At 52.7% G+C, this 57,671-nt stretch carries 56 protein-coding genes (1 of these 56 running past the window's edge); 36 read left to right on the top strand and 20 right to left on the bottom strand.

What is annotated here, in order from left to right:
* The 6 genes from FE848_RS14960 to FE848_RS14935 form a co-directional block, all read right to left on the bottom strand.
* On the bottom strand, positions 1–925 hold the 5' portion of the coding sequence (locus tag FE848_RS14960) for a bile acid:sodium symporter family protein (protein ID WP_200204783.1). The gene continues 74 nt to the left of window position 1, outside the view; the window shows 925 of its 999 coding nt (coding positions 1–925); its start codon is at positions 923–925; its stop codon lies off the left edge, out of view.
* 2 nt (positions 926–927) lie between these two features.
* Complete coding sequence (locus FE848_RS14955; protein WP_200204660.1) at positions 928–1,605, bottom strand: FadR/GntR family transcriptional regulator; 678 nt, start codon at positions 1,603–1,605, stop codon at positions 928–930.
* Between the two features lie 135 nt (positions 1,606–1,740).
* Positions 1,741–3,222: a flavin-containing monooxygenase gene (locus tag FE848_RS14950; RefSeq protein ID WP_200204659.1), complete on the bottom strand. Its 1,482-nt coding sequence runs from the start codon at positions 3,220–3,222 to the stop codon at positions 1,741–1,743.
* Between the two features lie 210 nt (positions 3,223–3,432).
* The gene (locus FE848_RS14945) at positions 3,433–3,705 is read right to left on the bottom strand and encodes a YebG family protein (RefSeq protein WP_200204658.1); all 273 of its coding nucleotides are present in this window, start codon (positions 3,703–3,705) and stop codon (positions 3,433–3,435) included.
* A gap of 97 nt (positions 3,706–3,802) precedes the next feature.
* Positions 3,803–4,963, bottom strand: a complete 1,161-nt coding sequence (locus FE848_RS14940; protein WP_200204657.1) for a mechanosensitive ion channel family protein — start codon at positions 4,961–4,963, stop codon at positions 3,803–3,805.
* 63 nt (positions 4,964–5,026) lie between these two features.
* Positions 5,027–5,995, bottom strand: a complete 969-nt coding sequence (locus FE848_RS14935) for a beta-ketoacyl-ACP synthase III (protein WP_200204656.1) — start codon at positions 5,993–5,995, stop codon at positions 5,027–5,029.
* A 464-nt stretch (positions 5,996–6,459) separates the two neighbouring features.
* Here FE848_RS14935 and FE848_RS14930 point away from each other — a divergent pair, with 464 nt between their 5' ends.
* Together FE848_RS14930 and FE848_RS14925 are read left to right on the top strand one after the other, a co-directional pair.
* Complete coding sequence (locus FE848_RS14930) at positions 6,460–6,687, top strand: hypothetical protein (RefSeq protein WP_200204655.1); 228 nt, start codon at positions 6,460–6,462, stop codon at positions 6,685–6,687.
* 38 nt (positions 6,688–6,725) lie between these two features.
* Positions 6,726–7,799 (top strand): NAD(P)H-dependent flavin oxidoreductase, encoded by a 1,074-nt coding sequence (locus FE848_RS14925; RefSeq protein ID WP_200204654.1) that lies wholly within the window; start codon positions 6,726–6,728, stop codon positions 7,797–7,799.
* A gap of 6 nt (positions 7,800–7,805) precedes the next feature.
* On the opposite strand, the gene FE848_RS14920 is transcribed toward FE848_RS14925, so the two are convergent.
* A complete protein-coding gene (locus FE848_RS14920; protein ID WP_200204653.1) occupies positions 7,806–9,011 on the bottom strand; it encodes an esterase/lipase family protein in 1,206 nt (401 codons plus the stop codon).
* 235 nt (positions 9,012–9,246) lie between these two features.
* On the opposite strand from FE848_RS14920, the gene FE848_RS14915 reads away from it, so the two are divergent.
* From FE848_RS14915 to FE848_RS14840, 16 genes are all read left to right on the top strand, one after another.
* On the top strand, positions 9,247–9,651 hold the full coding sequence (locus FE848_RS14915) for an antitoxin Xre-like helix-turn-helix domain-containing protein (protein ID WP_200204652.1): 405 nt from the start codon (positions 9,247–9,249) through the stop codon (positions 9,649–9,651).
* Positions 9,651–10,352 carry an RES family NAD+ phosphorylase gene (locus FE848_RS14910; RefSeq protein WP_200204651.1) on the top strand — a complete coding sequence of 234 codons (702 nt, stop codon included), beginning with the start codon at positions 9,651–9,653 and terminating at the stop codon, positions 10,350–10,352. Before FE848_RS14915 ends, FE848_RS14910 begins: the two co-directional genes overlap by 1 nt.
* A gap of 194 nt (positions 10,353–10,546) precedes the next feature.
* Positions 10,547–11,509, top strand: coding sequence for an AraC family transcriptional regulator (locus FE848_RS14905; protein ID WP_200204650.1), 963 nt, complete (start codon positions 10,547–10,549; stop codon positions 11,507–11,509).
* A gap of 204 nt (positions 11,510–11,713) precedes the next feature.
* The gene (locus FE848_RS14900) at positions 11,714–12,025 is read left to right on the top strand and encodes a helix-turn-helix domain-containing protein (RefSeq protein WP_200204649.1); all 312 of its coding nucleotides are present in this window, start codon (positions 11,714–11,716) and stop codon (positions 12,023–12,025) included.
* 126 nt (positions 12,026–12,151) lie between these two features.
* Positions 12,152–12,907 (top strand): hypothetical protein, encoded by a 756-nt coding sequence (locus FE848_RS14895; protein WP_200204648.1) that lies wholly within the window; start codon positions 12,152–12,154, stop codon positions 12,905–12,907.
* Positions 12,908–12,924: 17 nt separating this feature from the next.
* The gene (locus FE848_RS14890) at positions 12,925–13,740 is read left to right on the top strand and encodes a sensor histidine kinase (RefSeq protein ID WP_200204647.1); all 816 of its coding nucleotides are present in this window, start codon (positions 12,925–12,927) and stop codon (positions 13,738–13,740) included.
* Positions 13,737–14,357 (top strand): response regulator transcription factor, encoded by a 621-nt coding sequence (locus FE848_RS14885; RefSeq protein ID WP_200204646.1) that lies wholly within the window; start codon positions 13,737–13,739, stop codon positions 14,355–14,357. The genes FE848_RS14890 and FE848_RS14885 overlap by 4 nt, the downstream gene beginning before the upstream one ends.
* Before the next feature lie 138 nt (positions 14,358–14,495).
* Positions 14,496–14,873: a response regulator transcription factor gene (locus tag FE848_RS14880; RefSeq protein ID WP_200204645.1), complete on the top strand. Its 378-nt coding sequence runs from the start codon at positions 14,496–14,498 to the stop codon at positions 14,871–14,873.
* Between the two features lie 52 nt (positions 14,874–14,925).
* Positions 14,926–16,431 (top strand): DUF1254 domain-containing protein, encoded by a 1,506-nt coding sequence (locus FE848_RS14875; RefSeq protein WP_200204644.1) that lies wholly within the window; start codon positions 14,926–14,928, stop codon positions 16,429–16,431.
* 14 nt (positions 16,432–16,445) lie between these two features.
* Entirely contained in the window at positions 16,446–17,957 is a 1,512-nt protein-coding gene (locus FE848_RS14870; protein WP_200204643.1) for a DUF1254 domain-containing protein, read from the top strand.
* A 134-nt stretch (positions 17,958–18,091) separates the two neighbouring features.
* Positions 18,092–19,540, top strand: a complete 1,449-nt coding sequence (locus FE848_RS14865; protein WP_200204642.1) for a DUF1254 domain-containing protein — start codon at positions 18,092–18,094, stop codon at positions 19,538–19,540.
* Positions 19,541–19,634: 94 nt separating this feature from the next.
* On the top strand, positions 19,635–19,775 hold the full coding sequence (locus FE848_RS14860) for a hypothetical protein (protein WP_200204641.1): 141 nt from the start codon (positions 19,635–19,637) through the stop codon (positions 19,773–19,775).
* A gap of 20 nt (positions 19,776–19,795) precedes the next feature.
* Entirely contained in the window at positions 19,796–20,272 is a 477-nt protein-coding gene (locus tag FE848_RS14855; protein ID WP_200204640.1) for a glycine zipper family protein, read from the top strand.
* A 56-nt stretch (positions 20,273–20,328) separates the two neighbouring features.
* Complete coding sequence (locus FE848_RS14850; protein ID WP_227715378.1) at positions 20,329–21,171, top strand: transporter; 843 nt, start codon at positions 20,329–20,331, stop codon at positions 21,169–21,171.
* A 145-nt stretch (positions 21,172–21,316) separates the two neighbouring features.
* On the top strand, positions 21,317–21,670 hold the full coding sequence (locus tag FE848_RS14845) for a YkgJ family cysteine cluster protein (protein WP_200204639.1): 354 nt from the start codon (positions 21,317–21,319) through the stop codon (positions 21,668–21,670).
* Positions 21,671–21,673: 3 nt separating this feature from the next.
* Positions 21,674–23,383: a protein adenylyltransferase SelO gene (locus FE848_RS14840; protein WP_200204638.1), complete on the top strand. Its 1,710-nt coding sequence runs from the start codon at positions 21,674–21,676 to the stop codon at positions 23,381–23,383.
* 13 nt (positions 23,384–23,396) lie between these two features.
* On the opposite strand, the gene FE848_RS14835 is transcribed toward FE848_RS14840, so the two are convergent.
* From FE848_RS14835 to FE848_RS14825, 3 genes are all read right to left on the bottom strand, one after another.
* Complete coding sequence (locus FE848_RS14835) at positions 23,397–24,731, bottom strand: ATP-binding protein (RefSeq protein ID WP_200204637.1); 1,335 nt, start codon at positions 24,729–24,731, stop codon at positions 23,397–23,399.
* Positions 24,718–25,383 carry a response regulator transcription factor gene (locus tag FE848_RS14830; protein WP_200204636.1) on the bottom strand — a complete coding sequence of 222 codons (666 nt, stop codon included), beginning with the start codon at positions 25,381–25,383 and terminating at the stop codon, positions 24,718–24,720. The genes FE848_RS14835 and FE848_RS14830 overlap by 14 nt, the downstream gene beginning before the upstream one ends.
* An 81-nt stretch (positions 25,384–25,464) precedes the next feature.
* On the bottom strand, positions 25,465–25,626 hold the full coding sequence (locus FE848_RS14825; RefSeq protein ID WP_200204791.1) for a hypothetical protein: 162 nt from the start codon (positions 25,624–25,626) through the stop codon (positions 25,465–25,467).
* Here FE848_RS14825 and FE848_RS14820 point away from each other — a divergent pair.
* From FE848_RS14820 to FE848_RS14785, 8 genes are all read left to right on the top strand, one after another.
* Positions 25,589–26,182: a plastocyanin/azurin family copper-binding protein gene (locus FE848_RS14820; protein WP_200204635.1), complete on the top strand. Its 594-nt coding sequence runs from the start codon at positions 25,589–25,591 to the stop codon at positions 26,180–26,182. The two genes, FE848_RS14825 and FE848_RS14820, sit on opposite strands and share 38 nt — an antisense overlap.
* A 17-nt stretch (positions 26,183–26,199) precedes the next feature.
* On the top strand, positions 26,200–27,918 hold the full coding sequence (locus FE848_RS14815) for a copper resistance system multicopper oxidase (protein WP_200204634.1): 1,719 nt from the start codon (positions 26,200–26,202) through the stop codon (positions 27,916–27,918).
* Complete coding sequence (locus tag FE848_RS14810; protein WP_200204633.1) at positions 27,915–28,664, top strand: copper resistance protein B; 750 nt, start codon at positions 27,915–27,917, stop codon at positions 28,662–28,664. The genes FE848_RS14815 and FE848_RS14810 overlap by 4 nt, the downstream gene beginning before the upstream one ends.
* A 166-nt stretch (positions 28,665–28,830) precedes the next feature.
* Positions 28,831–29,184: a hypothetical protein gene (locus FE848_RS14805; protein ID WP_200204632.1), complete on the top strand. Its 354-nt coding sequence runs from the start codon at positions 28,831–28,833 to the stop codon at positions 29,182–29,184.
* Between the two features lie 11 nt (positions 29,185–29,195).
* Positions 29,196–30,548 (top strand): APC family permease, encoded by a 1,353-nt coding sequence (locus tag FE848_RS14800; protein WP_200204631.1) that lies wholly within the window; start codon positions 29,196–29,198, stop codon positions 30,546–30,548.
* A 30-nt stretch (positions 30,549–30,578) separates the two neighbouring features.
* On the top strand, positions 30,579–30,806 hold the full coding sequence (locus tag FE848_RS14795) for a hypothetical protein (protein WP_200204630.1): 228 nt from the start codon (positions 30,579–30,581) through the stop codon (positions 30,804–30,806).
* Positions 30,799–33,111, top strand: a complete 2,313-nt coding sequence (locus FE848_RS14790) for a heavy metal translocating P-type ATPase (protein WP_200204629.1) — start codon at positions 30,799–30,801, stop codon at positions 33,109–33,111. The genes FE848_RS14795 and FE848_RS14790 overlap by 8 nt, the downstream gene beginning before the upstream one ends.
* 89 nt (positions 33,112–33,200) lie before the next feature.
* Positions 33,201–33,623 carry a c-type cytochrome gene (locus FE848_RS14785; protein WP_200204628.1) on the top strand — a complete coding sequence of 141 codons (423 nt, stop codon included), beginning with the start codon at positions 33,201–33,203 and terminating at the stop codon, positions 33,621–33,623.
* 132 nt (positions 33,624–33,755) lie between these two features.
* On the opposite strand, the gene FE848_RS14780 is transcribed toward FE848_RS14785, so the two are convergent.
* Complete coding sequence (locus tag FE848_RS14780) at positions 33,756–34,016, bottom strand: hypothetical protein (RefSeq protein ID WP_200204627.1); 261 nt, start codon at positions 34,014–34,016, stop codon at positions 33,756–33,758.
* 333 nt (positions 34,017–34,349) lie between these two features.
* Here FE848_RS14780 and FE848_RS14775 point away from each other — a divergent pair, with 333 nt between their 5' ends.
* From FE848_RS14775 to FE848_RS14760, 4 genes are all read left to right on the top strand, one after another.
* Complete coding sequence (locus FE848_RS14775; RefSeq protein WP_200204626.1) at positions 34,350–35,669, top strand: TolC family protein; 1,320 nt, start codon at positions 34,350–34,352, stop codon at positions 35,667–35,669.
* A gap of 5 nt (positions 35,670–35,674) precedes the next feature.
* Complete coding sequence (locus FE848_RS14770; RefSeq protein WP_200204625.1) at positions 35,675–36,958, top strand: efflux RND transporter periplasmic adaptor subunit; 1,284 nt, start codon at positions 35,675–35,677, stop codon at positions 36,956–36,958.
* On the top strand, positions 36,958–40,080 hold the full coding sequence (locus FE848_RS14765; protein ID WP_200204624.1) for an efflux RND transporter permease subunit: 3,123 nt from the start codon (positions 36,958–36,960) through the stop codon (positions 40,078–40,080). The genes FE848_RS14770 and FE848_RS14765 overlap by 1 nt, the downstream gene beginning before the upstream one ends.
* A 157-nt stretch (positions 40,081–40,237) precedes the next feature.
* Entirely contained in the window at positions 40,238–41,338 is a 1,101-nt protein-coding gene (locus FE848_RS14760) for a mandelate racemase/muconate lactonizing enzyme family protein (protein ID WP_200204623.1), read from the top strand.
* Between the two features lie 22 nt (positions 41,339–41,360).
* Here FE848_RS14760 and FE848_RS14755 read toward each other — a convergent pair whose 3' ends face one another.
* From FE848_RS14755 to FE848_RS14745, 3 genes are read right to left on the bottom strand one after another with little or no spacing between them, the layout of a single operon-like run.
* Entirely contained in the window at positions 41,361–43,421 is a 2,061-nt protein-coding gene (locus FE848_RS14755; RefSeq protein ID WP_200204622.1) for an ABC transporter permease, read from the bottom strand.
* Between the two features lie 17 nt (positions 43,422–43,438).
* Entirely contained in the window at positions 43,439–44,563 is a 1,125-nt protein-coding gene (locus FE848_RS14750) for a betaine/proline/choline family ABC transporter ATP-binding protein (protein ID WP_320159519.1), read from the bottom strand.
* A gap of 47 nt (positions 44,564–44,610) precedes the next feature.
* On the bottom strand, positions 44,611–45,540 hold the full coding sequence (locus tag FE848_RS14745) for an ABC transporter substrate-binding protein (RefSeq protein ID WP_200204621.1): 930 nt from the start codon (positions 45,538–45,540) through the stop codon (positions 44,611–44,613).
* Positions 45,541–46,014: 474 nt separating this feature from the next.
* On the opposite strand from FE848_RS14745, the gene FE848_RS14740 reads away from it, so the two are divergent.
* On the top strand, positions 46,015–46,290 hold the full coding sequence (locus tag FE848_RS14740; RefSeq protein ID WP_200204620.1) for a DUF6172 family protein: 276 nt from the start codon (positions 46,015–46,017) through the stop codon (positions 46,288–46,290).
* A 76-nt stretch (positions 46,291–46,366) separates the two neighbouring features.
* On the opposite strand, the gene FE848_RS14735 is transcribed toward FE848_RS14740, so the two are convergent.
* The 3 genes from FE848_RS14735 to FE848_RS14725 are packed head-to-tail and all read right to left on the bottom strand — an operon-like array spanning position 46,367 to position 47,762.
* Complete coding sequence (locus tag FE848_RS14735) at positions 46,367–46,912, bottom strand: hypothetical protein (protein WP_200204619.1); 546 nt, start codon at positions 46,910–46,912, stop codon at positions 46,367–46,369.
* Positions 46,913–46,929: 17 nt separating this feature from the next.
* Complete coding sequence (locus FE848_RS14730) at positions 46,930–47,184, bottom strand: hypothetical protein (RefSeq protein ID WP_200204618.1); 255 nt, start codon at positions 47,182–47,184, stop codon at positions 46,930–46,932.
* Positions 47,157–47,762 carry a hypothetical protein gene (locus FE848_RS14725; protein ID WP_200204617.1) on the bottom strand — a complete coding sequence of 202 codons (606 nt, stop codon included), beginning with the start codon at positions 47,760–47,762 and terminating at the stop codon, positions 47,157–47,159. The genes FE848_RS14730 and FE848_RS14725 overlap by 28 nt, the downstream gene beginning before the upstream one ends.
* Before the next feature lie 249 nt (positions 47,763–48,011).
* Between FE848_RS14725 and FE848_RS14720 the strand changes: the two genes are divergently transcribed.
* Entirely contained in the window at positions 48,012–48,791 is a 780-nt protein-coding gene (locus tag FE848_RS14720; protein WP_200204616.1) for a PAS domain S-box protein, read from the top strand.
* On the opposite strand, the gene FE848_RS14715 is transcribed toward FE848_RS14720, so the two are convergent.
* Positions 48,788–51,757 (bottom strand): Tn3 family transposase, encoded by a 2,970-nt coding sequence (locus FE848_RS14715; protein WP_200204615.1) that lies wholly within the window; start codon positions 51,755–51,757, stop codon positions 48,788–48,790. The genes FE848_RS14720 and FE848_RS14715 overlap by 4 nt on opposite strands.
* 2 nt (positions 51,758–51,759) lie before the next feature.
* Positions 51,760–52,320: a recombinase family protein gene (locus FE848_RS14710; protein WP_019677822.1), complete on the bottom strand. Its 561-nt coding sequence runs from the start codon at positions 52,318–52,320 to the stop codon at positions 51,760–51,762.
* A 319-nt stretch (positions 52,321–52,639) separates the two neighbouring features.
* Here FE848_RS14710 and FE848_RS14705 point away from each other — a divergent pair, with 319 nt between their 5' ends.
* Positions 52,640–53,392, top strand: coding sequence for a hypothetical protein (locus FE848_RS14705; RefSeq protein ID WP_061333261.1), 753 nt, complete (start codon positions 52,640–52,642; stop codon positions 53,390–53,392).
* A gap of 39 nt (positions 53,393–53,431) precedes the next feature.
* On the opposite strand, the gene FE848_RS14700 is transcribed toward FE848_RS14705, so the two are convergent.
* On the bottom strand, positions 53,432–54,295 hold the full coding sequence (locus FE848_RS14700) for a hypothetical protein (protein WP_200204602.1): 864 nt from the start codon (positions 54,293–54,295) through the stop codon (positions 53,432–53,434).
* 66 nt (positions 54,296–54,361) lie between these two features.
* Here FE848_RS14700 and FE848_RS14695 point away from each other — a divergent pair, with 66 nt between their 5' ends.
* From FE848_RS14695 to FE848_RS18975, 3 genes are all read left to right on the top strand, one after another.
* Positions 54,362–54,565, top strand: coding sequence for a hypothetical protein (locus FE848_RS14695; RefSeq protein WP_200204597.1), 204 nt, complete (start codon positions 54,362–54,364; stop codon positions 54,563–54,565).
* Between the two features lie 591 nt (positions 54,566–55,156).
* A complete protein-coding gene (locus tag FE848_RS14690; RefSeq protein ID WP_200204594.1) occupies positions 55,157–56,167 on the top strand; it encodes a hypothetical protein in 1,011 nt (336 codons plus the stop codon).
* Between the two features lie 751 nt (positions 56,168–56,918).
* A complete protein-coding gene (locus FE848_RS18975; RefSeq protein ID WP_200204591.1) occupies positions 56,919–57,566 on the top strand; it encodes a diguanylate cyclase domain-containing protein in 648 nt (215 codons plus the stop codon).
* Positions 57,567–57,671 lie beyond the last annotated feature (105 nt).

The following is a 57,671-nucleotide window of genomic DNA, read 5'->3' as shown; positions in this document are numbered from 1 at the left end:
TAACCTGGACCTGGTTGTAGCACATAATCGGCAATACGATCATCCCAAAGCCGGGGTGTCCGGAAAATAGCACTTTGGCCATGGGCAGCCCCGAAGCCAGGCTCTTTTTTGAGCCGCAGAAAACTACCGCAGCTTCGTCCTCCAGACTGAACCCGAACCGCCGCACCATAAAGCGTGCAAAGAACATAAACAGAGCCAGCAACCCGATACACAGCAGTATGGTGAGAACAATAGCTTTCAGCGGCAGGTTTTGCCAAAGACCACTTTCCACGGAATGGGAGAAGGCGGAATACACGATCAGCCAGATCACACACTTGTCGTAGCGCGCCATCAGATGTTCATTCCGGCCCAGAAATCCTCCCAACATGGGGCGCATGGCGTGGCCGACAGCAAAGGGCAGCAGTAGCTGCAGAACGATATCTTTCAGGGCTTCGCCCACCGCAAAATCCCCGCTACCAGCAGAGCTTACCAATAGGAGTAGCAGAAAGGGCGTCAGCATCATTCCGAATACGTTCGATGCTGCAGCGCTGCATATAGCCGCCGGTACGTTACCGCGGGCCAAAGCTGTATATGCAATGGATGAAGACACGGCAGATGGCAATACACCCAGATACAAAAAGCCAAGCCCAAGGTCTGGGGGCATCCATGAAGGTGCGAAGTTGCTCATGCCGTTAATCGGGAGCACGACCAGAGGGAAGAAGCCAAAGGTAAGCGCGGTGATGAGTATGTGCAGCCGCCAGTGAGATGCCCCATCGACGATTTGTTGTCGTGATAATGCTGCTCCATGGAAGAAAAAGAGCAGGGCAACTGCAACTGTCCCTGCCACCGCCAATAACTCTCCGACAACGCCGGTGGCCGGCAAAAATGAAGCAAGGGCAACAGCGCCCAGTAACATAATGGTAAATGTGTCTGGCCGGAATTTCATGGTCACGTGCCCCTCTTTCGTAGGGCCTGAAGGCTGGGGGAGAGGAGTGCCCGGGCAAGTTTCTCCGCTTTGTCCGAATCCTGACGGCGAACGGCCGCAAGAAGTAGTTCGTGATCTTCCTGGGAGGGCTCCGGAAGGTCTGCGTCGCTTTCGGTGCGCTCGATTGTCTGAGTTATTGCGTGGGAGAAGTAATCGTAAAGTTCCGAAAGCGCCGAGTTATGGGACGCGGCCACAAGCGCGTGGTGGAAAGCCTCATCGTGACGAATGCGCTCTTGCAAATTCGAATCGGCCTTGCCTCTGGCATCCAGTGCCATGGTCATGGCACGAACGTCCTGGTCAGTGCGCCGTTGTGCCGCCAGTTTTGCGGCTTCGGTCTCCAGCATAATCCGAACTTCAAGCTGATCGGTTAGCTGGGTGCGGGCGATCCTCTTGAGGGTTTCACCGGCGTCCCGGGTGGCTCTCACATAGGTGCCGTCTCCCTGTCGGGTTTCAAGCATACCGACATGAGCGAGCACTCGTACCGCTTCTCGCACCGTGTTGCGACTGACACCAAGGGCTTCTGAAAGCTCAGCTTCCACCGGAAGCTTGTCGCCGACCAACCATTGTTCCGTTTCTATCGCGTGCCTCAAGCTTTCTATAGCGGTCTCTACCAGAGAGCCTTTTTGAATTTTTTTGAGCATTGCGGGTCATCCCTTCAGCTGATCATAGAATCATCCTATGAATCAGTTGTCGATGCAAATGCATTAGCAAGGAAATCACAAACACCAAGAGACGGTGCAAAGCGCCGCTCTTGTTGAGTATGCCAAAAGCCGGGGTTACCCGGCTGATTTAAGGAGTTGGTAGTCCGCCGGGTTAACGTTACGAGTGGCAAGACGATAGGAGAAGGTAAACCCCGGCCAGTTCAGTGTGTTTTTGCCATTGGCATCAAGATACCAGGATGAGCAGCCGGAGCTCCACACGCTGCCTTCAAGATCTTTCTGAATGGTGCTGGAATAGCTCTCTACCCGGTGTTGATGGATATCCATGGCCGCACCCGGATGCTCTTGTAGCACCTTCAGGCAGCCAAGAATGTACTGAAACTGTGATTCGAGCATGTAGAGAATGGAGTTATGGGCCAGATTTGTGTTGGGTCCATACAGTATGAACAAGTTTGGAAAACCCGATACAGTGATGCCTTTAAACGCTGTCGCACCATTCTTCCAGGCTTCGTTCAGTGTCACGCCGCCGCGCCCGGTAACACGAATCGGAGACAGAAATTCAGAAGCACGAAACCCGGTACCAAAAATGATGACATCAACCGGGTAATGTTTACCCGATTGCGTTTGAACGCCAGTCGCATCTACTTTGGCAATGGGGTCTGTAACGAGATCCAGGTTGGATCGATTGATGGCCGGATACCAATCGTTGGAAATCAGAATGCGCTTACAGCCAATCTGGTAATCCGGAATGATCTGTTTCCGTTTCCCGGGATCGCTAATGTGCTTGCGCGCTTCTTTTTTGGCCTGCAAAGCCAATACTTTCAACAGGCTGCTGAACCCCGTGAAGGCGAGGCCTCGGCTTTCATTCTTCCAATAGATCAGGTATCGGTACAGCCTGTCCCATGCAGGAACAGCTTTGAACAGGTTTTGCTCCCAGGTTTTAAAAGGCCTGTCAGGCTTTGGGACTACCCAGGCAGCAGAACGCTGGAAGAGCGCGAGCGATTTCACCTCACGGGCAATCTCGGGCACAAACTGGATGGCGCTGGCGCCCGTGCCGATAACCGCAACCCGCTTGTTTTTGAGATCGTAATCGTGATTCCAGCGAGCGGAGTGAAAGGAGGTGCCTTTGAACGCTTCCATGCCGTCAATATTGGGTGACGCCGGCTGATTAAGTTGGCCGGTGGCTGAAATGACAACCTGTGCTTGCAGTTTTTCGCCGCTTGTCAGCGTGAGGATCCAGTGGTTATGCGCCTCGTCAAACACGGCTTCCGCCACCTCACAGTTGAAGCGGATCTGTTCACTCAGCCCATACTTTTCAACGCAGTGTTCCATATAGCCAAGGAGTTCGTGTTGCAGCCCGAATTTTCGTGACCAGTCGTGCTTTGGCTCGAAAGAATAGGAGTAAAAGTGGGACTGCACATCGCATGCTGCACCGGGGTAGGTATTGTCGCGCCAGGTTCCGCCAACCCGATCGGCTTTTTCCAGCAAAGTGACATTGGTGAATCCGGCCTTGTTTAGCTGGATAGCCATGCCTATTCCGCCAAACCCTGTTCCGATTATGATGACAGAGGGTTGTGTGTTGCTGCTTTTGTTGGCCATACCCGTGATATCCAGTCTTGTGAAAATAATGACGCCTTGTTCACTATATGTGTCTATTGCCATCCAAGTCATGGCTTTTTGTGCCAGATTTGGTGGCAGTAAACGCCAGGTCTCACGTTCTCAGGGGTAGTTTTACTGACCCCAAAAACCATCAAGCCGCACTTCCAAGGGAGGCGCGGCTTGATAGATAGGGCTTGTAAGGGGAAAGAGCTATTCTTGGGTAGCGTTGAGCAAATCCGGTTTTTTCAGGGCTCTCTGGAACAGATCTTTATCCTCGGCTATGGCCATGGCGCACTTTTCCGCCAAGTCGTCGCCCAGTCCTTCTACTTTTCGGGCCAGATAAACCTGAATTTCTTCCGCCAACTCCAGGATCTTATCTCTGGCATCGGCATCCGCCTTTGATGTGAAAAGCATGGTCTCAGGATTTTTTAATGCCATATCCAGGCCGTCCCTATCGGAAAAATAGACTGCTTGTACCGCCATGGTCATTCCTCGCAGTGAATGTCTAATTTACTGTATAGGTATACAGTGTATCCGACTTGCCCGGAGAAATACACTCAATCGGGGAGAAGCAACCCATTTACTCACGCTCTACGGGGCGATCTGGACGAATTTCCGGATAAAGCGACTCGAACAATGGCTTCAAGCCCTTGGCTTCATCAACAAACAATTGAAGGTGCGGGAAGGGTATTTCGATGCCAGCCTCATCGAGCGTCTCTTTGATCTGCTCCAACACTTCGGCCATGATGCCGGGCTGAACATCCAGATTATCTGGAGTAATCCATATTTTTACTTCCAGGTCTACTGAGGAGTCGCCCAGATTTTTAAGCACTACCCGTGGCTCCATGCCCGGAGATTGCAAAACCTCCGGGTGCGCCAAAAGTACCGGCATAATGATATCTCTGGCGGCCTTGGCAGACTCTTTGTAAGCAATGCCGACAGGGATGTTCAGCCTTGTAGCGCCTTCTGCGCTGTAATTCACAATCTCTGAAGACGCCACGCTGTCGTTGGGAATCATGGTGAATATGTTGTCGCGAGTCCGCAGCCAGGTGGTGCGCAGGGCAATCTTCACCACCTTGCCATCCTGGCCATTAATTGTGACCCAGTCGCCAATGCGAAATGGCCGCTCAATCAATAAGGTGATACCAGCGATGAAATTTGACAGCGTCGACTGAGCCGCAAACCCTACTGCAATGCCCACAATACCCAAGCCAGCAACAATCGACAGCAGGTCAAAACCGAATTGCGCAAGAATGGTGACCACTGCAAAGGTCGCCATCACCACAGACAACACATTGCCCGCTAACTGTTGGATAGATGCATCTAACTGGTTGCGACGCAAGGTTTCGGTGGTCAGACGACGTATAACCAGCCAAGCTACGTAGAAGCCCAGCGCTAACAGACCCGCTCTGGCTACCGCCTTCAGAAACTCAACCCCAGCTCCAAATTGCGCCAGTATTATCAATAGCGCACCCAGCCCGGCAAGATAACGCAACCCGCTCCTACCGTGCCTGAACATCGGGTTGTTAACATTGCGCTTTCCGACTAACAATCGAATAAGCCCAATCACCACCAGGTAGGCACCCAAAAATAAAACCAGATACAGAGTCGAAATCACGACTTGGCTAAACACGTAGGCGCCAACTTCACGCCAAGCCACCTCATGGCCGCCAAACGCGTTTAGTGTGTCACCAAGGTTTTTCTTTATTTGCTCAGCCACGGCTGCCATGAATTCGACCATCAATCCTGTCCTTTGCCAAAAAGAGAGCGGAGTGCTTTCGAATTATAGAAGCCCTGATGAATGTCAGTAGCGCAAAAGAGCTGAACCCCAGGTAAAGCCCCCACCAAAAGCTTCAAGCATGACAACATCGTTGCGCTGAATACGTCCGTCTCTAACGGCAACATCCAGGGCGAGAGGGATAGAGGCAGCAGAAGTGTTGCCATGCTTGTTAACGGTAACCACAACCTGGTCCATGGGCATGCTCAGCTTTTTCGCGGTAGCCGTAATGATGCGCAGGTTAGCTTGATGAGGCACCAGCCAGTCGATCTCGGATTTCTCCATCTGATTGGCTTCAAGAGTTTCATCAACGATCTTGCCCAAAGTATTTACCGCAACCTTGAACACTTCGTTGCCTTTCATTTCCACAAAGGCATTACCCGCTTTAACCTGGTCGTAATTACTGGCTATTCCGCAGGGCACATGAAGCAATTCTTCGTATTGGCCGTCGGCGTGAATATGGGTGGAAAGAATCCCTGTGTCTTCATGTGCCTCCAGAATCACGGCGCCAGCACCATCTCCGAAGAGCACACAGGTGCCCCGGTCGGACCAGTCAATGATTCGTGAGAACACTTCAGCGCCTATAACCAGTGCCTTTTTGCTGGACCCGGTTTTTATAAACTTGTCAGCAACCGAGAGTGCATACACGAAACCGCTACACACGGCCTGAATATCAAACGCCGGGCATCCATGAATCCCTAGCCGGGCTTGAAGAATGCAGGCAGAACTAGGGAAGATCTTATCCGGGGTGGACGTAGCAAACACAATCAGGTCAATCTCGCTGGCATCTATGCCGGCAGCTTCAATGGCATTCAACGCGGCTTGCTCTGCAAGATCCACGGTGGTCTGGCCTTTCAAGGCAATGTGCCGCTGCTCAATGCCGGTTCGCTCACGGATCCATTTGTCCGTGGTATCAACCGTCTTTTCGAGGTCTTTGTTGGTAACAATGTTCTCTGGCAGGTAAGAGCCAGTGCCGGCAATGCGTGCAAAGGTCATTCGCTAAATCCCACGATATATCCGATTGGGGAGCTCTTAGCATTCAGGGGGCCTTTTGATTTGCAGGGTTCTGAATGCGTTTTAAACGCTCCTTGGCTTTAGACCATGCTATACCCCTGAACCATTGTCTGTTATTAGCTGTTTGTCAAAGACGACCGTGAAAACACTGGCTAAATGGGCCTGTTTCGCCTTATTGGGCTACCGCAGCGTGCGGTAATCTGCGTTACACTCCAGTCTTCAGACAAGGACTTGCACTAAATGCCCGATCTGATTCTCTACAATTACGCCTTATCCCCTTTCTCCGAGAAAATCCGCGTAATGCTTGGGATCACGGGTTGTGGTTCGTTGTTGAATTGGCGGGAAAGCCTTGGTTGCAAGGTTATCCGAAGGTAAGTGCCTGGTTGTCACGAATGACTGCATTCGGACATGGACAGCCTGAAAATCTCAGTGCCGGCGAAGCGGCTATGCGAACAAAAAATGCACAGCCTCGAGCATTGCCCGATGCGGAAGACGAGTTTCAGCTGATCCAGGAAGTCACTATTGCGCCGGACGATTATGGCCGTGACCCGGTTACTGGCACACTCGTCTATACCGATAAAAGTGTGACTATTCTTGCCAGAGAAACCGCAGAAGTTGGGCTTGTCCACGTACATTTCCCGAAACTCGGGTTTCGCGTACGCCCAGTGGAATAAGCAACTTACGAAAACGCCTCATCAGAACAGGAGCCTGTATGAAATCTTCCAGCCGTCTCACAGCGCGTTTAGGTATTCGCCATCCGATCGTGCAAGCACCAATGGCCGGGGTTGCTACACCGGAATTGGCTGCAGCGGTCACCAATGCCGGAGGACTGGGTTCGCTGGGGATTGGTGCCAGCACACAGGCTCAGGCCCGGAAGATGATTGAGCAGACCCAGGCGCTTACCAGCGGGCCGTTCAATGTGAATGTGTTCTGCCACGAACCTGCACGCCGGGATGAGAGCACTGAGGCTGCCTGGGTGCAGTATCTGGCCCCTTTGTTTGGCGAGGCCGGCATAGAACCACCGGGTTCACTCGGCGAACTTTATACATCGTTTATTGAAGATGACGAAACACTGGCCATGCTGCTTGAGCTGAAACCAGCGGTTGTAAGCTTTCACTTTGGAATTCCATCGGCAGAACGTATTGCCGCACTGAAGGAAGCAGGCATTTTTACCATGGCGACGGCGACCTGTCGTGACGAAGCCGCAATAATTGAAGCTGCAGGAATTGATGCCATAGTGGCTCAAGGTATTGAGGCAGGCGGCCACAGAGGTATGTTCAATCCGGAGGCTGCGGATCAGTGCCTGAGCACCTTTGTGCTTGTGCGGTTGCTGGCGCAGAAGACCACGCTACCCATTATTGCCGCTGGTGGCGTGATGGACGGTTTCGGGGTGAGCGCTGCAATTGAGTCAGGTGCGGCAGCGGTTCAGCTCGGAACAGCGTTTGTTTTGTGCCCGGAGTCGTCTGCGAATGAGGCCTACCGTGAAGCGCTCAAGAGTGAGCGGGCAGCAGATACACGGTTAACAAAGGTGCTTTCTGGCCGCCCGGCACGTGGAATCGTTAACCGCCTGATATCCTTCGGCGAAGCTAGCGACAGCCCTCAAACTGCCGATTACCCGGTGGCTTACGATGCAGCAAAGCGCCTGAACACGGCAGCTTCGAAGCTCGGTAATCATGAATTCGCCGCGCAATGGGCAGGTCAGGGCGCACCCATGGCGCGGGAATTGCCCGCCGCCGAATTGGTGGCGCTGATTATGGAGGAGTACCGCAGTAGGTATCCTGGCTAAGGCCTGCTACGCGAGCCATTCCAGTATCTGGTCGTGCACCACCTTGTTGTCGAGCAAATCCAGATGATTGAGCTTTTCAAATACACGACAATCTTCGAGGCGTATTGGCAGCCTTCGCGAGTCATCCGCGTGATGCCCTTTGGCGCTGTCCAGACGAACCAGTAGGTCACCCATCATAGTGCTGGGAATATTCGACACACGCTTACCTATAGCTGCGGCTATAAAGTAGTGTCGGGTGCCTTCGCGAAGTGGAACCGGCTTGCGCCCATCCGGGTGGAAGTCGTCTTGGTCAATGCCATCCCAGTCATCGTCCAGCAAGTTACCGTGTCGCAGGTCTTTGATGCCGGCACTGGTGTGTCTACCAAGCGCTAAGGGGCTGACGTAGCGAAACTGCCTCATGAGGAAGGTCAGCATATGCCCGGCCTTGGCGACGGGCGAACCGTGATGTGGTGAACCAAGATAAAGGGCGTTTCGCAATAGCTTTGTCCAGGGCAGGTTGCGTTCACTGCCGTACCAGCATGCGCTACGTATAACGAGCCCACCCATGCTGTGGCCAATCAGTGTGAGCTCTTCAACTTCAACAGGCCAGGCTTCAACCAACTTCTGAAGTTGTTCACTTAACTCTTTGCCATTACTGGAAATGTGTCGACCCGTATTGTAGTTCAGATACAATGGCGTGAAGCCATGAGCGGACTGCAGTTCCGTGCCCAGGTTGCCTTCGTTGTGCCCTTTCCAGTACTCATGTGAGAGGCATAAACCGTGAACCAAAACCACGATACGCGGGCTGGCACCCGGAACCGTTGCGCTGAGATTGCCCGAGCCCGGCTGTACCTTCTCTCCAAGACTGTTTCGGAAATTCATGTTGATTGCCAGCGGGTTGTTACTGGCCTCAAGGTGATCGCCGCAAACACCATTCAATGCAGCTACAACTCTCATACTTTTTGAAGTATATGGGTGCCCCTCACTCCTTGAGAATCTGGAGAGGGAGTAGTGCAGCCCCTGTTTCAGCACATAGGTGGTTGATTGAATAGCTTGGTAAGCGGTGTGCCTTCGCTGATCTTGCACAGGCAAGCCTGCAACATCGAGCAACCGATACAACGGATTGGCATCACGGGCAATTGTGCGGTGCATGTTTTCCGTAATATCAGTAACGCCACTGGTAGCATCCAGGAGCAGTTGTGCTGAACCATGTAAGGTTTTAACTGACACCATTTTGCTGTGCTCCCAAGCTGCGTTCGGAATACGCGGATCAAGCCATGTATGTACTATCAAGGAAATAATGGTCGGTGCATATGGCTTGTTTTAAGGCAGAAGCAGTCATTTCGGTATTATTCCTCCTCTAACGGCCTCTCTGTCAAGAAGCGTCAGACCAAATAGAAAGTGTCAAAAGTGGTCATAATGATCTATATTGTACATATGTGAACAAAGGGATCGCGGGAGGTGGCCCATGACAGCTGTAGTTGAACGTAGAAGCACTGAAAGTGATCGCGAGGCTGAAAAGGGGCGTGTGGCACTAAAAGGCTTTTTCCGGATAACGGAAGAGTGGGGGTGTAATGCCGATGAGCGGAGCAAGTTGCTAGGTGGGCCCTCCAGGACAACGCTCTATAACTACGCCAAGCTGAATCCAACCAAGCTGTCTAACGACACCATGGAGCGCATCAGTTATATCCTGGGTATCTACAAGGCTTTGCAGGTTCTGTATCCGACCCATGAACGAGCAAACCGCAGAATTCGCCTGAAAACATCAGACATACCCTTTTGCGGCAAGTCTGCTATGGAGTTCATGACTCAGGGTTCCATGATGAACCTCATGCTGACCCGTCAGTATTTCGATGCCAAGCGGGGCTGGTGATGTTTTCAACCCCTCCGTTGCACCTTCCCAAGTGGGAAACCTACCGGATCATCCCCAGCCATTACCCGCCCATAGATCTTTTCGAACGCATCTATGAGCCAGACGAGTTTGAGCTGGCGTTCGAGATTGAGAGTATGACAAACCCCAGGCTGCGGGATGAAGCAGGGGATATCCATCTGGTGCAGCCCTGCGACAGGATCAGTGGCCCCGGAAGTTCGCCTGTAATGGCATCGTTCACGCACCTTGGGTTTGGAAGCCGCTTTGCTGACCGGCATTTTGGGGTTTACTACGCGGCCAGCACTCTTGAAGGCGCTATTCGTGAGACCGTATTTCACAAGGAGCGGGAGATGGCAGCCGCCAACGAGGACTCAATAGCACTGACCATGAGAGCCTACATTGGCTCCGTGGTGATGAAGATGCACGACATTCGCGGGCCTGAATTCAAAGATCTGCACAATCCGGATGCGGATGATTACGCCCTAAGCCAGAAGTTTGCGAGCCGTTGGCGGCAAAAAGGATCAAACGGGCTGCTGTATAACAGCGTTCGCCATCCGGGTGGTGAATGTATCGCAGCGTTTAAACCCAAAGCTGTCTCCATCCCGGTGCAAGGGCCACACCTGAAGTATTTCTGGGATGGAGATAAACAGCGCATTACTCATTGGGCGGAAATAGGGGAGGCGCATTCTCTTAACGGGCAATGAGCGGCCTGCATAATGCTCAGCATTGCATGTTTTGGCTTGTGGTGTGCAATCAGTTACCCGCATGACCAAGCCGGGTTCGGGGAGTGATATCAAATGCAGTCTCAGGCTGATTGTTTGATGATCATTTTCTAGCGGTGAAGACGCATTTGGCCTATGCTTTTACGTGCCTACCAAAAAATCGCAGGAAGCGTTCCATGAGTGAAGGATTTGGTATTCCAGGAAATCAATACCATCCCCGGGTTCGATATCACGATCTGGACGAGGTAAATCATGCCGTTAGCGGCGCCAACCTGGAATTTGTCCAATTAAAGCCTGGAAATCTCAATATTGCGCTCGAACAGATGTCACTGGGTGATCTTTCAATCGACCTGGGCAGCATCAACCTGCCGATCAGTCTGAGGGGTGAACTGGACCCGAGGCGATTTAGCATTGGCGCGTTCACTAGCGGTGCTAAAGCCACCTGGAATGGCAACCCCGTCGACGATTCGAAATTATTATTCTGCCGGCAAGGTCAGGAAATGAGCGGTTACGCTTCGACCATTTACGGGTGGGTCTCTCTGGTGATTCCCCCCAAATGGATTGAGTCAATTGAGAACACTACTTTGCGCACGAACTTGACTCAGCTCACTTCTTGCACATGCATCAGGCCCGATCCGGAAAGGTTAAAAGACCTGTGGCAAGCCATCGCAAATATTGTGCGGCCCGCCGAAATTCCGCTGGATACCCTGGCAGCAGATTGGTTGGTTACCGATCTCCGTAATGCGCTGGGCGCTGCGCTGAGTAGTGTTGATGCCCCCCCAGCGAAAGTGATGTCTCAGACTTGGGGGCATTTCATTATCGCTAAGCGGGCCGAAGATTATATGCGCGAGAGGATTACAGAACCGGTCAGCATAGACGAGCTGTGCGCGGCCATGCACGCCAGCCGTCGATACCTGGAATACGCCTTTGCTGATGCCTTCGGAACAAGCCCTTCTCGCTATTTACGCCTGATGCGGCTGCACCAGGTACGCAGCAGGCTCAAGGTGTCAGATGGCCGAACGACCGTCACAAATGAGGCGCTCAGGTTGGGCTTCAACCATCCGAGCCTGTTTGCCACTCAGTACAAGAATGCATTCGGTGAATCTCCAAGCGTCACGCTTGCGCGGTCCACTGCATAGTTAGAGTATGTTTCGCTCCCATTTCTTTCTCGCCAATCGATACCCGTGCGGATTCTCGATAGCGAAGCTATTCCTCACCGCATTAGAATCAACTCTTACGCAACCTGGCATCCAGGGGTGGCCTCAATTAATAAGACCATGCAAAGGAAGGGGTCGAATCATCCCAACAGACTGGATGAAGCGCTCGCCTACATCGCGCAACACATGAAAGATAGAATCCAGCTCGATCATCTTTCTGAAGTGTCAGGTGTGAGCAAGCGAACGCTCGGTTATCTTTTTTTGCGCACCTACGGTATTACACCCATGGCTTTCGTTAAACGGGAACGTTTGAGGAAAGCCTGTAGGCTGCTGCAGCATGCCGACCCATCTACCACCACGGTTGCGAGTATCGCGCGCGAATGCGGCTTCGCCCACATGGGGCAGTTTTCACTCGACTACAAGCGACTGCTTGGCGAATCGCCGTCCGACACTTTGCACCCACACCCACAAGCCGCCCGGATACCGGACAGGCAGTGATCAACCGATCAGCGATCCTGCTCCGATAAAGCCATGCGTTTTCTTGATAGCGAGAGGATGCCTTGAGCTGAATACTGAAGAAAGAATTTCAGGGGAGGGGATGGCATGCGAGCCACGTGGCTTTTTATGTTGCTGATTATCACGAGCACGGCGATCGCACAGGAGGACCCTGCATTCAGTATAAGCATCGGCGCTTTTTTTACGGATCGCGAAAGCCGAACGAGAGTCGACGGAGACTCTGGCCGGGGAACGGATATAGATTTGGAGGACGACCTTGGGCTCAAGAAATCAGATACGGTTTTTCGCGTGGACGGGTACTGGAGATTTGCAGAGAAACATCGATTCGACTTCAGTGCATTTGACTTGTCCCGCGCATCCTCGAAACAGATTGAAAGGGAAATCATCTGGGAGGATACAACGTACCCCATCAGCAGCACTGTAAAAACCGATCTCGACCTCGCGATCTATAAGGCTGCATACACCTGGATGTTTCTGAAACGTGACCGCAGTTTTCTCGGTGCAACTATCGGCCTTTACATAGCAGACATAGGCGCGACTCTATCCACATCGCGGGGCGGTAGTGTCGAATCAAATGACCTTACAGCACCTTTACCGGTTATCGGCCTGCGCGGCGAATACCGTTTTGCTGACCGGTGGTCTCTGCGCGGCAGCGGCGAAATTTTTGCGGTCGATTACGGAGACTATGAGGGATTTCTGTACGACGTCTTCGCCGGTCTCGATTTCGGCGTGACGAAAAATGTCGCGATTGGCGTTGGGGTTAATGCTGTAGAATTCGACATTGGTGTCTCAAAAAACAGATTTCAAGGGGACCTGAAGTGGCAGTACGAGGGTGCACTGGTCTATCTCAAATTTGATTTTTAAGGGCTGAAGACGACCAGATGAAACGCCATCATATTACGCACATAGATAACGAAAGCCAGGTGGACAGAAGTACGATGGCTGAAAGCCGCATCGAACTGTTGCACACATCGCGTTTGGCGGCTGTGGGACAGCTTTCTGCCTCGATTGCACACGAGATTAACCAGCCGCTTGGCGCCATACTGAGTAATGCGGATGCCGCTGAACTCATGTTGGCCAAAGCCGATCCGGATCTTGACGAAGTGCGCATGATTCTGGCCGACATTCGCAAGGATGGCTTGCGGGCGAGTGAGGTTGTTCGCCAGGTTCGGGTCCTCGCCCAAAAACGCCAACCAACGTTTATTGAGGTCGATCTGGAGGATGTTTCCAAGGAAATACTGCAGTTGGTTGCTCCGATTGCAGAAAGCCGTGGGGTGACGATTTCAACCGAGTTCTGTTCGGAAACGCTGCGGGTGCACGGCGATCCGGTTCTGCTTCGCCAAGTGCTACTCAACCTTTTTTTGAATGCGATGGATGCGCTTGTGGATGTGCCCGAATCGCAGGCTATGATCAAATTTAGCACGACCCTGTCGCAACTCGGGGACGTTGAGATTTCGGTGCGCGATTACGGCAACGGTTTACCGGAATCACAACTGAATAATGTGTTCGACGCATTTTATACTACCAAGGAACATGGTCTGGGCCTTGGGCTTGCCATCGTACGATCGATCATCGAATTTCACAGTGGTCATATTCACGCGGCGAACCATCCTGATGGCGGCGCAGTGTTCCGTTTCACTATTCCGACGGCAGACGTAACCGGCGTAGCCAATCATTCGACGGGGGACCCGGTATGATCAAAGATACTGAGGCGATCGTGCATGTTATTGATGACGACGAATCGCTACGCACGGCCCTTGCGCGACTGCTCGGTGCGGCCGGGCTGAAAGTGCGAACGTATTCCGGGGCAGGGGACTTCCTGCTGAACTGGCACGAAGACGGCGCCGGGTGCATTTTGCTGGATGTAGACATGCCCGGCGGCCCTAGTGGGCCCGAATTGCAGCGAGCCCTGGCTCAACGCGCTGATGCACTCCCCGTGGTATTCCTCACCGGGCATGGCAACATCGGTATCGGGGTGAATGCGATGAAGTCCGGCGCTGTGGATTTTCTGACCAAACCCGTTGAACGCGATTGTTTGCTCACTGCGGTCCATGCAGCTATTGCTCAGGATGGCGCACGCCGCGAGGCGCAGGCCAAAGATCGTGATTTGCAAGCAGACTATGACTCCCTGTCGCCACGGGAACGGGAGGTCTTTGTACAAGTTACGGCCGGACGACTCAACAAACAGATTGCCTACGATTTGGGTACTTGCGAGCGCACAATCAAGGCGCATCGTGCGAATGTGATGGAAAAACTTCATGTCCATCGGTTTGTAGACCTCATCAAACTCGCGAGCAGACTCAACATCGAATAGATTATTACCCGCGATTTTGCCCCAAAGGGCAGGCTGGCTCGCCCCAGTAGCCAATGTTACATTCAGCCTGATTCAAGGATGCTTGCGACTGGTGCGTGCGGATATTCCGTGCAGCAACCCTTGGGGGAGTCAGACGGCATGCCAGACCGCATTATGGACATTGTCCTGGTCGAGGATGATGCAAGCCTGCGACTTGCGATGCAACGCGTGCTGCTGGCAGCGGGATGCATTGTTTTAGCGTATAGATCGGCCGAAGCTCTAATAGAAACGGGGGTCGACAAAGCAAAGCAGTGCGATTGTCTTGTATTAGATATCTCGCTGCCCGGAATTTCTGGTATTGATCTCTGCCGCACTCTTCGGACAAGCGGGCCCCTTCCTCCGTGTATTCTTATCACCGGCCATGACACTCCCGGGCAGCGCGATATCGCCATCCGTGCTGGCGCGTCTGACTACCTACTAAAGCCGTTCACCGGAACCGATTTGCTCGAAGCCATAACGCGAGCGGTGGCGGCATAAACGGATTACGTCATCACGAAGTCGATCAGTCACCTTGACTCATGGAGCTGTTATGAAAATTCGAATGTTATTGGCCACGGCCGTCATACTGTTGCCGCTGTCGCACACTGCCTGGGCCGAAGTCAGTAAGGCCGAACTGGAATCGGTTTCTATACCGGATAGCGTTGAAACGTCGATCGGTGAGTTAACGTTCTTCGATGGTGTTCCCACCGAGGCCACTATCAACAAACTCTATGATAACCTTGACCGTTCGCGCGCGGTTCAGGTGTATCTCGACAACCAAGGCGCTGGATCTCTGTACGCTATGCGCATGGGCAATGCCGGCATCGGCGCGACGTCGAACAAGGTCAGCATCACCGAGCAACTGTTGAAGCCGGAATCTCTGTACCTCACCGGTAACACCTCAACCTTGTATGCATTGACCTATCTCGACCTGAAAGTCGATGGAGCACTGGTGGTCGAATTGCCGCCGGGGATGCTCGGTTTTCTGGACGATGCCTGGTTTCGGTATATCGAAAACATGGGGTTGCCCGGTCCGGACAAAGGAAAAGGCGGTAAGTATCTGCTGTTACCTCCTGGTTACGCAGGTGCGGTACCTGAGGGTTATTTCGTCGTCAAAATGCCCACTTACCATAACCTGATGTTCTTGCGCGGCTCTATCGCCAAAGGTCTGGCGCCAGCCGTCAAAAATATCAAATCCAAACTCAAGATCTATCCGCTGTCCAAGGTCGACAATCCGCCCGCTACGGAGTTCGTCAATTTCTCCGGAACAAGCTACAACACGGTCGTGACTCGAGATCTTGCCTTTTACGAAGGCCTGAACCAGGTAGTGCAGGAAGAGCCTGTCGATGCGGTCGGACCTGAGATGCGCGGCACTCTGGCTGCCATTGGTATCGTCAAGGGTCAACCGTTCAAGCCCGATGCGCGCATGAAGAAGCTGCTGGCCGAGGCCGCTGACATAGGCGCCGCCACCGCACGTGCTATCACCTACCAGCCTCGCATCGATGGCGTGGAAATCTATCCCGATACTCACAGCGCCTGGACCATGGGTTACGCGAACAAGAACACCTCGTTCACTGCTGATGGCGCCATGAATGCTGATGCACGGCTATTGTTCTATTTCAACGCCACCGGCGTCACGCCGGCCATGGCAATGACACGGGCAGGCGCTGGTTCCGATTACGGGATTGCCTATCTGGATGCCAACAAGAAAGCCTTTGACGGCTCCAAAAACTACAAATTGCACCTGCCGCCTAACGTGCCTGTGAACAATTTCTGGGCGGTCACTATTTATGACACCCAAACCCGTTCGTTGCTGCAGACGTCTCAACCGTTTCCAACGGTCGGCAGTCAGGACAAAGACATTAAAAAGAATGCCGATGGTTCCTACGACATCTATTTCGCGCCGACCGCGCCTCAAGGCAAAGAGGGCAACTGGTTGCAGACCCTGCCAGGGAAAAGCTGGTTCGCGATACTACGGATGTACGGCCCGCTGGAACCCTGGATCAACAAAACCTGGCGCCCGAGCGAGATCGAGCCGAATACAACTAAGCCTTGAAGGAGGCAACAATAATGAAACTTCCACACACACTGCTAGCCGTTACCGTGCTCGGTGCACTGGCTATCACCGGTCCTGCGTGTGCACAGGTATCCCCGCAAACGCTGAAGTCGATCTCGATTCCCGACAAGGTCGACACGTCCATCGGCAAACTTGAGTTCTTTGACGGCGTCCCGGCCAACATCAACACGGTCGAGAAGGTTTACGACAATCTCGACCGCATGCGCGGGACACAGATATTTCTCGACAACATGGGCGCCGTGTCGATGTACAGTGTGCGCAAGGGTCTGGACGGTGCCGGCGCGGAGGGAGCCAACAAAATCGCTTTGTTCGAAGGGCTGATGGATTCGCAGACCTTGGTGGTTACGGCCAACACCTCGACGCTCTACGCCTATACCTACACCGACCTGGCCAAAGACGGCCCGACCGTGATTGAAATTCCGCCAGGCATGCTCGGCTTCCTCGACGACGCCTGGCAGCGCTTCGCCGGCGACATGGGCGTTACCGGCCCGGACAAGGGCAAGGGTGGCAAATACCTGGTGCTGCCGCCGGCCTACACCGGCAAGGTGCCCGACGGGTATTTTCTGCTCAAGCCAACGACCAACCGCAACTTCCTGTTCCTGCGCGGCTCGATCAAGAATGGGCTGGAGCCTGCGGTCAAGAACATCACCTCCGGCTTGAAGGTCTACCCATTGAAGGACGCCAAGAACCCGGCGCCGACCGAGTACGTTAATGTGTCGGGCAAGGCCTTCAATACCATTCTCCCCAGCGACTTCAGCTATTTCGAACAGCTCAACGCGGTCGTCCAGCAGGAACCGATCGACGCCATCAATCCCGAAGTGCGTGGTGAGCTTGCCGCCATCGGTATCGTCAAGGGCCAGCCGTTCCAGCCTGACGCGCGGATGAAGAAGTTGTTGACCGAAGCCGCCACGCTTGGCGCCGCCACCGCGCGGGTTATCACCTACCACCCGCGCATCGCCGGCGTAAACATCTATCCCGACGACCCCAAGAGCATCTGGTCAACGGCGTTTGCCAACAAGAACACCAGCTTCGAGGCCAACGGCAGCATGAACCTGGATGCCCGCGTGCTCTACTACTTCAATGCCGGCGGAGTGACCCCGGCCATGGCCACCAGTCATGTGGGCGCAGGTTCCGACTATGCGCTGGCAGTGCTGGATGGTAAAAAGCAGCCGTTTGACGGCGCCAAGACCTACAAGTTGCACTTGCCGCCCAACGTGCCGGTGAACGACTTCTGGGCCGTCACCATCTACGACACCCAAACCCGTTCGCAACTGCAGACTAGCCAGGCGTTCCCGACGGTCGGCAGCCAGGACGAGGGTATCCAAAAAAACGCGGACGGTTCGTTCGACCTCTATTTCGGGCCCAAGGCACCGGCAGGCAAAGAGGGCAACTGGCTGGCGACGGTGCCGGGCAAGAGCTGGTTCGTGATCCTGCGCATGTACGGCCCGCTGGAACCCTGGATTAACAAAACCTGGCGGCCGGGCGAGATTGAGCTGGCTAAGTAGTAATGTAGCTGCCCTTGAGGGCAGCTTGTCTTTCCCGTGGTGCCAATACCCATATGGCACCAACTGTACTGATAATAAAAAGATGCCAGATCTTTGCCGAACCGGCGGAGGACTCTCTCCCTCATGGAGCTTATATGAAAATCCCAATGATGTTATTTGCGGTCGCTTTTTCGGCTCTTGCCACTACGACGACAGCGGCTACCCCAAAACTGGAAGAAGTCGCAGAGCGTGCCTACCTTTATGGGCTGCAGCAGGCGATATACTACGGCCAGCGCTGGACCTATACCCAAAATGACGACAAGAACAATGACGTTTACGCCGGCCTGAATCAGTTTGCCTGGGTGCGCAAGCAAATCACCCCTGATTATCCTGTAGTAACGCCGAATGCAACGACTCTCTATGGCGCTGGCTTTCTTGACCTGCGCGCAGGGCCAGTCGTTGTCGAAGTGCCAGAGATCACGGACCGCTATTTCAGTTTTCAGGTCCAGGATCAATACGGCATTTTCAGGCTGATCGTCGGTTCGCCTTTTAATGGCACCATAGCGCGAAAATACATCCTGGTGCCGCCAGGCTTTACCGGCAATATACCGGCCGATTTCCCGACCACCGACATCATTAAGTGGCCGGCCAAAACCGCTTTTGGTCTTGTGCGGATGGCCGTCATGACCGGAACCGATGCCGAAATCAAAACGATCAACGGCTATCAGGATCAGGTGACCATGACGCCATTGGCTGACTGGCTCGCCAATGGCCACAAGGGCATTCCCCAAGCCGACAGAAAGATTGTTCCGGGCGATTTCCCCATCCCCGATGGTTTGCCTGAGTATCAGTTCGGCCAGGTCGATAAACAGACTGCCGAGCAATATTACACCCTGCTCAGTGTCATCCTGAACGACCCGACCACGCCCATCATTGAGGATTCAATGATGGAGGCGGAAATGGTCGAGCAGCTTGAGGTGTTCAATATTGGCAAGGGCTTGTCCTTTGACTGGAACAAGCTGCCATCTGAGCAGCAAGCTGCATTGGAAACCGGATTCAAGGCCGGGTTTGACAGTGTTCGTAAAACCCTGAAAACGAACATGATTGATATGAACGGCTGGGGCGTTGTGCGTAATGACGGTGGCTTTGAAACCCGCTGGATGGATCGCGCGATCATCGCCGATGCGGCTTGGGGCGCACCAGACAAGAACGTCTCACACGGTGGCGCGTTCCTGTTCACTGATTCCGATGGCAAGCCGTTCAATGGCAAGAATCACTACACTCTGACCTTTGACATGAACGACCTCCCGCCGGTAACCCAGTTCTGGTCAATCCCAATCTATGACGCCAATGGCTACTTCGTTGCCAATGAAATTAACCGCTATACCGTTAACAGCTTCATGTTGAAAGCGGGTGATTTTGTGCTGAAGGATGGCAAGTTGGTGATCTATGTTCAGAACGAAAAGCCTTCTGACCCGGCTAAGGCCAAGAATTGGCTCCCGGCGCCCGCCGACGGGTTCCGCTTCACCGCGCGCTTTTACGGACCTTACGCACCGCTCACCGATGGCTCCTATAACATGCCCAAAGTGGCAAGGGTTAAGTAAGCGAGCCAGCGTTGTCCGTTCGACGACTCCAGGCACTGTTTTCCCGGGTGTAGCTAAGAGCGCGAGCGGTTCCGATAGCAGGACTGATGCTGTGATGGGTGTACGTGCACTCTACCCGCTCAACGAAGAATGGTCCCTGCTGGGCTATACGGATGTTGGCGGTGGTGGTTCTGATCTTACCTATCAGTTCATGGCTGGCGTGGACTGGCAGGTTGGGCGTCCGGTTCTAATATAACAACATAAAGGAGCTATGGAATGAATACGTTAAACAAATGCTTGCTCACTTTATTGCTGCTCAGTGCCGCGCATCAGGCACTGGCACAGGAAGTATTCATATATCCAGATAAGGGACAGTCATCCGACCAACAGGCGAAGGACAAGCTGGACTGTTCTAACTGGGCCAAAACAAATGCTGGCTACGATCCGGCTAATCCGGCGCCGGGCAGTGTGGCGCAGTTGGGGCCAGAGCAGCAAGCCGGCGGTGCAGTGCATGGTGCCGCCGGCGGTGCCGCCCTGGGTGCCATTGCGGGCGATAGTTCGGAAGCAGCGCGGCGCGGTGCTGTAGCAGGGGCCGTTGTTGGTGGACTGAGGCAGCGCCGTGCAAACCGGGAGGCGCAAGAGGAACATCAACAGGAAGAACAACAACTGGCAGCCCAATCCACTGCCAAGAACGACGATTATAATCGTGCCTATGCCGCCTGTCTTGAAGGCCGTGGCTACACGGTTAAGTGAATAGAAGAAGAAACCTTTACGAACTTTTCACAGCTTTGCGACCGGAGAATAAAACCATGCGTTCACAATTAAAAAAGAGTGTGCTTTTGCGGCAAGCTTGCTCGTTAACGGTCTTGGCAATTCCGTTGGGCATCGGTTGCTCTGCTGTCTATGCGCAGGGTTCTGTCGACGAGCTTGCCAAGCAACTTGCAAACCCCATTGCCAGCCTTACCAGCGTGCCAATGCAGCTCAACTACGACGACGGTATCGGCACCCAGGATGACGGCTACAAGTACACCCTTAACGTGCAGCCAGTGATACCCGTCTCGATTAGCGAAGACTGGAATATGATTTCGCGCACGATCGTTCCGCTCGTGTTTCAGGATGAAATATTCCCCGGGGCGGGCGACCAGTCTGGCTTGGGCGATGTAACGCAGAGCCTGTTCTTTTCACCAAAGGCTTTGACGGCAAGCGGCTGGACATGGGGCGCTGGACCGGTTCTTCTTATTCCTACCGCCACTGACGACCTGCTTGGGGCAGAAAAATGGGGTGCTGGCCCCACTATTGTTGCACTGAAACAAACCACCACCGGTTGGACGTACGGTGCGCTGGCTAATCACATTTGGTCCTTTGCGGGAGAGAGCGACCGCGGGGACATCAACGCCACCTATTTGCAGCCGTTCCTTGCGAAGGGACTTGGCAGCGGCCGCACTGTTAACGTTGCCCTGGAGTCGACCTATAACTGGGAGGCCGAGCAGTGGACCATTCCGCTCAATATCGCCTACAGCAAAGTGACCAAACTTGGTGAGCAATTGGTGAGTTTTCAGGGCGGTGCCCGCTATTACCTTGATGCACCAGACAATGGTCCTGAATGGGGGCTGCGATTCACGTTTACGCTCCTGTTTCCTAAGAAACAATGAAAACATAGCCCCGGCCACCCTTAATGCCATAGTTAATAAACATCCTTTTCGTTTAAGCCCACGGATTGGTAAAGTGGCCGTCGGGCGTTGTATCGTAGGGTACACCTAAATACGAAAGAGGCAGAGAGCAAAACTGTGACTGAAAATGTATCGTAATCGGGACATAATCGCGCGACTGCGCGAGCGTATTCCAACGTTTGAATGCGTGAAGGGATGCCACGACTGCTGTGGCCCGGTGACAACGTCTTCAGAAGAAATCTCCCGCCTGCCCGTTAAATCAGCTGCAGAACATGAAGCGGCATTGAACGAGTTCAATTGCGTGCACCTGGGGCCAGATGGATGCACTGTGTATGAGGAACGCCCGCTGATATGTCGGCTGTTTGGCACAACGCCCCGCATGGCGTGCCCCCGCGAACGTCGCCCGGAAAACATGGTTGATCCGGAAACCGAGCGGCAGGTGCATCACTATATTGCTACAACACGGCAGGTGCTGGTTTAAGTTATGCTGACGACCCTCAACGATCTTGCAAAATTGGCCGACTATTCGCTGATGGACTCGCTTAACTGCGATCCTGATGCGACGCCAGATGGCCATGACCACGCGCCACGGCAAGTCTTCAGCGGCCACTATGTACCGGTTGCTCCTACGCCCATAGAAAACCCCGAATACGTGGCCCACAGCTTCAGTTTGTTTCGTGAACTGGGCTTTGCTGACGATCTGGCAAAGTCCGACGACTTCGTTCGGATGTTCTCCGGTGATCTGTCGTTTGTCCCTGCGCCCATGCGCAAGGTGGGGTGGGCTTGTGGCTACGCCCTGTCCATTTATGGCACCGAGTATGTTCAACAGTGCCCGTTTCAGACCGGTAACGGATACGGCGACGGCCGAGCCGTATCGGTGCTGGAAGCCGTCATCAACGGTCAACGTTGGGAAATGCAGCTAAAAGGCGGCGGTCGGACGCCCTATTGTCGCGGTGGCGATGGCCGAGCTGTTTTGCGTTCCAGTGTCAGGGAGTTCCTGGCACAGGAGCACATGCATGCGCTGGGAGTACCCACGTCACGATCATTGAGTTTGTACGTGTCTAAAACCGAGAAAGTCAGACGGCCTTGGTATTCAGAAGGTTCGCGATCAATGGATCCGGATATTCTGGTATCTGATCCTGTTGCGATAACTACTCGTGTTGCTCCGTCTTTTATCAGGGTAGGGCAGCTTGAATTGTTCGGTCGTCGTGCCCGCAAAAATGAACACCCGCAAGCGCTGGAAGAAACCGAACAAATAGTTATGCACCTGATTGATCGCGAATACAGTGAAGTGATCGACCACACTCTGGCCACGCCAGACAAGGTTGTGGCGCTGGCGCAGGAATTTCGCAGTCGGCTCACGTCATTGGTGGCGAATTGGATTCGGGTCGGCTTCTGCCAGGGTAACTTCAACAGCGACAACTGTGCTGCCGGCGGCTATACGCTGGACTACGGCCCGTTCGGCTTCTGCGATGCATTCAATCCGCGCTTCCAGCCCTGGACAGGTGGGGGAGAGCACTACTCATTTTTGAACCAGCCTATGGCCGCCGAGGCGAACTTCCACATGTTTTGCGTGGCGTTGCGTCCGTTGTTAACCACGCACCCGCAGTACCTGCAACAACTTGATGAGATCAGAGAGGGCTTTGCCCGAGTTATGCAGGCCGAGATGGAAAAGATGTGGGCCGCGAAACTTGGGCTGGTTAAATTTCATCCGGAGTTGTTCCGCGACCTGGCAGGGCTGATGGTGCAAACACCGGTGGATTACACGATGTTTTTCCGTGAGCTTTCAGAGTTGCCGAATGATATAGGGCCGCTGAAAAAGAGCTTTTATAAAAGCCAGGCTTACGAGGCAGACCCAGAGAGCTTTGACGAGCGCTGGTCCTCCTGGCTTGCCCAGTGGCAAGAACTGGTGGGCATCAACACTTCGGAAAGCACTGTTTCGGCGCGCTCTGGAGAAGAGATTTCCCTCCAGATGAAGCAGGTTAACCCGAAATACAGCCTGCGGGAATGGCATCTGGTGCCGGCGTATCAACAGGCGGCAGCGGGAGACTATGAGCTGTTGCGAGAGCTGCAAAAGGTGATGACTCAGCCATACGCTGAACAGTCTCCGCTCACGGAAAACAGGTACTACCGGTTGAAACCTCTGGAGCTCTTCGGCATTGGCGGCGCGTCCCATTACAGTTGTTCGTCTTGATGGTTCACTAGTTTTAAACGGAGATTTCGATCTGTACTTTCAAACCGCCTTTTGATCCCTTTGCAAAAGAGGTTTCCCCTCCATATCGAGCGACAATCTCACGGACGATCGCAAGGCCAAGTCCATGCCCCGGGACTTGTTCATCCAGCCGAAGGCCTCTTTCGCCCAAGAGCAGTCGTTCACTCTCTGCAACCCCGGAGCCGTCATCCGTTACGGTAATCTGCGCCAGGCTATGATGTTGTTCCAAAGAGAGTTCAACGCATTCTGAAGACCACTTCCCGGCATTATCGAGCAAGTTCCCCAATATTTCGTTCAAATCGTGCTCTTCTATCGGCCAGCGAAACTCCTCAGTGAGTGAGGTAGATAGCTCGAAAGACTTTTCAGGATAGAGCCGGCCCAGCATCCAAAGCAGATCGCGAGCCTGTTTTACCGGATATGCACTTTTGCCCACTTGTGGTCCGGCAAACTGGCTGCGGCGCATTTCCGCTTCCAGTTGCCTGTCGATATCACCCAGGCGCGAGCCCATTTCAAGCCTCAGATCATTACCCAGGGGGCGACTGGTATCTTCCAGAACCTGCCTGACGGCTGCGATAGGGGTTTTAACACTGTGAGACAGGTTTGCGAGCGCTTCTCGGGAGCGTTCAAGCCGCTGATCAAGCGAGTCCAATAATTGATTGAGCTGTTGCACCAGTGGCCGGAATTCTTCCGGAGCCTCTACGTTAATCCGGGAAATTTCACCGCTCTGTAGACGTTTGAGAGCAGCTTGCAGTGAGACAACGGGGCGCATCGACAGGTTGATACCAAACCAGATAACTCCTACGAGTAAAAAGATCAGCAATATTGATACGATTGCCGTCCAGACATGCAGTTCTGCCTGGCTGTTTTGCAACGCTCCCATGTCTTCTGAAACGATCACAGTAATAGGGGCGCCTCCTACAAAAAATGATTTTCGATAGGCCAGAATATCGGAAGGAGCATTGGGTATTTCTTCACCATGTACCCTGATGCTGCGCTGCTCATCTGATTGCAGCAGGGGGCTCAGCAACGGCTGCCAGGATTGCGGGGATATGACTGTTTGTTCCGGCGATTGTATAGCAAAGGCATGATGGAACACCTCCTCAAAATAATCGCCGGTCTGAAGCATGTCGATCTGGCCGTCAGATTGGCGAATATGATGCTCCAGAAAAGCCACTTCGTCTTTCAGGCGGCTCTCAACAAACTCCCGGGACATTCTTTCCAGCAGCAACCCATGCACAAGCCACGCGATGGCCATCAAACCTATGCCTGCGGGTAATAGCAGGAGCAGAAGCGCACCCTTAACGGAGACAGGCTTTCTAAACAGCGTCATTAAATAGATATCCCTGGCCGCGCCGCGTTGCGATGGTCTCTGCTCCAACCAACTTTCTCAGGCGCCGAATGTAAGCTTCGATGATATTTTCGTTGGGGCTTTCGTTAAGATTGTAAAGCTGCTCCATGAGCTGCTCCTTCGAGAAAATATGGCTAGGTCGGCTCATAAGGCATCGAAGCAACCGGAATTCGGTGCCGGTCAGACTGTGTTCTGTGCCATCCTCGACCTTCAGGCACTGCCGGTTTTCATCCAGCTCAAAACGCCCCGCCTTAACTGACGAATGAACTCTGCCTTCGCTTCTGCGCATGATGGCATTCAACCGGGCAATCAGTTCTTCGGTCTGAAAGGGTTTGGCCAGGTAATCATCCGCGCCGGCTTTGAGGCCGTTGACCTTATCTTGCCAATCCCCCCTTGCCGTCAGGATCAGTACCGGAAAGCTGATTTTGTTTGATCGCCACTTTCTAAGCACGTCCAGGCCGTTACCATCTGGCAACCCGAGATCCAGCACACCGGCTTTGTAGTCTTCCTGCTCACCTAAAACCACTGCCTCTTTGGCTGAGTGCGTGATATCCACACTGAAGCCAGCCTTCTCAAGTTGGCTGGCAAGCCCCTCAGCAAGCAGTCGGTCATCCTCAACCAGCAGTAGTCTCATGTGTCGCTTCCTTTTTTAAACCAAAACAGGCTACAGCAGTGTCGCTTATCAAACTGAATTGAGCCTGAACTGCAAATAATTTCAGATTTTCAGAAAGAGTTCAGGTTCATGGGCGATGGTAGCGGGCGTTTTTAATAAACCATTCACGTTGCGGGAAAACATAAGTTTTGAACGCACGTTACGCCGTATCACAGGAGAAGGTTTGATGAGTCTAGCAAAATCCGCAGTTGCAGCAGTTGCCATGTCAATTTCCTTAACAGCATTCGGCGCCGGTACCCACGGAGGTGGGCACGGCCACGGTGCCAGCAGTGGCGAGCCAGGTAAAGCCTCGGATGCCAGCCGCAGTATTACTGTGGACATGTATGACAACTACTACGAGCCTGAAACTATCGAAGTCAAACCAGGCGAAACGGTGCGCTTTGTGGTTCAGAACAAAGGGCAGTTGGTGCATGAATTCAACATTGGTACGCCCGATATGCATGAGGCGCATCAAAAAGAAATGATCATGATGGTTGAGCACGGAATTATTCAAGGGGGCAAGCTCAATCACGACATGATGGAGATGGACATGGGGAATGGTCAGACCATGAAGCATGACGATCCAAACAGTGTGCTGTTAGAGCCGGGTGAGAGCCAGGAAGTAGTCTGGACGTTTTCCGAGAAGGGCGATATTGAGTTTGCTTGCAACGTCCCAGGGCACTACCAAGCTGGCATGTACGGTGATGTGAGTTTTAACTCAGAAGATTCACCTGTTCGCTCACTCGCCGGCGAGTTGAAACCTTTGACGGCAACACAGTAGTTCGGGAGATGTTGACCATGAAGAAAACCCTTGTTGCAGGCGCATTAGGTCTGCTTTTGCCGGCCATTGGTTTAGCGGGTGAATACAACCTGACAGTAGATCGCGTCGAAATCGATACCGGGGAATTTGTGAAAGAGGGCGTCGGGTATAACGGCAAATCCCCTGGTCCGGTGTTGCGCTTCAAAGAAGGTGAAGAGGTGACCATCAACGTTACAAATAACCTTGACGAGATGACCTCCATCCACTGGCACGGTTTGATTCTTCCTTTTGAGCAAGATGGTGTTCCGGGTATCAGTTTCCCTGGTATCAAACCCGGGGAGACGTTCACCTACAATTTCCCTATTACCCAGTCCGGAACCTACTGGTTTCACAGCCACTCAGGTTTTCAGGAGCCCGAGGGTGCTTACGGATCCATCGTTATTGAGCCGGAAGGGCGTGAGCCGTTTCGATACGATCGTGATTACGTGGTTCAGTTGACGGACAAACACCCACATTCCAGTGACCGGATCATGCGTAACCTCAAGGTGACGCCGGATTACTACAACCGTGACCAGCAAACCGTGGGCGAGTTCTTTTCAGACGCGTCGAAAAACGGCTTCCTGAACACGGTGAAGGATCGCCTGGCGTGGGGTGATATGCGGATGATGAAGGCCGATGTTGAAGACTTGCAAGGGTTTACCGGCCTGATTAATGGCAAAGGTCCGACACAGAACTGGACGGGCATTTTTGAGCCTAGCGAGCGCATTCGACTGCGCTTTATCAATTCATCTGCGATGACCTATTTTGACATTCGCATTCCCGGTCTTGAGATGACCGTTGTGCAAGCCGACGGTAATAACGTGCAGCCCGTTAATGTTGATGAGTTCCGTATTGGCGTTGCGGAAACCTTCGATGTGATCGTGCGCCCGAAAGAAGCGCAGGCCTATACGATTTTTGCCGAGTCCATGGGGCGCTCCGGGTATGCCAGAGCAACCTTGGCGCCCAAAGAAGGTATGGAAGCCGACGTTCCAGAGCTGCGCAAGCCAGGGCGCTTAACCATGGCGGACATGGGCAGCATGCCCGGTATGGACCATGGTGACATGCCTGGAATGAATCATGGCAACATGGGTGAAATGTCGGGCATGGATCACAGCAATATGGCCAACTCTGACACGATGCCGGATATGGCTGAGATGGATCACTCGAACATGGCGGGCATGGATCATGGTTCGATGATGATGCCTGAGGGCGGTCCCAGTGATCCGTTCTACGCCGACGGCAGTGGACTGGTTCCAACAGCGGCCAATGGCGGTAAGTTCCTGTCCTACGCTGATTTATTCGCGCAGAAGCCGCTTTATGACGTGCGAGAGCCCACACGTGAAGTTGAGTTGCGCCTGACCGGAAACATGGAGCGTTATACCTGGAGCATCAACGGTGTTAAGTACGAAGATGCAGACCCCATACGCCTCCAATACGGCGAGCGCGTTCGCTTCAAGTTTGTCAACGAGACGATGATGGTTCATCCGATGCACCTGCATGGCATGTGGTCGATCCTGGATGTTGGCGCTGGTGTGAGGAACCCAATCAAACACACCATTAGCGTACAACCCGGTACCACTGTCTATATGGAAACTGAAGTCGATGCGCCGGGACAGTGGGCCCTTCACTGCCATCTGAGCTACCACATGGCTGCGGGAATGTTCCGTAAAGTTATTGTTGAGGGCGGGCCGCCGACCACTATTGGAGGTGACGCATGAAACGTTGGACCCCTTTAATTGTAATTGCGGCTTTGGGGCTGGGTGCGATCCCAGCTCTGGTTTCTGCTCAACAGAGAATACTGGACACCACTGAACGAAAAGAGCCCTTAAAGGTGTGGGGAGTGCAATTCGAGGAGTTGGAATACCGTTACAGTGACGATGATGAAGAACTTGCTGTATGGGATGCAGACTTCTTCTACGGCACCGACGACTTGAAGGTTCGTTGGCTTACCAGCGGTGAGTACGCCATTAACGAACAGGCGTACGAAACCCTTGAAAATCAATTGGTCGGTCAAATCCCGATCTCCACGTTTTTCGACGCAAAAGCCGGTGTGCGCTTCGACACCCCCGAAGGCCCTGACCGAACCTATGCCGTGCTAGGTGTTGCAGGCTTGGCGCCCCAGTGGTTCGAAATTGATGCAAACCTTTACGTGAGCAAAAAGGGTGATACGTCTGCGGAGCTGGATGCAGAGTATGAACTCCTTCTCACCAATTACTGGATTCTCACAGCTACGTTCGATGCAACGGCAGCATTCAGCGAGGATCGGGAAATTGGGGTTGGTAAGGGCCTGGTCTCGACAGAAACCGGGTTGCGCCTGAGCTTCGATTTGATTGACCGCGCCTTCTCGCCTTACGTGGGTGTCGTTCACGAACGTAAATACGGCGACACGGCCGACTTCGCCAGAGCGGACGGCGGCAGTACCGAAGATTGGTTTGCGGTCGTTGGGGCGCGGCTCTCTTTCTGAAAAGCCTGACAGGCCTTGGGTTATTACCCCTTGGCCTGTTTCAGCGCAACTTGACGCACAGCAAGTTTCGGTGCGAACAGGTCGTTTCGCTCTCCGATTTTCAGCTGCAATTCAGTTTGGGGTGTTGTGATAGAGGCTGGACAATTCGGCTGAGAGGTGCATAACCATGGCCAAAGCTCATAAAACAACAAACCAGGCGCAATTTCTGCTTCGGCGCAAACTGACGGTTGAAGGCCTTTCTGAGGTTCAATGGAGCGACTTGATCCAGGAGCTGAACCATCATCCATGTGTGGATTTTGCGGAGGCTAAACCGGAAGGAAAGCTGATTGCTGTGTTTGATGGAACACATTGGTCCACTGACGAGTTGGTTGCTCTTGTTGAAGCTAACGGGGGGCGTTTAAAAAGCGGTTGGTGGCACCGACAAAAACTCGCGTGGTATCGGTTCACCGATGACAACGTCCGTGCAAACGCAAAGCATGAGCCGTTTTGCTGTTCGAAAATCCCACCCATGAAAAAATAACAGGAGTTTCAATGAGCAGGGAGCAAGACAGAACCACTCGCTACAAGGAAGGTAGCCTGAGCCTATCAGGGACCGTCATGCTGGGCACCGGCGTCATGATTGGCGCCGGTATCTTTGCGCTGACCGGACAAATGGCCCAGATGGCCGGGGCTCTTTTTCCACTGGCCTTTCTCGCGGCAGCAATCGTTGTGTCGTTCAGCGCCTACTCCTATATCAAGATTTCCAATGCCTACCCATCGGCGGGTGGTATTGGCATGTATCTTCATAAGGCTTATGGGGACAAGCTGGCAACGGCATTTAACGCGCTATTGATGTATTTCTCCATGGTGATTGCCCAGAGCTTCCTGGCTCGAACATTCGGGTCATACACCATGCAATTGTTCGGCGGCGATGAAAGCGGGCGCATGGTTTCCATCCTGGGTGTGTCGCTGATTGTTGCGGCATTCCTGATCAACTTGCTTGGTAACCGCTGGATTCAGGGCACAGCGTCGTTGATCGGGATCCTCAAGATTGGCGGCATTCTTGTCTTCGGGCTGGTAGGCGTGTGGCTGGCCGACAGCCTCGCTGTAGATTTTTCCCAAAGCGGTGAAGCAGGCGCCTTCGGTAACTTCCTGGGCGCAACGGCTCTGGGCATACTGGCCTTCAAGGGGTTTACCACCATTACCAACAGCGGCTCCGAGGTGAAAGACCCGCATCGCAACGTCGGTCGCGCCATTGTCATCTCCATTGCCGCCTGCGTTGTGCTCTACACACTAGTGGGGTTCGCCGTTTCGAGTAATTTATCCCTAGCCGAAATCATTGAAACCCAGGACTATTCTCTAGCTGCTGCAGCGCGCCCGGCACTGGGTGATTACGGCCTGTGGTTCACAGTTGTGCTCGCCATGATGGCAACGGCCGGAGGCATTCTCGCAAGTATTTTTGCAGTCTCTCGCATGCTGGCCATGCTGACCGAGATGAAGCTGGTGCCCCATAGCCACTTTGGAATGCCTGGCAGCATCCAGAAACACACTCTTGTATACACCGTGGTGCTCGGCCTGGTTCTGACCGCTTTCTTCGATCTATCAAGAATTGCAGCACTGGGCATTGTGTTTTATCTGATCATGGATATATCCATTCATTGGGGCGTGCTGCGCTACCTGCATCAGGATGTGAAGGCTGCGAGATGGGTACCAGCGGTGGCGATCATCCTGGATTTAATGATTCTGGGCGGCTTTGTGTGGGTCAAGCTGAACACCGACCCCTTTGTAATAGGCGTGGCGGTGGCCACAATGGTTGTAATAGCGGTTGCCGAGCAGATATTCCTGAAGTCGTCCGCTAGAAGAAAGTCGCTAAACAGTGATGAATCTCATGAACACCATCACTGACATTCAACACGCAAATCGGAGGGTAACCCCATGATGGAAGGGGATATGTTTGGGAATACAATGTGGGCAGGGCATTGGCTATGGATGCTGGTCATCGCCATTGTCGTGGTCATACCCGCGTGGCGGATCTGTCAGCGTACCGGTTACCCCGGTTGGATGGGAATATTGATCCTTATACCGATGGTAAACCTGGTTCTTCTATATTTCGTTGCGTTTGCGGATTGGCCGGCAGATAAAGCAGGAGCGCGTAATGAGTGAGCATCACGATGAACACGCTGTTAAAGACCCGGTTTGCGGAATGTCTGTAGACCCCCATGCCGCGGAGCATCGCAGCCGGCATGCTGGCAAAAACTGGTATTTCTGTTCTTCCCGATGTCAGACGAAGTTTGATGAAAGCCCGGATAAATACCTCGGGGAGAAACAGGAGCCTGCGGAGCCGGTAGCCCCCGGAACCATGTACACCTGCCCGATGCACCCGGAGATTCGTCAGCAAGGGCCTGGAGATTGCCCGATTTGCGGCATGGGCCTGGAGCCGGAACAAGTGAGCCTCGACGACGGGCCTTCGGCAGAGCTTACGGATATGACTCGTCGATTCTGGATTGGACTGCTTCTCGCATTTCCGGTGTTGTTGCTTGAAATGGGCGGCCACCTCACAGGCCTCGATCACATCCTGTCGCCGCAAACTTCTAACTGGATTCAGTTGGTGCTGGCAACGCCTGTTGTTGTCTGGAGTGGTTGGCCGTTCTTTGTGCGAGGCTGGAAATCAGTTCTCAGCCGCAACCTGAACATGTTCACGTTGATCGCAATGGGTACTGGCGTTGCGCTGATCTATAGCCTTGTCGCGACTTTGGTTCCACAGATTTTCCCCGATGCTTTCCGCCAGGTGGATGGCTCGGTCGCCGTTTATTTCGAAGCAGCTGCCGTTATTGTGGTGCTTGTGTTGCTTGGGCAAGTGCTGGAACTCCGTGCTCGAGAGAAAACCTCGGGTGCGATAAAAGCCCTGCTGGATCTGGCCCCGGCCACGGCAAGAAAGCTGGACGATGACGGGGGTGAGTCCGACGTTTCTCTTGATCAGGTGAAGGTCGGTGATCGTTTGCGAGTACGCCCGGGCGACAAAGTGCCCTTGGATGGAGAGATTCTTGAGGGGCGCTCCAATGTCGACGAATCCCTGGTGACGGGTGAACCCCTGGCTGTGAGCAAGCAGACGGGTGATCAGGTGATTGGTGGCAGCATGAACCAGCAAGGCGGCTTCATCATGCGAGCTGACAAAGTCGGGCGCGACACCATGCTGTCGCAGATTGTGCAGATGGTGGCCAACGCACAGCGCAGCCGTGCGCCGATTCAGGCATTGGTAGACAAAGTGTCCGGCTGGTTTGTTCCAGTGGTCATCGTGATCGCCGTTATTGCCTTTATTGTCTGGTCCGTCGTCGGGCCAACGCCTCCAATGGCCTATGGCCTTATTGCAGCGGTGAGCGTGCTGATTATTGCGTGCCCATGCGCTCTTGGTCTGGCGACGCCTATGTCAATCATGGTTGGCGTAGGGCGGGGCGCACAAAATGGTGTGTTGATCCGTGATGCCGAAGCGCTTGAGCGTATGGAGAAGGTCGATACGGTGGTGGTCGATAAAACCGGCACACTGACCGAAGGTAAGCCCAAGGTGACGAAACTGGTTCCGGCAAACGGCTTCAGTGAGGAAGATCTGATGCGATATGCCGGTGGCCTGGAGAAGGGCAGTGAGCACCCACTGGCCCATGCGATTCTTGATAAAGCCAAAGCCATGGAACTTGCCTTGCCGGATGCAGAGGATTTTGATTCGCCCAATGGTAAAGGCGTAACTGGCAAGATTGATGGGAAAAGCGTTCTGATTGGTAACCGGCTGTTGATGGAATCACAAGGCGTCGATACCTCTGCTTTTGAAGAAAAGGCAGACCAGTTGCGTGTGGATGGCGCCACGGTGATATTCACCGCGGTGGAAGACCGGATTTGTGGGTTGATCGCCATTGCAGATCCAATCAAAGAAACCACCGAAGCGGCTATAACTGCGTTGCAGAAGGACGGCATCCGCGTGGTTATGCTGACAGGGGACAACCGAACCTCTGCCGAAGCCGTCGCTCGCAAGCTCCATATTGATGAAGTCGAAGCAGAAGTGCTGCCAGAGGACAAAGCGAAGATCGTTCAGCGGTTCAAGGATCAGGGCCGTATCGTGGTCATGGCCGGAGATGGCGTGAACGACGCACCGGCGCTGGCAACGGCCGATGTGGGCATTGCCATGGGTACCGGCACAGATGTGGCGATTGAAAGCGCGGGCGTAACCCTTTTGCGTGGGGATCTGATGGGTATTGTGGAAGCGCGCCACTTATCAATCGCGACCATGCGCAACATACGGCAGAACCTGTTCTTCGCCTTCATTTATAACGCGGCTGGCATACCGATTGCCGCCGGTGTGCTCTACCCGGTCGCAGGGATTCTGTTATCACCGATTTTTGCTGCTGCTGCGATGTCACTGTCTTCAGTCAGTGTCATTGCCAATGCGATGCGTTTGAGGGTGGTTAAGCTTAAGTAAACACGGTTTGAGTCTTTCCCAGTGGAACGTGTAACGGCACCCCAAGCCGCCTTGGCTTGGGGGTGCGCAAAAGATCTGAGGCACAAAACATGATGCGTAAGGTAAAGATTTCCTTGGGTGTTCTTATGATTGGATTTATCAGCGGTTGCAGTGATGGGACTGTGGATGGGCGCTGGTATACCCAGGCGCAAGTCGAGCGTGGATCACCCGTGTTCGACAACAACTGCGCAAGCTGTCATGGATCCAACGCTCAAGGCGCCTTCAATTGGAGAAAGCGGCTAGCGGATGGTTCCTTTCCGCCGCCGCCACTCAACGGAACAGGCCACGCCTGGCACCATCCATTCGACATGCTGATGGGCACAATCGCTCAAGGTGGCGCTCCCATGGGCGGACAAATGCCTGCCTTCGGAGGTGTACTTTCTAAAGACGATCAAAAAGCCGCTATCGCCTTCTTCCAGAGCAAATGGGATAAGCGGATCTATGATGCATGGTTTGAAAGGAGCGGGATGTAAGCTTTAGCTTTTGGGAAAATTTAGTCTATTCGACCCTTTTAAATATAAAATAAAAAGCCACGTTTTTAACGTGGCTTTTTCGCTGCTAATATTTTCAGTGTTTGAGAGCGTGGATTCCAAACTTCTTATACTTTATGAATCATGATGGCTCTTTAACTTCGCTGCACTCATTTTCATATGCATTTTTTTATGCTGATTTTCCATATCTGACTTGCTCATATTCATTTTCATCTGCTTATGATGATTGGTCATTGCGCCAGTATCCATAGTGCTCTCAGTTGTTTTGTGCGGATAGCTTCGCGCCTCGTTGAACCGGTCGGCCAAGCCAGAGTTAGCAAATGCCATAGTGGAGAACAAAGCTGTTATTGCCGCGGCTATAATAATTTTTTTCATTTCAAGTTCCTCATTTTAATTTAATGGCAGTTTATTTATCTTTAAATTTTGATTGCGTATGCGAGAAAAATTAATATATATAATTAGACTTTATTAATTTTACAAATACTTTTTAAAGATCCTCCTTGTTGGTTGATGATTCGATTTAACCACCCGTTCCTGAACTGATCCTGAAACAAACGATAAATTTTCAGTAATGTTTGAATATTTTTATTCGATATAAAAAATATTGATTCAGGTCAAAAATGAATAATCGGTTTCTGAAATTCAGTCTGAGTTCAGATAACGCTTCTATGATTCTTCTCTGCATGCTAATTCAGTGGAGAATGCAACTTGAATGATCTGCTTCGTGTATATAAAACAGCTATGATAGGTGCCTTTTTTTTAACGAGTTTTGGGCTTTCTGCGGAGCCAAGACTTGCCCTTGACGACGCCATTGATATTGCGATCCGAGGAGATCCCTGGTCCGCTCAAAGCATCCAACTGCAGAGGGCTCTTCTGGATGAATCTGTTGCGGCAGGTGCTTTACCGGATCCACGAATTACATTAGGTGCCGCAAACCTTCCCACGGATACCTTCGATACCGGTCAAGAGGGCATGACCCAAGCCACTATTGGGTTCAGCCAGCGATTTCCCCGTGGTAATAGTCGGTCTCTTGCCCGTGATAAGAAGAAAGAACTCGCGGAATCGCAGACATTTCAGCGGGGGAATCGAGAGGACTTAATTGTCAGGTCAGTCACCTACCTGTGGCTTGAACTTTGGAAAACTCAAGAGAGTGTTCGATTGGTTGAAAGCAATCGCGGACTTTTTGAACAGTTGGCCGACGTTGCGGAGGCCGGGTACACCTCAACAATGAACGGTTCACGGCAGCAGGATATTATCCGTGCGTCTTTGGAGTTGACCCGTCTTGATGACCGCTTAACGGCGCTTCATTCCCAGATGGAAACAGCCCAGGAAGAGTTGGGAGAGTGGGTTGGTACTGACACCTTCCGTTTGCAGGTAAGCGAGCGCATCCCCCCGAATCTGTTAGCCCGGCTGCCATACCCAGCGCTTGATGTCAGTAATAACTCCGTGATCACTCACGCATCAATTCGCGCTACAGACCAGTTAATTGATGCCGGGTCTATCGATGTTGAGCTGGCGCGCCAGGCTTACAAGCCGGAATGGACAGTGTCCGCACAGTATGGATATCGGGACCAAGCCCCGAACGGGCAGGATCGGGCGGATCTCTTTTCAATCGGAATCGGGTTCGACTTGCCTATTTTTACCGGCAATCGCCAGGACCGTACCGTGAGCGCGGCAATCGCGCGCGTAGAAGCGGCGAAGTCTGACCGGATGCTGCAGGTTCGGCGCATAAGAGCCGAAGGTCGTGCCGCCGCTGCCCGAGTTAACCGACTCGATGAGCGCATCATGCTTTACCAGCAGACGCTGCTTCCACAGATGGCGGAGCAGGCCAATGCAGCACTGTCAGCTTACAACAACGATGATGGCGATTTCGCCGAAGCCGTCCGTGCGCGCATCGCGGAGTTGAACACACAAGTTGATTTTATACAGATGACGGCTGAACGAGCGAAAAACCTCGCAACCTTTCGCTATCTCACTGCCGGTACCGCTGGTTCCCCCTCATTCTCACTGAACAATTCCCAGGATTAACAATCATGGCAAACGTTATGCGCCCATTGGGCTTTTTATTAGTAGGTGGGGTGGCCGGAGCAATCGTAACCTATTGGCTTGCCCCTGAAGCTTCACAGGCTTTGATGGTTGAGACTACGAGCAGTGTCAGTAAAGAACCGACGCACTGGGTAGCGCCCATGGACCCCAATTTCAAGAGTGACAAACCGGGTAAATCCCCCATGGGGATGGACTTGATACCGGTTTATGCAGGTAGCGGATCAGGGCAGGACGCCCCTGGTACCGTTCGTATTTCACCAAGTGTGGTTAACAATCTGGGGGTAAGGACGGGGCCAGTCACGCAGGGTCGCCTGCCGAACGATATAACGACGCTGGGGTACGTTCAATACAGCGAAGACGATATGGCTCATGTCCATCCTCGGGTTGAGGGGTGGATCGAGAAGCTCTATGTGAAGGCAGAGGGCGAACCGGTCGAGAAGGGCAAGCCACTCTACACACTCTATTCGCCCACGCTGGTCAACGCTCAGGATGAACTGATTCTGGCGTTAAACCGGGGCAATGAGCGTTTGGTCAATGCCGCCAAGGAGCGCCTGGCGGCGCTCAATGTGCCCGTAAGCTTGATTCGCCAGATCACGAAAACCCGGAAATTGCAGCGTACCTTAACGGTGTATGCGCCCACCTCTGGGGTTATCGACAACCTTAATGTTCGCGAAGGGATGTTTATCAAGCCAGGGGATCGAGTTCTCTCCATCGCTGCGCTGGATGAGGTGTGGGTTATTGGCGAAGTATTTGAACGCCAGTTGTCCGCAGTGGCATCCGATAATCGCGTGGTGATGACGCTGGACTATTTACCGGGACGTCAATGGACCGGGAAGGTGGATTATGTGTATCCGGAGGTTAATCCCAAGACCCGTACGGCCCGGGTCAGAATGCGTTTTGACAACGCCGATGGCACCTTGCTGCCGGGCATGTTTGCAGAGCTGAACATTCAGGGCGCCCGCACCAGCCGGCAACTGCTGGTGCCGCGGGAATCAGTTATTCGAACCGGCCAGAGTGATCGACTGGTGCTGGCGTTGGATGGTGGCGCGTTCAAATCCGTCACGGTGAAGGTCGGTCGTGTTGGTGAGCAGTACGCCGAAATTCTTGGCGGTGTTATGCCAGGCGATACGGTGGTTACCTCTGCCCAGTTCCTGATTGATTCTGAATCCAGCAAGACCTCGGATTTCCTGCGTATGTCGACCATGGCCTCTGATTCGGTGGATCACGCAAACATGGATCACGGAAATATGAACCATGAGGGAGCCAACTGATGATTAAATCGATTATCTATTGGTCCATTCGAAACCGCTTTCTGGTGCTGCTGGCGAGTTTATTAATAACCGGGCTGGGCCTGTACTCACTCAGTAAAACCCCGGTCGATGCGCTTCCAGACCTGTCTGATGTGCAAGTTATCATTAAAACCAACTTCCCGGGACAAGCCCCACAAGTAGTCGAAGACCAGGTTACCTACCCCCTAACGACCGCCATGCTGTCGGTTCCCGGTGCGGAAACCGTACGTGGCTATTCGTTTTTTGGCGACTCCTACGTGTACGTGATTTTCGATGAAGATACCGATATGTACTGGGCTCGCTCCAGAGTTCTGGAGTACCTGTCGCAAGTTGCACCTAACCTGCCTGATTCAGCGCGGCCGCAATTGGGCCCGGACGCCACGGGTGTTGGTTGGGTGTATCTCTATGCGCTGGTTGATCGAACAGGGCAGAACGACCTGAGTCAGTTGCGCAGTCTTCAGGACTGGTTTCTGAAGTACGAACTGCAAACCGTGCCTGGTGTATCCGAGGTTGCTGCGCTTGGCGGCATGGTGAAGCAATACCAGGTCAAGGTCAGCCCGGAAAAGCTCCGCGCATTGGGAATTCCCCTCTCACTTATCCAAACAGCAATTCAGCAGGGTAATCAGGAAGTCGGGGCATCGGTTATCGAAATGGCCGAAGCAGAATACATGGTGCGTACCTCAGGTTACATTGAGTCCCGGGAAGACCTGATGGTAATTCCGCTGGGCCTCGATGTGAACGGCACACCGGTTCTGCTTCAGGATGTGGCCAGTGTGGAAGTGGGACCTCAGATGCGGCGCGGTATTGCCGAGCTTAACGGGGAAGGGGAGGCCGTTGGTGGCATCGTGGTGATGCGCTTCGGTGAAAACGCTCAGGAGACCATCAATGGTGTTAAAGCCAAGCTGGGCGAATTGCAATCAAGCCTGCCCGACGGCGTTGAAGTGGTCACCGTTTACGATCGCTCGGGTCTGATTGAGCGAGCCGTCGACAATCTCTTTTTCAAACTGCTGGAAGAGTTTCTGGTCGTCGGCCTGGTGTGTATGGTCTTTCTGTTTCACGTCCGATCTTCGTTGGTGGCGATTATCAGCCTGCCTGTGGGCATTCTGGCGGCGTTTACGGTCATGTACTGGCAAGGCATCAACGCCAATATTATGTCTCTCGGTGGTATCGCCATTGCGATCGGCGCCATGATCGATGGGGCCATTGTTATGATAGAGAACATGCACAAGCATATGGAGCGAACGCCGCTCACGCCGGAGAATCGATGGGAGATCGTCGCCAAGTCGGCCTCTGAAGTCGGGCCGGCGCTGTTTTTCTCGCTGTTGATCATAACGGTCAGTTTTGTGCCGGTGTTTGCGCTTGAGGCGCAGGAAGGGCGAATGTTCGCGCCATTGGCGTTCACCAAAACCTACGCCATGGCTGCCAGTGCGGCCCTTGCGGTAACGCTGGTCCCGGTGCTGATGGGCTATTTTATCCGAGGCAAAGTACTGCCCGAGCATAAGAATCCCATAAACCGAGTGTTGGTCGGTGCCTATATGCCGGTCTTGAAACTGGTGCTCAGGTTTCCGCTGTCGACTGTGCTGGGTGCCATATTGATATTGGCTGTTGGCCTATGGCCTGCAACACAAATCGGTAGTGAATTCATACCCCCGCTGGACGAAGGGGACTTGATGTACATGCCGACGACCTATCCCGGAATCTCAATCGGCAAAGCCCGTCAGTTACTTCAGCAGACGGACAAATTGATTGCGACGGTGCCGGAAGTGGAAACTGTGTTCGGCAAAGTAGGGCGCGCGGATACGGCAACCGACCCGGCACCTTTGACCATGATTGAAACTTTCATCCAGCTCAAGCCCCGAGATCAGTGGCGCGAGGGCATGACCACAGACAAGCTCAAGCAGGAACTCAACACACTGATTCGCTTTCCTGGTGTCACCAATGCCTGGGTAATGCCGATCATCACCCGCATCGACATGTTGGCAACGGGTATTAAAACCCCCGTAGGCATCAAAATCGCGGGCCCGGATCTGGCCACTATCCAGAATGTCGGAAAACGCCTGGAGGAAATTCTGGCAGACGTGCCCGGCACGGCGTCAGTTTACTCCGAGCGAGTAGCAGGTGGTCGATATATCAAGGTGGATATCAATCGTGAACGCGCTGCGCGCTATGGCTTGAATATCGCGGACGTACAGCAAGTGGTTGCCTCTGCGATTGGCGGGATCAATGTCTCCAGAACCATAGAGGGCCTTGAGCGTTACCCCATTAACCTTCGCTATCCGGAAGACTACCGGGATTCGCCCGAGAAACTGGAACAGCTCCCCATAGTGACGGCCTCCGGCCAGAGGATTGCACTGGCGGATGTCGCCGATATCCGAATAGAAGATGGGCCGCCAGCGATCAAAAGTGAGAACGCTCGTCTTAATGGGTGGTCCTTTGTGGATATAGAGGGTGTTGACGTGGGCACCTACGTGGAACAGGCAATGGCGGTTGTGCAGGAAGAACTGGACTTGCCCGCGGGCTATTCCATCGCCTGGTCGGGCCAATACGAATACATGCTCCGCGCGAAAGAAAAGCTGACCTGCGTGGTGCCCTTAACACTGGCGATTATCATCATCCTGTTGTTTCTGAACTTCAGAAACTTTACGGAAGTGGGCATCATCATGGGCACGCTTCCGTTCGCAATGATTGGTGCTGTTTGGCTAATGTATCTATTGGGTTATAACTTCTCCGTTGCGGTGGGCGTGGGTTTCATTGCATTAGCCGGTGTCGCTGTGGAGATTGGCGTCATCATGCTGGTGTATCTCAACCAGTCTTATCAGGCAATGCTTGAAGCCTGCGAGTATAAAGGCCTGAAGCCGAGGCGAGAAACGCTTCGACATGCGGTACTGCACGGCGCCGGTATGCGCGTGCGGCCAGTGATGATGACCGCGGCAGCGATCATTGGTGGGTTGGTTCCGATAATGGTCGGCACCGGAACGGGCTCGGAGGTGATGGGCCGTATCGCAGCGCCTATGGTGGGCGGCATGATCACCGCGGTCATTTTGGCGCTGTTGGTCATTCCGGTATTGTTTTATCTTTGGAGGCGGAAGGCGCTATCCAACTAAGAGGCTTGCTCCGTACTGCCGCATATAGAAGAGGTCTATATGCGGCAGTGTCTCGAAAGCACGAATATGAATCCCGGTTTTTCAGAAAAGCCAGCGTCATAAGCCTGAGGCGACTATGCTGAATGCATGCCTAACTCGCCGTGACAGGGAGCGTATCATGCGTATCGAGAACATCGCGGTGTACACCGCAGATTTACCCTACACGGGCAAAGCGTATGCGTTTGCCGGGGGGCGGTCGCATACGGTATTTACCAGCACGGTGGTGGTACTGACCACAGACACCGGGGTGTCTGGATATGGCGAAGTCTGCCCCTGCGGGCCGAATTATATGGCGGCTTTTTCTGAAGGGATTCCCTCGTGCTTGTCCCTGCTGGCGCCCAGTGTGATGGGCGAAGATCCCACCCAAACCACGCGAATCAACCAACGAATGGATCAAGCGTTGACCGGGCACGCAGTGGCCAAAGCGGCCATTGATATTGCCTGCTGGGACTTGCTGGGCAAGCAGGCCGGGCTCCCGGTTTACACCTTGCTGGGTGGGCTGCTTACGCCATCCATGCCGCTGCACCGGAATGTTCCCTTGGCGGAGCCGGATGAGATGGAAGAATCGTTGCGCCAGTTTCGTTCAGAGGGGTTTCGCCGCATCCAGATCAAGTTGGGCCACAGCGTTGAAGAAGATATTGATCTCATCCGCACTCTGAGCAAAGTGAAACAGGCTGACGAGATCTGGATGTGTGATGTCAATCGGGCCTGGCGGCAGGACGAGGCCGTGCGATTTTCACGGGCCCTTGAAGACCTGGAGATCTATCTTGAGCAGCCCTGTTACAGCTATGAGGAGTGCCTGTCGGTACGCCGCAGAATCCGCCACCCCGTGAAACTGGATGAAAGCCTGAACTCCCTGGCCGATGTGCAGCGGGCCTTGCGCGATGATGCCATGGACGCCATGGCGCTGAAGGTCAGCAGGGTAGGTGGCCTTACGCCTTCACGAATCATTCGGGATGTGTGCGTCGATGCCGGCATAGCCATGACCATAGAAGATGCCTGGGGCAGTGGTATAGCAACGGCTGCCTATGCGCATCTGGCGGCCAGCACTCCGGCCAAAGCCTTGCTTACCACAACCGATCTACACAATTACAATACAGTTCAGCTTGCCACAGGCGCACCTGAGGTTTCTTCCGGCGTAATGACTCTCAGTGATCGCCCGGGGCTGGGTGTGACTCCGGATTTCGAGCAGCTAACCCTGATTGATGTCTACGAGTAGTGGTTGCATTGGCTGCGCGCGCCTAAGCGATCCCCAGAGAGTTCTTACGCTGCTTTGCCCAGGTAAGAATCAAGTGGTCTACGGCTAAGCCTATAAAGGCAACACATAAGCCGAGAACAATAGCTTGGCCCATCCCGTTAGCTTGTGACAAAGCTTGCATGATGAGCTGGCCCAAATCGTCGGTACCAATGAAGGCACCGATGATCACCATAAACAAAGCGAAGATAACGGTCTGGTTGATGCCCAGCATGATATGAGGGAACGCCAAAGGCAGTTCAATTTGTAATAGGCGCTGGGTGCGGTTAACCCCAGACATAGATCCTGCCTCTTGCAAAGATTGAGGCACCTTGCTCAATCCTTCTACGGTATAGCGTGTGGCGGGGATCGTTGCGTATACAATTACCGCAATAAGCACTGATAGATCGCTCACGCCAAACAGCATGATGACTGGAATCAGGTAAACGAACGACGGGAACGTTTGGAAGGTATCACAAACCAGCAATATAGCTTTTGTTGCCCGAGGGCTGCGTGAACACAGAATGCCGACACTGCACCCGATAATGACAGAAATGATGACTGCAAAGGTGGTCATGTAGGCTGTAATGAGCGCACGGTCCCACCAGGGTGTTAAGGCAATAAACGCAATGAAAGCTGTCACAACAATAGCGGAACGAAGGCCACCAACAATGTAGCCCGCACCTGCAACCAGGAACAAGGTAGCAGCCACCGGCATCGCCAGGTAAGCCCCTTTCATCGGCATCAAAATTGAGGTGATCATAAAGAAGTTAAAGCTCTGAACGCTGCCGTAAGTGTTGGTGATAATCCAGTCTACAATTCCGTCCCAGAACGCTTCGGTGGTGAAACCTTGTGATTCATGAATGAAGTAGAAGTAGTTGCCCTTGTCCGGGAAAACCATCGACACAGCATAGGCAATAACAGAAGTAGCGATCAGAATCCCAAGGAAGGCCAACGAATACTTGTGACGCACATGGAATGGCTGGTCGGCAAAGTAATCGATTTGTTTGTTAGCCCAAGCCAGGGATAACTTATCCAAAACCACAGCGATCAAAACGATAGACACACCAAGTTCCAGGGCCCTGCCTATGTTGAGCATGTTCAAGGACACAAGCAGGTCGTAGCCCAACCCCTTTGCGCCAATAAACGATGCAATGACCACCATTGCCAAACACTGCATGATGACCTGGTTAACACCCATCAGAATGTCATGGCGCGCTGTAGGAATCAGCACTCTGAACATGAGTTGGCGAGGGCTGCAACCGCTCATCAAACCAGCTTCCAGCACTTCTGGAGAGACTTTTTTTAGACCTAGAATAGTCAGGCGGATCATTGGCGGGGTGGCAAAAATGACCGTTGAAATAGCACCTGCATGGTCACCAATGCCGAAGAACACCACCACGGGTATCAAGTAAGCGAAGTGAGGTATGGACTGAGCCACATTCAGCAGTGGCGCCAGGATGGATTCGAAGGTTTTGTTCTTGAAAGCGGCGATCCCTAAAGCTAATCCCAAAACAACGGATAAGGGCACAGCCACTAAAACAAAGGACAGGGTCTGCATGGCGGGTGTCCACTGACCAAATACAGCAATGTAGATGGTACTGGCGCCAGCCAAAACCGAGAGGCTGCGGCCGCCCAGATAGTGCCCCGCTAAAAATGCGCCAGCCGCTACAGCAGGCCAGGGCAGTGCAGGGATTCGAGCCCACTTGTTTTCGCTAATGAAGTCCCAGCTGGTAAAGGCCACAACAGTCTTAACGCCACCGAGTAGAAGCTCACGAATCAGATTGATACTGAAGAGAATCGCCCCGGATAGGGTGCGGGTAAACTCCTTCATCATGGTGGACTCTTCAGTGAGGTCTAACTCAGCATCGTAAATCTCTACAATCCACCAGTCATTGATGAGGTACTTAAGGCCATCGTTAACAATGTCAGGCAGTCGCCAGAACATGGTTTCTTGCAGGCGCCAAAGGTTGCCATCTGTGGCGGGATCGATGGCCATTACAAGAGCAAAGAATACCGCCAACAGGGCGACAAACTGGGTCCATTTATGTTCAGTAAAATATCGCATCAGGCTAGGCTCACGACTTAGTTGTTAACCGGCACGCTGTTCGCTTCATCAAACAAGACGCTTATTATGGTGTTGCGGTTTAAAACGCCAACAATCTCGCCCCCCGCATCAGTAACAGCTACAGGCTTTTGTTCGGTTAGCACGGATTTTGCGATGGTTTCTATAATGGCGTCTTTAGAGACAACGATGTCGCTCATCTCCTCAGTGGCATCATATTTTCCCATGATGGCCTGGCACGAAAGCACGCGTTCTCGCGGCACCCCACGGGTGAATTTTGCGACGTATTCCGTTGCTGGGTTGAGAACGATGTTAGCTGGGGTATCAAGCTGTTCGATAACGCCGTCTTTCATGATCGCAATGCGGTCGGCAAGTCGTAATGCTTCGTCAAAGTCGTGGGTAACGAACAGGATGGTTTTATTCAATTTACGTTGTAAGCGTAAGAACTCATCTTGCATTTCTCTGCGAATCAAAGGGTCCAGAGCTGAAAATGGCTCATCGAGAAACCAGATGTCTGGTTCCACGGCCAGCGAGCGAGCAATGCCCACGCGTTGTTGTTGACCACCAGAGAGCTGGCGCGGGAAATCGTTCTCGCAACCCGTGAGTTCTACCAGGTTTACCATATCCATCGCCCGGCTCATGCTGTCGCCGGTGTTCATGCCTTTTGCTTGCAACGGCAAGGCAATGTTTTCCAGAACTGTTTTGTGGGGCAGGAGCGCAAAACTCTGGAATACCATGCCCATTTTGTTACGACGAATGCTTATGAGTTCTTTTGCATTCATGGCAAGCAGGTCTTCGCCGTCAATATAGATATTGCCCGCAGTGGTGGCGATCAAGCGTGAAATACAGCGCAAAAGGGTGGATTTCCCTGAACCTGACAGGCCCATGACAACGAGCATTTCGCCTTTGTGCACTTCAAAAGACGCATTGTTAACGCCAATGACACACCCTGCTTCAAGCAACGATTTTGTGTCTACTTTTCCGCCCGACTGCTTCAATATTTTTGCAGCGTTTTCGCCGAAAATTTTATAGACAGACTCACACTTGATCACCGGCTGAATGGGTGTCGACATAATTGAATCCCGATAAAAAAGAGGCGCTAATAAACAGCGGCAAGGTTTCTGTTCTGGCGTTGAATAGAACACCAGAAAGCTGGACCTGAATGCAGCGCACCCAGGTCCCAGGGCTTAACTTATAACCAGCTTTTCCAGGTTGCTTCGTTATCTGCCAGCCATTTAATGGCGGCTTCTTCGTGGCTCAAGCCATCGATGTCAACCAATGCAGCCATGTTTCCAATATCGGTTTTAGTGAAGGAAATGTTGTTGAAGATTTTGTACGCCGTTGGCCATTTTGCTGGCATTTGATAGTAAGCGGCTTTCTTCAACCAACCTGCGGGTGGGGAGCCACACTTGCCATCGCCGCCATCTGACTTCTTACAGCCATCACTATAAGCAGGGAATTCAACGAAGCTGCCACCATCACCGGCATCGGTGAAATTAGGTGACCAGTTGAATACCACAACAGCACGGTTGTCTTTAGCGGCCGATTCCATCTCTGCCCAAAGTGCACCTGAAGACCCGGCAAACTTAGCGGTAAAGTTCATGCCAAGTGCTTCGATACGATCCAGGGTTTCCTGTCCGTGCCAGTCCAGAGGGCCGTCGAGATAACGCCCTTTGCCGCCACTGCCGGCTGTTGTAAACAGATCAGAACATTCGTTGAGTGCTTCCCACGAAGGCAAGCCAGGGCATAGCTCGCCTACATAGGCGGGGTACCACCACTCTTCTTGAGTAGCGGAAGCGTGGGTTCCCACATCAATGATGCCACCAGCGTCTAGCGCGTTGTTGAACGACTTGCCAAAAGTCGACTGCCAAATCTCATGAGCAATAGTGACGTCGCCTGTACGAACTGACTCATAAACCGCTTGGCTATCTGCCGGCACGTAAGAAACGTTATTGCCAATGCTTTCAAAGATACCGCCAATAACGTAAGCCATGGTGATTTGGCTGGTCCAGTTATGGGTGGCAATCACAATAGGCTCTTTCGAGTCTGCCTGAGCAACGGTAGCGCCAAGTATCAAGGCGCTGGCTGCGACAGCAGTAGCAAATTTGTTCAATAATTTCATGCACATCTCCGAATAGAATTGTTAAATGAAAAAGCTCGAAGCTTTGACCGAACACGGTCAAGCCAGGGGGAGGGCAGCAGTACGTCGTACCAGATTCGGGTTAACCGATGGTGTAAAGTGATGAGAGCAGCAACTGTGGAGAGAAACAGAAGGCCGGAGACGGATAGGCCGCCAGTCTGAATGCCAAATTTTCGAGAAAACGCCGGAAGGAAGCGCTCGAATGTCCCAAGCAATAGAAAAACACTTGGTAAACTGCATATCAGGGGAGGCACCCTAACACATCTGCGGCTTCCGCGTTTTCGCTGCTTCTGGAAACCAACCCGAATAGGGGAAGCGAGCCGGATGTTCGGGCTCTGGAGCTCTCGTAACCCTGAGGCTTTGCAAGTAGTGGTAGAATCTCTCTGCAGCCTTTACACTGCGCGCCATTAAACTTCGCCAGCACCTACAACAGCTGCCAATTTCAGCAGGACTCCAATGAAAAAGACCTTTAAGTTAGACCACCCTAAAATCAAAGTGCCGCGCCTCGTCGATTCGATAAAGCACGACATCAAAAAGTTTTTGAAAAATGAACGCAAAAAGCCCCTGCCAGAAGGCGTGAAATACTGGGGTTTCGATTGCAAGTTTGGTCAATCGGAAGAAGCGGCCGTTGATGTGGAGCTATCAGCACTCATGAGCCACATAGATGATCTTGTTGAAAATAAAATCATGACGATTTATGTGGAAATCACGCCAAAGCCCATGGCCGGCTGAAGCTAGTTAGTATCCTCAGGTAGTACAGCAATGCCGCGCGTTAACAGAGGCGGCTTCGCAGTAACTTGAAAGAACCCTATAGTGGGTTCTTCCCTTTACTTCCGATGTAAAGAACATTGCTCTGAAGCTGTCGGAGGGCTTTGGGCGGCACATTGTTCTGGACGGATATAACAAGCCCGGGTACCGAAGGTGAGGTAAAGATTGTTGCCGGCCCCAAGCGGTTTCCGTCTTGCTCCCGCTCTATTTCTTTTTGCTGCCAACTGCTACCCACGCATGACTGAACGAAGTCTTTCGTTACGGAATAGCGCTGTGCGGCTACTTCACTTTGCGGTGTGGTTGCCGAACAGGCATAGGCTAGTTCACCCCCGGCCCATTCCCAAATTTCGCAATGTCCCTTAACGAGTTCAACCTTGGCCGTATAAAGCCTGAAAGAAGGGTAGTTAGATCCGGATCCTTTGATTTTTTCGAATCCGTTCTCGTAGTCAGCCGTTATAGCCTTCAGGCTCGCACAGGGATCATCAACGCCAAGCTTGGGCGAGCCACCCACCGCACAACCTGTGAGTGAAAGTGTGCCGGCGCCGCAGACGAGCAGGGCCTTGAATAGTGCACGACGCTTGTACATTGTTGTTCTCTCAGTATTTAAAAGAAGAATGCGCCATATAGTCGGGCGCCGCGATAAAGATCATCTACACGACCTTTGAACTTTGCATCATTCACATCGACAGCAATCGCCAGACGCGATAGCGAGGCACCCAGAGCAAAGCTATCAAGTGCGCGATATTCCAAGCCTACCTGGATATCGAGTAGTGAACCACGAACCTTGTCTTCAAAGTCGAAGTAGAAACTGTCAGTACGGAATCTGGCGGTCAGGCGTGGTGTAACCGAATAGTCCATTCTAAACCGAAGACGGGCATGGGGGCCGTCGTCGATGCAGCTTCTGTGATTCCCCCGACAGCGGATACCAGTTCGACCTCATAGTCCAACACGGTGAGCCCTGCAGATATTGCCAGCTCAACTTTGTCCAAGTGGTAGAAACTATATCCATACGCCAGCTTGTAAATGTTGTTTTGAATTCGACTGTCCACCTGGTTGCTCGTCGAAAATGTTCGATCCTTGAACGTGAAGCTTCTGTTCAATACCTGGCTGCCTTTGCGCTCCAACTGGAACGCTCCCAACTCGATTCTGTGGTGGTCTGTGAACCGGTAATAAAACTCCAGGGTTGGGGTGGTTATTGCGGAGTCGCCATCCAGGTCTTCCTCAAAGTCGATCGTCGTGCCAAGCCCCAAGTTGGAGCCGCTAGCAGAAAAGGTTGTGTCCGAATCAAAAACGAACAATGCACCGAGTTGAAGCATTCCACGGTCAGGAGGGGTGGTTCTGGCATCAAGTGTGGCCGAGTATGCCGGTGTTGAAGCAAGGGCAGTGCCGATTGCAATGAATGCAAAGGTGAGTGGCAGCAGTTTTTTAATTGTCATAAATTCAGGCCTCTGAACGTTCCGTGGAGTGGCAGCACGGCCTGACCAACAAGTGAATGTACTTACTATTAATTTAGTATAGCCCCACCCATTCGCAAGAAAAAGTCATGAACAAGTGCACCTTGGAGACACCAGGAACAAATGGCAACATGAGCGGCTAACGTCAGTCATTAGTATTCCCTCCTGTAGTAGGGTAAATTCCCACGAAAGATTGAAACGTTGAGTCAACAACTTCGGCCGCACTTACCAATGCCCCTAACCGACAGTGTCTACGAGCGTGTAGCTCAGAACATGAGTGATTTCGTGGCGCTCCATTCATTGGATGGGCTTTATGTATGGGTCAGCCCATCCGTAAAAAGGATTCTCGGCTACGACCCAGAGGAGCTTGTCGGAACAAACCCTTATGACCTGTTCCACCCGGACGACAAGAAACTTATCCGAAGTAAAACCCATCAGCCCGCGGTAACCGGGGAAGGAAATATCCGGATCCGTTATCGCATCCGCCACGCTTCGGGAAAGTACATCTGGTTCGAAACGCTTACCCAGCCAATCGAGAATGACAAAGGTGAAGTTCTGGAGCTTCAGACGATATCCAGAGACGTCACAGAGCAGGTCAGTCTTGAGCACGAACTGGCCAAGAGTGAGGCCCTATATCGAGTTGCTATGGATAGCCTGGAAGAAGGGGTTGTTGTCCATGACGAAGCAGGCCGAATCATCGCGCACAACCCACGGGCAGCCGACATCCTTGGCATGAGCACAGATGAGCTAGCGGGCAGGGCGCCTAGAGATCCGCACTGGCAATCAATTCATCCCGACGGGACTCCATTCCCTCCAGAGGAGCATCCTGCGTCGATTACTCTGCGTTCGGGAGAGGCATGCAGCAAAGTGTTGATGGGTGTTCATAATTCCCAATGGAACTCATACCGCTGGATTTCCATCAATTCCCGATCAGTCCACTCTGAAGGTTGTGAAGAGCCTGGGCGGGCCAAGGTGGGGTCAGCTCACGAAACGGAAAAAATCGTACGCTAAGACCTCTGCAGTGTTCGTAACGATCGGTACTTTCCTTGTTCGACCTGTTTGTCCTGCTGCCAGATATAGTCGCCGGTCAGGTTGATGTGCTCCCAGCCCAAGGGAGAAAGATGCCGCAGAAGCGTCTCGTCGATATCCCGGCCGTCTTCGCGCAGTGCTTGAACCGCCCGCTCCATATAAACCGTATTCCAAAGGATAATAGCGCTGACGACGAGATTGAGTCCGCTTGCACGGTAGCGTTGATTCTCGTAACTGCGATCGCGGAGTTCACCGAGCCGGTTCAGGAAGACGGCACGAGCCAGCGCGTTCTTAGCCTCGCCCTTATTCAAACCAACCTGCACGCGGCGACGCAGTTCGACGTTTTGCATCCAGTCGAGTGCGAATAATGTTCGCTCAATGCGGCCCAGCTCGCGCAATGCGATCGCGAGGCCATTCTGACGCGGATAGCTCCCGAGCTTGCGCAGCATCAGTGATGCGGTGACAGTGCCCTGCTTAATCGATGCCGCCAAACGAAGGATTTCGTCCCAATGCGTCCGAATGTGTTTTACGTTGATGCGACCGCCGATTAGGCCTGCGAGTGTCGGATACTGTTTTGTGTCACCATTTATGTACAGACGACGGTCGGCTAAATCACGAATACGCGGGGCGAAGCGGTACCCAAGCAAGTGCATCAAGGCGAACACATGATCGGTAAAGCCAGCCGTGTCCGTATAGTGCTCCTCTATCCGAAGGTCGGACTCGTGGTACAGCAAACCATCCAGAACATGAGTGGCATCGCGAACAGTGGAGTTAATGACCTTGGAATGAAACGGCGCGTACTGGTCCGAGATATGCGTGTAGAACTGTACGCCCGGCTCCTGACCGTATTTCAAATTTACATGGCCAGCAAATTGACCGCGACCGCCGGCTTTGAAGTTCTGGCCATCCGATGATGACGTGGTGCCATCACCCCAGTATGCGGCGAACGATTGGCGAGAATGAGCGTTGACCAGGCTCCCCAATCCCGCTGAATACGTTTCATCGCGTATGTGCCACGCCTGGAGCCACGTCAGCTTAGCGTAGGTGGTGCCAGGGCAGGACTCAGCCATCTTGGATAGCCCCAGGTTGATCGCATCAGCCAGGATCGTCGTGAGTAGTAGCTGTCGATCCCCAGCGGTTGCGCCGCTTTTGAGGTGAGTGAAGTGTTGCGTGAAGCCCGTCCAGTTATCGACTTCCAACAACAGTTCGGTGATCTTCAAGTGCGGCAACCGACTATAGGCCTGTTGCATCAGCGCTTCCGCCGCATCAGGCACGGCGTTGTCCAATGGCGTGATTCTTAGGCGGCCCGAGGGTGAGATACCTGCATCGGGTAACTGGTCGGCGAAGGCCAGGCGTTCTACGGTGATCAACTCCTGGTCCAGCGTTGCCAATCGCGATTCCAAGTAGTTATCGCAATTCGTTTCAACCGCCAATCCGAGCTTTCGATCTTCACGCTGACCCTCGAACCGTGTCGGCGGCAACAGGTAATCCTCGAAATCCTTAAACTGCCGCGAATCCTGGACCCAGATGTCCCCGGAACGTAGCGCATTTTTGAGCTCGGATAGCGCGCACAGTTCATAGAAGCGTCGGTCAATTCCGTCCGGTGTGTACACCAGACTTTCCCAGCGCTTGCGGATAAAGCCAGTCGGGGCGTCATCCGGCACTTTACGAGACTGGTGCTGATTCATGTTCTTTAGCAGCTCGATCCCGGCGTGTAACTCGCGCGCCGCCGGTGCGGCCTTCATATCCAGTGCATCCAGAAGCGTCGGCGTGTAACGCCGCAGCGAGTTGAAGCCACTACCAATTAAAGCGAGGTAATCGAAGTCTTCTGACTGGGCCAGCTTTTCCGCTTCGGTGATGCTTGCACTGAATACCTCCCATGGCATGATCGCCTCAATGGCGGCATACGGATCGCTTCCGGTCTGTTTGGCATCGAGCAGTGCGCGCCCAACACGCGAGTACAGACGTACCTTATTATTAATTTCCTTGCCGGAGCGCTGGAAGCGCTCAGCATGTGTACGCTTGGCCTTGCTGAACAGCGAGCCCATAAAGCGATCATGTAGGTCAATGATCTCGTCAATCAGCGTGGCTCGTGTATCGAGTATGATTGCCACTAGTGTGGCGTAGCGACGGCTCGATTCAAGGTCCCGCAAGTGCTGGGCGGTCATTTGCCCGCCTTCACGGGCGAGCTTCAGCAGACGGTTCTGGTGGATGGTATGTTCAAGCCCAACCGGGAGGTTGAGCTCGCGCACGGTCTGTAATCGTTGGAGGTGGAACAGAATATGTTTGGGCCTCGGTGGTCCGGGAGACTGGCGCAGCCAGACGAGTGCACTACTCGACATATCCTTGCGAATCGCCAGCAACTGCTCGAAGGCGCGGCGATGCTGATTGGTCAATAGCGCGGTTAACGTTTCATACACGAGTCGGGTGCCTCGCGTGAGCGCTTCGCTGCACATGCGTTCGATGACATCCAGCGGCGGCAAAATGATGCGTTGTTGTCTAAGCAACTTGACCAGCGCTTCAGCCAGAACGATGCCGCGATCCGTTTGTTGGGCCAGGTCGACAATGGAGTCAATAAACCGCCGGTAGTCATCGCCGCTGAGCGAAGACAGGTTCAACCAGGCCTGCAATTCGACCAGATGCTCCCGTCGCGTTTCAGGCCTCTTGGCGTAGCGCGGCCAAATCTCAGGCCCAATGCTCAACTGCTGGCCGATGAGCGTTAATAAGGAGGCTGGTGGCTCGGCATTGGTGGGTAGCGCGATACCGGGATAGCGCAGATAACATAACTGGACCGCGAAACCGAATCGGTTGTGCGGGCCACGCCGCTGCCGAATCGCCGACAAGTCCGATTCGGAGAAAGTGTAGTGTTGGATGAGCGTGTCGTCCGTCTCTGGAAACGAGAGCAAGCTATCCCGCTCAGCGGCGGTCAATAGGCGACGGCGGGGCATAGTCAGTCAACCGTTTTCAGGTATTGGTACAGCGTCTCGCGGCTGATGCCGAATTCACGGGCCAGCGCCGCCTTTTGTTCACTGTTTGCAACGCGCTGCCGGAGTTCGACGATCTTTTCGGGAGAGAGGGCTTTCTTGCGACCGCGATACGCTCCACGCTTTCGAGCCAGTGCGATGCCTTCGCGCTGCCGCTCGCGTATCAATGCACGCTCGAACTCGGCAAATGCGCCCATGACGGAAAGCATGAGATTGGCCATCGGCGACGCTTCGCCGGTGAAAGTCAGGCTTTCTTTGATGAATTCGATGCGGACACCCCGTTGGGTCAACGTGTGGACCAGGCGACGCAGGTCGTCAAGGTTGCGCGCGAGACGGTCCATGCTATGGACGACGACGGTATCGCCTTCGCGGACAAAGGTGATCAGTCGATCCAACTCGGGGCGTTGGGTATCCTTGCCGGACGCTTTGTCCGTGAACACCCGATCAACCGCGACCTGCTCAAGCTGGCGTTCCGGATTTTGATCAAGACTGCTGACTCGGATATAACCGATGCGCTGACCTTTCAAAACCCGCTCCCCCGTCGAAGTGTCAAGAGAACTCTAAGACCCCTCGCAACAAACGTCAACTATTTCTATATACCACCCTATTCTGACGCATGTACCACTCAATGCCTGACGCCTGGTTAGGGTGTAGTTCAAACTGACAGCGAATACCGGCAGGCTGCACATTAAACTCGGAGGATTTTTTTTGCGAAGACTCTGAACACGAACTAGGCTGGGATCGAAATGCCACTTGCATACTGCCGGATCATTTGGACGATTGATTCACTAAAGTTCTTCCGGGAGCTTCCGATAACTAGAAGAGTCTTTTGAAGGAGGAACAAGGATGGACATCAGTCACCTATCGCAATCGGCAAGTCAACAAGGGGTGTACTCGAATGGCTCCGCCAGGATCGTCCGCGAAACGCGAATTGATGCGGGGGTTCAGATCAGTGAGGTGCCATCGGTGGTTTACCATGGAGCGAAAGATAACCCTCTCAATACTGGCGGCCATGTTATTGATAAAATATACAAGATGCCGCAAGAAAGTCATGAGGCGACCAATGCCAGGTTGGATGAGATGATGGTGGCGTTGTCCACTGGTGTCGCCACGGCGTCAGCTGGTCTCAAGCGTACTTATGAGATGGCAATGGAGTCTCTATCACCCGATCTGCAAGAAAAGGATTGGGGGTTTTCAGTGTCAAACGGTTCATTAGTAATTTCGGAAGGCAGTGATGCCCTATCGACTGAAGACCGCGCAACCCTCAAGGACGCGCTCTCGATAGCAGATGTCGAATATCAGGCCAACCAGGTGGCTTCTACGATGATTCGGGCGCTGGAGCTGGATCGAGGGCCAGCCGGTGTGAGTAACGGTATCGGCCGATTCGATGTATCCCAGGGGAATTTTGGGGATATTGTTGATCTTCGTTCCTACCTGCAAGTGCACGAACCAGGCGGAAGCTATGACCTGAACCCGATAGATCCCACTGATTACGAGCGTCATTTCCCTTATGGCGGGCGCGCTTTGTTGGACCAGATCAGTGCGAATGCGCCCATCGGATATGCCAAGCCAGCAGACTTTGGACTGATCTCGCTGTAAGAGAAGACAAGGCCCAAGCAGTGCTTGGGCCTCAGGTATTTACTGGATGGTCTGATCGCAGATGTGCCCCAAGGTCACTGCGGGATAGTTGTCGCCTCCGACTCCGACTTCGTTCGGATCTGTATCCTTCACCCGAATCGACCACTTTCCTGCATTAAACTCTGACAGCCATGTATAGCCACCCGAATAGTCCGTGGTGGAATAATTGCCAGTGCAATCGGGCAACGAGATGATATTACCGGCGATACCGCTCGAATTGCTGATCGCTGTGTCGCCTGTCAATGGAATGTCGTCGGTATAATATTTAAAAGTCACCTCTGCTCCCTCAACAGGATTGCCACTTGAGTCCAGCACTCGTATGGACCAATCCAACTCATTATGCACTTGGTCAGTCAGAAAAGGGGAAGTGCTCATACGAACCAAATTTTCATCACTTCCGACATCGACGCTGTCAGAAGCAGTAACGCGTGATCCTACCAACAGCTCATAATCGTGCGCCGGATTCACGGCCACCGCCGGGTTTGGAGAAATTCGAACATTGAGGGTAAAGGGCGTTGGCAAACTGCCCAAATTATAGAGCATATTCGCGTCAAGAGTATTCCAGACGGTGCCTGTGAAGTACTCAATAACCCATTCGTTCTGGCCGTAGGCGTCCGTGAACTGGATCTGCAGATCCTGTCCATTTTCCGCCACGAAACTGAAATAGTCGATATCTTGGGCGCTGTCCATACTCCCAACCATCGGGGTCCGGTCATCAGGAATCGGTGTTGATAGACTTGCCGCGTCATTCAGTTCGTTGGCATCTACAGCCGTGTTCACCACTGCGCCAAATTGGAAGGCGGAGCCATCCGAGGCATTGGCGTCCATAGACCAATAGTAGTCACCCGGTTCAGTGAGAGCCAAGAGCCCCTCATCGGCATTGCCAGGTTGGTCCGATGTTCCCAGTGACGTCAGCGTATCATCTGCCTCATGTTTGATCAGTGTCAGGGCGAAGTCCGTATTGGCATTCTGACCGGTCAGGAATACCGTGGTTTTCGCGCGCTGGGTTATTTCGAAGTGATAGCAGTAAGAGCCCCCTGTCGTGGTACTGTCCAGGGTATATATGGTCCCCGTATTAAGGGTGGTGCAGAGTGGAGTGATGGCGCTGGTCGTTACTTTCGCTTGCGTTTGTGAAGCGGCCGCCGCTGGGCCGCTAACACTAGACTGGCGCTCTGCGGGCTCAACCGGTCGAACCGGTACGGCTTCAAAGTGGTAGTAACATTTTGTTTCAGTTATTTATCTTTTGAAATCCTTTAGGCAAGCGCATTGCCACCGTGGCTAGACGAAATCAGGCGATTCCTAGCCAGGGATATGGAGGCGACACGGGCACATGAGCTAATGGAGCAGATGCGGGAGGCTGGGTTGCCGATCTAGCCGAGTGCTCTATTCTCAAATAATGTGGGTTCGCCTCGATGTTTGCGGGCCGCTACATCTATTCGCATTTCAGGAATTTTGTCTATGGGGGCCTAGGGAGCTACTATACTAGGTAATGATCAAAACGCCGGATGCAATCCGCTGGATAGGCTGACCGATTAGCTAAAGTTATTCCGGTAAGTCCCGATAACAAGAGTAGGGAGTATTCCGAAGGGGTTAGAGTATGGGCGTCAATTGCATACTGCAATTGGCAAACCAACAGCGTTTTTCTCGAATGGTTATCAGTGAGATGTCAACCAACTTTGGCTTTCAAAGCACGCAGAAGCGGCCATTGTCCGCCACGCTTAAAAAATGGGTGCATACCTTGATGCAAAGGTTCGTTCAAATCACGTATATGTATTTAGTGGAGGCATTGTTGTGATATCTACCATAAGCAGCCAGCCACTTGGAGTGCAAAATAAATACGCTAGTTTGGAAAAAACGGGATCTGGAGTCGAAGAGAAACCTATCAAGGACAGTGCTGGTCCTGAAAATAGTAATAACGACGTTACTATTTCAGATGCTGGCAGGAAAGCACTAGAGGCGTCCAGGGGCGGTCAATCCCCTAGCTATTACGAACAGTTTATGCCGACCTATGACGGATTTACAGCTGCTAATATTGCATTAGGTGTCAAAGAGCCTGGTCGTGATACATTTTCTGCTGGAAAAGATTTTAGCCAGGTTGCGATAGATGCACGCGCTAGTATGGATAATAATTATGAGCGCCTGGAGTCGATTGGAAAGTCATATCCGCCAAATAACGCACCTGCAGAAAGCAGAAATTCGTTACTGGGTGAGCTTGATAGGCGAGCACTCTATGCTGTTGCAAGTAATCAAGGCGAAATGTTCACAAAAGATGAGCAGGCCATAGCTCGTAATAAAATGAATCAACAACAGGGGCTTGCCATGGGACTTTACAGCGGTCCGACGAGCGAAAAGGATCAGTTTTCCGACCCTTTTGTTGGGAATATGGCGTCTAAGTTCAAAGCTGGGATAGAATTTTTAGATGCTGTAGGCAATGAGGAAAAAGGGACCTCTTTTGAATATGCGCACCAGCGCGCGGGCGTTCAAAAAGCATATGAAAGTGCGTCAATCAAAAACGGAGAGATACCAGAGGATTTTATGTCAGATAGTCCTCTTATAATGTTGTTATATGAAGCTATGGATGCAGCAGAGAAGTTTGGATCAAAAAGTATTACAGAGGGTCAAATTCTGAACGCGGAGGATATACGAAAACAGTCTTGGTTTAGTGGTTACGAGAATAGGTTGGATGATTCTATAAACGCCACCAGAGAGCTATACGTACCCAAATTCACTAAATAAATAGCCGAAAAGACAATATCTTATAAATAATTCACTGTGCAATGTATATCTACGTTACACAGTGAATTAATTTTAGTAAGATCAGTTTAAAAAAATTTATTCTACGGTAAATCGTACAGAATACTCACCAGTAATAAAGTTTTGTAGAATTACTTGTGATTCACAATCCGATGCAGGCTCAGCTCCATCTGAGAACTGGTATAGAGATCCGACTTTAATTACCGACCAGTTAAATCTGCAGCTTTGATAAGTGAAAGCACCTGCATCAACGGTGCCGGGGGTTTCTGATACAACAACGCTGGTATCGTTCGCAAATAACGGATCTGGCGCTGGAGGTGTCACAATTCCAGACGTATTCGATCTGATTAAAGTTTCATCTGAATTGCTGTCATTCACCAGCTCTATAGTCGTGGCCGCCGCGAGAGTCGGTAGTGATGTGGCAAACAATAAAGCTGCAAAGATCTAACGTAATGGTCTTATCTGTCTCATAATATTCCCCTAAGAGCTGATATTCATTCGCGTACCCGCTCTTGGAATTAACGGCGGATTTCTCGCTCTGTTCGCCCAATGAGTGTAGTTGCAGAATTGAATTTTTAAAGCACAACTCATGCTGAAATGAAAATTATTTAGCAAGGGTCAGTCGTCGACTAATTACTGCGCAACTTTATGAATTGTGGAAAAAATGGTGTCGATATCATTGATGCCAAAGGCTTAGCGTACAATTTTTTCCGTTTCGTGAACTGACCCCAAGGTGGTTGTTTCATTCAACGACGTTACTGAGCAAATAGAGCGGGAGAATCAGTTAAGGCGATGGTCTACGGTCTATCGATTCAGTGGCGAGGCAATTGTTATTGCCGATGCCAATGGCGTGATTAAAGATGTAAACGAATCATTCTTGCGCATTATTCGGAATAACAGGGCCGCTTGGGTTGGCCGGCGTCTTGATGAGATTTCCCTGGATAGCCGTTCCGAAGGTTTGTTTGCGTCGACTATCTGGCCAGCATTGGAAGCGGATGGAAACTGGCGCGGAGAGTTATGGCTGCGGGACGCAGAAGGTGGCATTCAGGCTACGTGGGCTGCGATAACGAAAGTGAATAAAACGGAAAATGCAGCCGCTCATTTTACACTAATTTTGAGCGACTTGTCCGAACGCAGCATAAAAGACGAAACGCTACGGTTTTATGCAGGCAATGATTCACTTACCAAATTGCCTAACCGGCTTCTCCTGAGCGACCGATTTAAGGTTGCTTTGAATACCTCCATTCGCCAAGGAACGACGTTTGCCTGCATGTACCTTGATCTGGACAGGTTCAAACCGATCAATGATCGTTATGGTCATGCAGTGGGTGACATAGTTCTTCAGGTGATTGCCCAGAAAATATCGGGTATACGGATTTAATGGTTGATGGGGCACCTTCACCCCATCAATCTGATACCACCCTCAGATGGTTGATAGATCGACTCCGTAGTTGAGTTCCTCTGCGAAGTCCGGCAGTCCGTAACC

It is taken from the genome of Marinobacter sp. 1-3A (genome assembly GCF_016597775.1).
Taxonomy (GTDB): Bacteria; Pseudomonadota; Gammaproteobacteria; order Pseudomonadales; family Oleiphilaceae; genus Marinobacter; species Marinobacter xiaoshiensis.
The sequence above is the reverse complement of the archived record's forward strand: the minus strand, read 5'-3'. Positions and strand labels throughout refer to the sequence as shown.

What these genes read in the sequence shown, in the direction of transcription:
- FE848_RS14760 (WP_200204623.1), top strand. Translation starts at nt 40,238, where the DNA reads ATGCGTATCGAGAACATCGCGGTGTACACCGCAGATTTACCCTACACG.
- FE848_RS14765 (WP_200204624.1), top strand. Translation starts at nt 36,958, where the DNA reads ATGATTAAATCGATTATCTATTGGTCCATTCGAAACCGCTTTCTGGTG.
- FE848_RS14730 (WP_200204618.1), bottom strand. Translation starts at nt 47,184, where the DNA reads ATGGACTATTCGGTTACACCACGCCTGACCGCCAGATTCCGTACTGAC.
- FE848_RS14740 (WP_200204620.1), top strand. Translation starts at nt 46,015, where the DNA reads ATGAAAAAGACCTTTAAGTTAGACCACCCTAAAATCAAAGTGCCGCGC.
- FE848_RS14865 (WP_200204642.1), top strand. Translation starts at nt 18,092, where the DNA reads ATGAAAATCCCAATGATGTTATTTGCGGTCGCTTTTTCGGCTCTTGCC.
- FE848_RS14855 (WP_200204640.1), top strand. Translation starts at nt 19,796, where the DNA reads ATGAATACGTTAAACAAATGCTTGCTCACTTTATTGCTGCTCAGTGCC.
- FE848_RS14705 (WP_061333261.1), top strand. Translation starts at nt 52,640, where the DNA reads ATGGACATCAGTCACCTATCGCAATCGGCAAGTCAACAAGGGGTGTAC.
- FE848_RS14770 (WP_200204625.1), top strand. Translation starts at nt 35,675, where the DNA reads ATGGCAAACGTTATGCGCCCATTGGGCTTTTTATTAGTAGGTGGGGTG.
- FE848_RS14860 (WP_200204641.1), top strand. Translation starts at nt 19,635, where the DNA reads ATGGGTGTACGTGCACTCTACCCGCTCAACGAAGAATGGTCCCTGCTG.
- FE848_RS14870 (WP_200204643.1), top strand. Translation starts at nt 16,446, where the DNA reads ATGAAACTTCCACACACACTGCTAGCCGTTACCGTGCTCGGTGCACTG.
- FE848_RS14955 (WP_200204660.1), bottom strand. Translation starts at nt 1,605, where the DNA reads ATGCTCAAAAAAATTCAAAAAGGCTCTCTGGTAGAGACCGCTATAGAA.
- FE848_RS14825 (WP_200204791.1), bottom strand. Translation starts at nt 25,626, where the DNA reads ATGGCAACTGCTGCAACTGCGGATTTTGCTAGACTCATCAAACCTTCT.
- FE848_RS14915 (WP_200204652.1), top strand. Translation starts at nt 9,247, where the DNA reads ATGACAGCTGTAGTTGAACGTAGAAGCACTGAAAGTGATCGCGAGGCT.
- FE848_RS14795 (WP_200204630.1), top strand. Translation starts at nt 30,579, where the DNA reads ATGATGGAAGGGGATATGTTTGGGAATACAATGTGGGCAGGGCATTGG.
- FE848_RS14755 (WP_200204622.1), bottom strand. Translation starts at nt 43,421, where the DNA reads ATGCGATATTTTACTGAACATAAATGGACCCAGTTTGTCGCCCTGTTG.
- FE848_RS14690 (WP_200204594.1), top strand. Translation starts at nt 55,157, where the DNA reads ATGGGTGCATACCTTGATGCAAAGGTTCGTTCAAATCACGTATATGTA.
- FE848_RS14695 (WP_200204597.1), top strand. Translation starts at nt 54,362, where the DNA reads ATGTTTGATCAGTGTCAGGGCGAAGTCCGTATTGGCATTCTGACCGGT.
- FE848_RS14720 (WP_200204616.1), top strand. Translation starts at nt 48,012, where the DNA reads ATGCCCCTAACCGACAGTGTCTACGAGCGTGTAGCTCAGAACATGAGT.
- FE848_RS14895 (WP_200204648.1), top strand. Translation starts at nt 12,152, where the DNA reads ATGTTGCTGATTATCACGAGCACGGCGATCGCACAGGAGGACCCTGCA.
- FE848_RS14930 (WP_200204655.1), top strand. Translation starts at nt 6,460, where the DNA reads ATGCGAACAAAAAATGCACAGCCTCGAGCATTGCCCGATGCGGAAGAC.
- FE848_RS14810 (WP_200204633.1), top strand. Translation starts at nt 27,915, where the DNA reads ATGAAACGTTGGACCCCTTTAATTGTAATTGCGGCTTTGGGGCTGGGT.
- FE848_RS14905 (WP_200204650.1), top strand. Translation starts at nt 10,547, where the DNA reads ATGAGTGAAGGATTTGGTATTCCAGGAAATCAATACCATCCCCGGGTT.
- FE848_RS14900 (WP_200204649.1), top strand. Translation starts at nt 11,714, where the DNA reads ATGAAAGATAGAATCCAGCTCGATCATCTTTCTGAAGTGTCAGGTGTG.
- FE848_RS14925 (WP_200204654.1), top strand. Translation starts at nt 6,726, where the DNA reads ATGAAATCTTCCAGCCGTCTCACAGCGCGTTTAGGTATTCGCCATCCG.
- FE848_RS14780 (WP_200204627.1), bottom strand. Translation starts at nt 34,016, where the DNA reads ATGAAAAAAATTATTATAGCCGCGGCAATAACAGCTTTGTTCTCCACT.
- FE848_RS14845 (WP_200204639.1), top strand. Translation starts at nt 21,317, where the DNA reads ATGTATCGTAATCGGGACATAATCGCGCGACTGCGCGAGCGTATTCCA.
- FE848_RS14725 (WP_200204617.1), bottom strand. Translation starts at nt 47,762, where the DNA reads ATGACAATTAAAAAACTGCTGCCACTCACCTTTGCATTCATTGCAATC.
- FE848_RS14875 (WP_200204644.1), top strand. Translation starts at nt 14,926, where the DNA reads ATGAAAATTCGAATGTTATTGGCCACGGCCGTCATACTGTTGCCGCTG.
- FE848_RS14745 (WP_200204621.1), bottom strand. Translation starts at nt 45,540, where the DNA reads ATGAAATTATTGAACAAATTTGCTACTGCTGTCGCAGCCAGCGCCTTG.
- FE848_RS14820 (WP_200204635.1), top strand. Translation starts at nt 25,589, where the DNA reads ATGAGTCTAGCAAAATCCGCAGTTGCAGCAGTTGCCATGTCAATTTCC.
- FE848_RS14890 (WP_200204647.1), top strand. Translation starts at nt 12,925, where the DNA reads ATGAAACGCCATCATATTACGCACATAGATAACGAAAGCCAGGTGGAC.
- FE848_RS14790 (WP_200204629.1), top strand. Translation starts at nt 30,799, where the DNA reads ATGAGTGAGCATCACGATGAACACGCTGTTAAAGACCCGGTTTGCGGA.
- FE848_RS14840 (WP_200204638.1), top strand. Translation starts at nt 21,674, where the DNA reads ATGCTGACGACCCTCAACGATCTTGCAAAATTGGCCGACTATTCGCTG.
- FE848_RS14805 (WP_200204632.1), top strand. Translation starts at nt 28,831, where the DNA reads ATGGCCAAAGCTCATAAAACAACAAACCAGGCGCAATTTCTGCTTCGG.
- FE848_RS14735 (WP_200204619.1), bottom strand. Translation starts at nt 46,912, where the DNA reads ATGTACAAGCGTCGTGCACTATTCAAGGCCCTGCTCGTCTGCGGCGCC.
- FE848_RS14715 (WP_200204615.1), bottom strand. Translation starts at nt 51,757, where the DNA reads ATGCCCCGCCGTCGCCTATTGACCGCCGCTGAGCGGGATAGCTTGCTC.
- FE848_RS14815 (WP_200204634.1), top strand. Translation starts at nt 26,200, where the DNA reads ATGAAGAAAACCCTTGTTGCAGGCGCATTAGGTCTGCTTTTGCCGGCC.
- FE848_RS14800 (WP_200204631.1), top strand. Translation starts at nt 29,196, where the DNA reads ATGAGCAGGGAGCAAGACAGAACCACTCGCTACAAGGAAGGTAGCCTG.
- FE848_RS14885 (WP_200204646.1), top strand. Translation starts at nt 13,737, where the DNA reads ATGATCAAAGATACTGAGGCGATCGTGCATGTTATTGATGACGACGAA.
- FE848_RS14835 (WP_200204637.1), bottom strand. Translation starts at nt 24,731, where the DNA reads ATGACGCTGTTTAGAAAGCCTGTCTCCGTTAAGGGTGCGCTTCTGCTC.
- FE848_RS14880 (WP_200204645.1), top strand. Translation starts at nt 14,496, where the DNA reads ATGCCAGACCGCATTATGGACATTGTCCTGGTCGAGGATGATGCAAGC.
- FE848_RS14910 (WP_200204651.1), top strand. Translation starts at nt 9,651, where the DNA reads ATGTTTTCAACCCCTCCGTTGCACCTTCCCAAGTGGGAAACCTACCGG.
- FE848_RS14940 (WP_200204657.1), bottom strand. Translation starts at nt 4,963, where the DNA reads ATGGTCGAATTCATGGCAGCCGTGGCTGAGCAAATAAAGAAAAACCTT.
- FE848_RS14785 (WP_200204628.1), top strand. Translation starts at nt 33,201, where the DNA reads ATGATGCGTAAGGTAAAGATTTCCTTGGGTGTTCTTATGATTGGATTT.
- FE848_RS14920 (WP_200204653.1), bottom strand. Translation starts at nt 9,011, where the DNA reads ATGGTGTCAGTTAAAACCTTACATGGTTCAGCACAACTGCTCCTGGAT.
- FE848_RS14935 (WP_200204656.1), bottom strand. Translation starts at nt 5,995, where the DNA reads ATGACCTTTGCACGCATTGCCGGCACTGGCTCTTACCTGCCAGAGAAC.
- FE848_RS14850 (WP_227715378.1), top strand. Translation starts at nt 20,329, where the DNA reads ATGCGTTCACAATTAAAAAAGAGTGTGCTTTTGCGGCAAGCTTGCTCG.
- FE848_RS14830 (WP_200204636.1), bottom strand. Translation starts at nt 25,383, where the DNA reads ATGAGACTACTGCTGGTTGAGGATGACCGACTGCTTGCTGAGGGGCTT.
- FE848_RS14945 (WP_200204658.1), bottom strand. Translation starts at nt 3,705, where the DNA reads ATGGCGGTACAAGCAGTCTATTTTTCCGATAGGGACGGCCTGGATATG.
- FE848_RS14950 (WP_200204659.1), bottom strand. Translation starts at nt 3,222, where the DNA reads ATGGCCAACAAAAGCAGCAACACACAACCCTCTGTCATCATAATCGGA.